Here is a 56770-nt window from a genome sequence, read left to right as displayed (position 1 = left end):
GTTTCCGGTCTGCGCCTCAAGCTCGACGATCTGTTCCTCGCCCCCCGCATCGCCGCCGATCTGAACGAATCTCTGGGACCGGGCTATTTCGTCACCGACTGGACGCGGCTGCACAGTAACTTCTTTCGGGCGGTGCAGATGGAGAAGCGGGTGATGTTCATCATCCTCATGCTGATCGTGGCGGTGGCGGCCTTTAACATCGTCTCCACTCTGGTGATGGTGGTCACCGACAAGCGCGCCGACATCGCCATTCTCCGCACCCAGGGGATGACGCCGGGCGGGGTGATGGCGGTGTTCATGCTGCTGGGGGCGATCATCGGCCTGGTGGGCACCCTGGCCGGGGTCGCCGGCGGGGTCGCGCTGGCGCTGAACGTGGAAACCATCGTCCCGGCCATCGAGCGCCTCTTCGGCATCCACTTTCTGGCGGCCGACGTCTATTACATCAGCGAACTGCCTTCGGAGCTGCACTGGGACGACGTCTGGCAGATCGCGGCGATGGCCTTCGGCCTGACCTTGCTGGCGACCCTGTATCCGTCCTGGCAGGCCGCCAAGGTCAAACCCGCCGAGGAGCTGCGTTATGAGTGAGGTGCTGGCCTGCCGGGGGCTGACCAAGGTTTTCCGGGAAGGGGAGCTGACGGTCGAGGTCCTGCGGGGGATCGATTTCAGCGTCGCCGCCGGCGAGCGGGTCGCGGTGATGGGGGCCTCCGGCTCCGGCAAAAGCACCCTGCTGCATCTGCTCGGCGGGCTGGAGGCGCCCAGCGGCGGCAGGATCTGTTGGGAGGGGCGGGACATCGGCCAACTCGACGAGGCCGCCTTGAGCCGCCTGCGCAACCGCACCCTGGGGTTCGTCTACCAGTTCCATCACCTGCTGCCGGAATTCACCGTGCTCGAGAACGTGGCGATGCCGCTGCTGATCGGCGGCCGGGCGGTGAAGGAAGCCCGCAGCCGGGCCAAGGAGATGCTGGAGAAGGTCGGCCTCGAAGCCCGCCTGGCCCACAAACCCGGGGAACTGTCCGGCGGCGAGCGTCAGCGCGCCGCCGTGGCCCGGGCCCTGGTGACCCGGCCCCGCTGCGTGCTCGCCGACGAGCCCACCGGCAACCTGGACCGCCGCACCGCCGAGCGGGTCTATCAGCTGATGCTGGCCCTGAACGCCGAGTTCGGGATCAGCTTTGTCGTCGTCACCCACGATCCGGGCCTTGCCGAGCGCATGGACCGGGTGCTGTATCTGGAAGACGGCCGGCTTCAGGAAGCCCCGCGGGCCTGACGCTCGCGCCGGCGTTTGCGCCAGCGGCGGATGGTCATGAAGCGCCACAGCCACAGGATGCCGAAATAGCCGATCACCGCGAGGGTGACCCCCAGAATCAGGCTGCCCAGCAGCAGCGGCCACAAGATGTCGCCCAGTTCGCTCAGCGCGCCGCCCAGGGTGAAGACATCGGGACTGATTGCGTTTTTCACGCCCAGCACCCAGGAGCCGAGCTTGTAGGCGGCGTAGAACATCGGCGGCATCGTCACCGGGTTGGTGATCCAGACCAGCACCACCGACAGCGGCAGATTGGCGCCCACCAACAGCGCCAGCACCGCGGCGACGATCATCTGGCCCGGGATCGGCAGATACATGTAGAAAAAGCCGACGGCGAAGGCCAGCGCGGCGGATTTGCGGTTGAGGTGCCAGAGGTTGGGGTTGTGCAGATGTTCACCCAGGAACTGCAGGTGCTTGTGTTCCTTGATGACGTGGTGTTCCGGCATGAAGCGCTGTATCAGTTTCTTGGGCATGGGCAGGTTCTGAATGCGGATTGTGGGATGGGATTTTCACCGGCGACGTGTCCATTCTAGCAATTTTCGCCTAAGCTTGAAGGCGTGTGCGACCAAGCCGGACTGGCCTTTCTGCTGGGGAGCCTGGCGGCGCTCGTTTTCGGGCCGGGACCGGGGCTTGCCGTTGTGGTGGCGGCGGCGCTGCTGCTGGGCGGGATCCGGGGCGGCTGGTTCGTCGGCGGTTGCCTTTGGTACTGTCTGGCCCTGTGGGGGTGGGCGCCGCTGCCGCAGGCCCTGGAAGGACGCGATTTCCTGGTGCAGGGCAGGGTGATGGACTTTCCCCGCCGTCTGCCCCACGGGCAGCGTTTCGATTTCAAGGTGGAAAGCCCAGCGACCCTGCCCGCCCGTCTGCGGCTGAGCTGGTACGGCGGTCCGCCGCTCCATCCCGGCCAGCGCTGGCGGCTGAAGGTGCGCCTGAAGCCGCCGCGGGGGTTCGCCAACCCCGGCGGCTTCGATTACGGCCGCTGGTTGTTCGCACGCGGCATCGGTGCCACCGGCTACGTGCGCAAATCGCGGCAGAACCGGCTGTTGGCGCCGGCCGCCGGCATCGACGCCCTGCGGGTGCGGTTGGCACAGGCGATCGACCAGGCGGTCCGCGGCGTCCCCCACGGCGGCATCGTCGCCGCCCTGGCGCTGGGGCGGCGGGACGGCATCGGCGAAGAGGAATGGCGGATGCTGCGGGCCACCGGCACGGCCCATCTGGTGGCGATCTCCGGCCTGCACGTAGGATTGATCGCCGGTCTGCTGCTGGGGCTGGGGCGGCGTCTGTGGCTGTGGCGGGGATCGGCGCGGATTGACGCCGATGCCGTGGGGGCCTGGCTGGCCTGGAGCGGCGCCCTCGGTTATGCCGCCCTGGCCGGTTTCAGCCTCCCCACCCGGCGGGCGCTGCTGATGCTTACGGTGGCGCTGCTGGCCTGGCGCTGGCGCCGGGCGGTGTCGCCCTGGCGGGGGCTGGACCTGGCGCTGCTGGGGGTCTGCCTCCTCGACCCCCGGGCGCCGCTGCAGGGTGGTTTCTGGCTGTCCTTCGGCGCCGTGGCCTGGATTCTCTATGCGCTGCAGGGGCGGCGCCGGCCGCTGCCGCGCTGGCAATCGCTCCTGAAGGTGCAGCTCGCTCTGCTGCCGGGACTGGCGCCCGTCGGTCTGTGGCTGTTCGGACAGGTCGGCGGGTTGGCCCCGCTGGCCAACTTCATCGCCGTGCCCCTGGTGGGGCTGGTCGTGGTGCCGCTGGTACTGGCCGGTTGCGCCCTCCATTTCCTGATGCCGGACCTGGCGGCAGCGGCGTGGCAGGGGGCGGCCCGCCTGCTGGCGGCCCTGTTCGAAGGGTTGGCCCGCCTGGCCGAGATCGGCGCCGGGGTCTGGCACGGTCCTGCGCCCGGCCTGGTGGCGGTTGCGGCGGCGCTGTTGGGGACGCTCTGGCTGCTGGTGCCGAGGGGGATGCCGGGGCGCTGGCTGGGCGCGCTGTTGTGGCTGCCCCTGCTGTGGCCGTCGCTGCCGCGTCCGCCTGCCGGTGAGGTCCGGGTGACGGTGCTGGAGGTGGGGCAGGGACTGGCGGTGGTGGCGGAGACCGCTTCCCACGTGCTGGTGTACGACACCGGCCCCCGTTTCAGTCCCCGTTTCGACGCCGGCCGCGACATCGTCGCCGCCTATCTGCGCCATCGCGGCTGGAACCGCCTCGACCGCATCGTCATCAGCCACGCCGACCGCGACCACAGCGGCGGCCTGGCCGGCCTGCGCGGGCGCTTCCCGGCGCCGGTATGGAGCAGCGCTGCGGCGCTGGCGGAGGTGCCCTGCCGTCGGGGACAGGCATGGCGGTGGGACGGAGTGGATTTCGAGATGCTGTGGCCGGTGGACGCTCCCTTGGGGGAGAACGACCGTTCCTGTGTGCTGCGGATCGCTACTGCCGCGGGGGCGGTGTTGCTGCCGGGGGATCTGGAACGGGCCGGAGAGGCGGCGCTGTTGGCGCAGACGGGCGGAGAACTGAAGGCCCGGGTGCTGGTCGCCCCCCATCACGGCAGCCGAACCTCTTCCAGCCCGGCCTTCCTCCGCGCCGTCTCCCCGGACTATGTCCTCGTCTCCAGCGGCCACCGCAACCGTTTCGGTTTCCCCCATCCCGAGGTGGTGGCCCGTTACCGCGCGCTTGGGGCCAAAGTGCTCAACACCGCCGAGAGTGGTGCGATCCAGGTGCGGCTGGGGCGGGGGTTCCGGGTCCGCACCTGGCGGGGCGGCGATCTAAGCGACGATGCCGGTCTCCTTGAGCGCCTTGAGCGCCTGGTTCAGGTCGAGCCGGTCGGCATCCAGCGTTAGGGCCCCTTCCGGGACGGTCTGCGGCTGCGGCCACAGGACGATGAGGCCGGCGTGGGTCAGGGCCTTGGCGATGGTGGTGGAGATCTCCGGCAACTGTTCGGCATCGAGGACGGTGGCGGCGTGGCCGGTGTCGAACAGGCGCCGCTCCAGCTGATAGGCCAGCTCCCGGGCGTGGCTGCCGGTGAGGGCGACGACGGCAGGCTGCTGGCCGAAGCGGATGGCGCGCTCCTCGGGCGTAACCGGCCGCTGCAGGGTTTCGTCCTCGGACAGACCGGTGATCATGCCGGCGCCGACGGTGACGTTGGTGAGGCGGTCGATGAGGATGAAGGCGCCGGTGCCCTTGCAGCGTTCGTAGGGGTCGAACGCCAGGGGGGCGTTGAAGGCCAGCTCGCACAGGCCGATCTCGTTCATGGCCAGCTGCTCGGCCGGGGCTTCCTCCAGGGTGTTGACGTCGGTGCGGTGGAGGATGCGCGACACCGAGCCGGTGACGGTGCGGGTCGTCTGCTTGATGTAATACTGCCGGCCGGGCACCAAGGGTTTTTCCGCCATCCAGACGATGTGGGCGCGGCAACGGTCGGCCACGTGGGGCAAGTTGTCCGCGTGGACGATCATGTCGCCGCGGCTGACGTCGATTTCGTCTTCCAGGGTAAGGGTGACGGCCATCGGCGGGAAGGCCTCATCCAGATTGCCGTCGTAGGTGACGATTTCCTTGACCTTGCTTTTCTGCCCCGAGGGCAGCACGGTGATCTCGTCGCCGGGGTGGACGATGCCCCCGGCGAGGGTGCCGCTGAAACCGCGGAAATCCGGATGGGGGCGGTTGACGTACTGGACCGGAAAGCGAAAGTCCTCGAGGTTGCGGTCCCTGGCGATCTCGACCGTTTCCAGCACCTCCAGCAGGGTGGGGCCGGTGTACCAGGGCATGTTGGCGCTGGGATTGACCACGTTGTCGCCCTTGAGGGCCGAGACCGGGATGAAGCGGACGTCGGAGAGCTCGAGGCGCTCGGCCAGCTTGAGGTAGTCGGCGCGGATGCGGTCGAAGACCTTTTGATCCCAGCCCATCAGGTCCATCTTGTTGATGGCGACGACGATTTGCTTGATTCCGAGCAGGGAGACGATGAAGCTGTGGCGCCGGGTCTGGGTCAGCACCCCCTTGCGGGCGTCGATGAGGATCACCGCCAGCTCGCAGGTGGAGGCGCCGGTGGCCATGTTGCGGGTGTACTGCTCGTGGCCGGGGGTGTCGGCGATGATGAACTTGCGCTTGTCGGTGGAGAAGTAACGGTAGGCCACGTCGATGGTGATGCCCTGTTCGCGCTCGGCCTGGAGGCCGTCCACCAGCAGGGCCAGATCCAGCTCCTCGCCGGTGGTGCCCATGCGCTCGCTGTCTTTCTTCAGGCTTTTGAGCTGGTCCTCGTAGATCATCTGGGTGTCGTGGAGGAGGCGGCCGATGAGGGTGCTCTTGCCGTCGTCCACGCTGCCGCAGGTGAGGAAGCGCAGCAGTTCCTTGTCCTGGTGCTGGCGCAGGTAGGATTCGATGTCGGTTTCGATGAGGGATTCGGTGGCCATGTTCAATGCTTCGATATCTCGTGTTGCTTGATCGGAATCACGCAAGGGGGCAGGGTTCCGGGTATTCGTCCAGGGGGACGCTGTCAATCCATCCCTGGACGCTCGGTACTCGGCCGTCCAGGCCGAGTACGCCCCCTGGATGAATACCCGAAACCCTTACATATACCCTAATCAGAAGTAACCTTCCCGTTTCTTGTCTTCCATGGAGCCGGCCTGGTCGTGGTCGATCAGCCGCCCCTGGCGCTCGGAGGTTTTGGCCAGCAGCATTTCCTGGATGATCTCCGGCAGGGTGGCGGCGCTGGATTCGATGGCGCCGGTGAGGGGATAGCAGCCCAGGGTGCGGAAGCGGACCATTTTCATCTGCGGTTCCTCCCCGGGTTCCAGGCGCATCCGCTCGTCGTCCACCATGATCCAGGTGTCCTCGCGCTCGACCACCGGCCGCTCCTTGGCGAAATACAGGGGGACGATGGGAATGTTCTCCAGATAGATGTAGAGCCACACGTCCAGCTCGGTCCAGTTGGAGAGGGGGAAGACGCGGATGCTCTCACCCTTGTTGTGGCGGCCGTTGTAGAGGTTCCACAGCTCCGGGCGCTGGTTCTTGGGATCCCAGCGGTGGTGGCGGTCGCGGAAGGAGTAGACCCGTTCCTTAGCGCGGGACTTTTCCTCGTCGCGCCGGGCCCCGCCGAAGGCGGCGTCGAAGCCGTATTTGTCCAGGGCCTGCTTGAGCCCTTCGGTCTTCCACAGGTCGGTGTGCTTCTTGCTGCCGTGGTCGAAGGGGTTGATCCCCAGGGCCTCGGCTTCCGGGTTGTGGTAGACGATGAGGTCGAACTCCTTGGCCACCTCGTCGCGCAGCTGGTACATCTCCCGGAACTTCCAGGTGGTGTCCACGTGCAGCAGGGGGAACGGCGGTTTGCCGGGGTAGAAGGCCTTTCTGGCCAGATGGAGCATGACCGAGGAATCCTTGCCGATGGAGTAGAGCATCACCGGGTTGTCGAATTCGGCGGCCACTTCCCGGATGATGTGGATGCTTTCGGCTTCCAGTTCCTTGAGATGGGAGAGCTTGTAATCGCGCATGGCTGGACAGTCGTTTTCCAAATTGATGAATTATAGCTGCTTCTGCCCGGTATTTTGCGATGGATTTCTGTCGGGGGCTGGGTGTATCTTAGGTGGCGTTCAGATTTTTGGTTCAAGCCTTAAGGAGCGGATGGATGAAAGAAGAAAAACTGCGCAAGTTCGAACAAGTCAGGGATGTGCTGGAGTACGGAAAGTTCCTCCACGAGGAAATGAAGGCGCTGGCCGAACGCATTGAGGACCAGGAGCAGAGCAAACGGCTCAAGCTGCTGCTCGACTATCTCAAGCGCCACGAGGACGATCTGGCCGAGAGCCTGGCGAAGTTCGAGGAAGAGACCCAGGAGCACATCCTCAACCTGTGGCTGCCCTATCCCCCTACCCCCGAACTGGAGAAGAAACTGCGGAACCTGAAAATCCACCCCAATATGTCGGTGGAGGAGATCGCCAAGCTGGTGCTCGAGTTCGAGGACGCCCTCATTGAATTGTACAAACAGGCCCTGAGCGAGATCGACGACGAGCACGTCCAGGAAGTGCTGCAGAACCTGGTGCAGCTGGAGGATGCGGAAAAGCGCCGCTTCGTCATGAATCTGGCGCGTTTCGAGGGCATCTGAAGGGACAAGGGCGGGTAACCCCGCCCTGTTTGCCCTTGGGGGCTGGCAGGCCCTTTCCGGTCCCTGTTTATCCGGCCTGGATGCGGTTGCGGATCAGTTCCTCGACCACGCCGGGATCGGCCAGGGTCGAGGTGTCGCCGAGATCGTCGATCTGCCCGGCGGCGATTTTGCGCAGGATGCGCCGCATGATCTTGCCCGAGCGGGTCTTGGGCAGGTCGCGGGCGAACTGGATCACGTCCGGCTTGGCGATGGGGCCGATGTCGCGGGAAACCTGTTCGCTCAGTTCCCGCTTCAGTTCCTCGCCCGGCTGCACGCCTTCCTTGAGAATGACGTAGGCGTAGATTCCCTGGCCCTTGACGTCGTGGGGGAAGCCCACCACGGCGGCCTCGGCCACGGCCGGATGCTCCACCAGGGCGCTTTCGATCTCCGCGGTTCCCAGACGGTGGCCGGAGACGTTGAGGACGTCGTCCACCCGGCCGGTGATCCAGAAATAGCCGTCCTCGTCGCGGCGGGCGCCGTCGCCGGTGAAGTAATAGCCGGGATAGAGCTTGAAGTAGGTCTCCAGAAAGCGCTGATGATTGCCGTAGAGGGTGCGGGCCTGGGCCGGCCATGAGCGTTTGATCGCCAGCACGCCCTCACCGGGGCCTTCGATTTCCTTGCCCTTGTCGTCGAGGATCACCGCTTCCACACCGAAGAAGGGCCATGCCGCCGACCCCGGTTTCAGGGGGGTGGCGCCCGGCAGGGGCGTGATCATGTGGCCGCCGGTTTCGGTCTGCCACCAGGTATCGACGATGGGGCAGCGTCCTTCGCCGACCACGTGGTAGTACCATTCCCAGGCTTCCGGATTGATGGGTTCGCCCACGCTGCCGAGAATCCGCAGGCTGCGCCGGGAGGTGCGTTTGACGTAGTCGTCCCCCAAACGCATCAGGGCGCGGATGGCGGTGGGGGCGGTGTAGAAGATGTTGACCTGGTGCTTGTCCACCACCTGCCAGAAGCGGTCCGGTTCCGGCCAGGTGGGCACCCCTTCGAACATCAGGGTGATGCCGCCGTTGGCCAAGGGGCCGTAGACCAGATAGGTGTGCCCGGTGACCCAGCCGACATCGGCGGTGCACCAGTAGATTTCGCCATCGTGATAGTCGAAGACGTAGCGGTGGGTCATGGCGGCATACACCATGTAGCCGCCGGTGGTGTGCACTACGCCCTTGGGCTTGCCGGTGGAGCCGGAGGTGTAGAGGATGAACAGCGGGTCTTCGGCTTCCATGCTTTCGGGGGGGCAGTCCTCCGCCGCTGCGGCCACCGCCTCGTGGTACCAGACGTCGCGGCCCTCGGTCCAGCCGATCTTCCCGCCGCTGCGGCGGACCACGAGAACGCTGCGGACGCCGGGACATTCGCGGAGCGCCTGGTCGGCGTTGGCCTTAAGGGGGACGTGCTTGCCGCCCCGCAGCCCTTCGTCGGCGGTGATCAGCAGCCGGCAGTCGGCATCGAGAATGCGGTCGCGCAGGGCTTCGGCGGAAAAGCCGCCGAACACCACCGAATGGATGGCGCCGATGCGGGCGCAGGCGAGCATGGCGACCGCCGCCTCGGGGATCATGGGCAGGTAGATGCAGACCCGGTCGCCTTTGCCGATGCCTTGGTTTTTGAGCACGTTGGCGAGGCGGCACACCTGCGCGTGCAGTTCCCGGTAAGTGAAGCGTTGGCTGACCGCAGGATTGTCGCTCTCCCAGATGAGCGCGGTCTGGTCGCCGCGGCTGTCCAGATGGCGGTCCAGGCAGTTGACGCAGGCGTTGAGCCTCCCGCCCTCGAACCAGCGGATGTGGGCGCGCTGAAAATCCCAGTCGCAGACCCGCTCCCAGCGTCGCTCCCAGGTGATGAAGCGCTGCGCCTGTTCGGCCCAGAACGCCTCGGGTTCCTGCAGTGAGCGCGCGTACAGCGTCCGGTAGCCTTCCGCGTCGATGTGGGCGCGGGCGGCGATCTCCGGCGGGACAGGGTAGACCTTCTCGTGGGGCATGGGTTGTTCTCCCGGTTTCTTCAAGGCATGGCGGGCATTATAGCCAGCCGGCGCCGTTTTGGCAGATGCTGCGGGCGCCAGTGGGAAACGGCCCAGGCGAGCAGCTCCCCGACCGGGGCGCCGCCGAGGGCTGCCGGCGGGTCCTGTCCCAGCCAGGTGAGCAGTTGCAACAGGACCGCTTCCGGCCGGTCCGCCGTGACCGGCGGGGCGCCGTTCTGCTTGCTGAGCTTGCGCCCCCGGGTATCCACCAGCACCGGAATGTGGCAGTAGGCGGGGGTGGGCAGGCCGAGCAGGGGTTGCAGGTAAATCTGTCTCGGCGTGGCTTCCAGCAGGTCGGCACCGCGCAGCACTTCCGTGACTCCCAGATCCGCGTCGTCCATGACCACCGCCAGCTGATAGGCGTGCAGGCCGTCGCGGCGGCGGACGATGAAGTCGCCGCAGGTCTGCGGCAGGTGCACGCGGAATTCCCCCTGGAGCAGGTCGTGGAAGACCACCGGGGTGTCGTCAACCCGGACCCGCAGCGCATGGGGCTGATCGGATGGGATCTGGCGGCCGCGGCAGCGGCCGGGATATACCGGGCCGTCCTGCCTGAGGATCTTGCGGGTGCAGACGCAGCGGTAGAGGTATCCCCGGCGCTCCAGCTGCGTCAGGGCGGCTTGGTAGCGTTCAAGCCGCTGGCTTTGATAGACCACCGGGCCGTCCCAGTGCAGGCCGAAACGCTCCAGCGTGCGCAGGATTTCGCTATCGGCTCCGGGCAGGCAGCGGGGGGTGTCGAGATCGTCGATGCGGACATGCCATTCCCCGCCGCGGGCGCGGGCCTGGAGGAAACCTGCCAGCGCGGTCAGCAGCGAGCCAAGGTGAAGCGGCCCGGTGGGGGCGGGGGCAAAACGGCCGCGGTAAGCCGCCTGCATGAAAGGTCAGCCGCCCTGTTGTTTCTCCCGCAGTTCGTCCAGGGTCTTGCAGTCGATGCACTGGGTGGCGGTGGGTCGGGCCTCGAGGCGGCGCAGGCCGATCTCCACCCCGCAGGTTTCGCAATAGCCGTAATCGCCGGTCTCGATGCGCTCCAGGGCTTCGTCGATCTTCTTGATGAGCTTGCGCTCGCGGTCGCGGGTGCGCAGCTCCAGGCTGAATTCCGATTCCTGGGTGGCGCGGTCGGTGGGGTCGGGGAAGTTGGCGGCGTCGTCCTGCATGTGGTGCAGGGTCCGGTCCACTTCCTTCATCAGCTCGGTCTTCCAGTCGATGAGGATCTTGCGGAAGTGCTCGAGCTGTTCCGGGCTCATGTATTCCTCCCCTTCCTTGGGCTGGTAAGGTTCGAAGCTGTAGGGTCTGATCTTGGTTTCCGCCATGGGGTCGGTCCTCGGATTTCGAAAGGCGCCAATTGATAGCAGATGCTTTGCGTTGGCGCAATCTTTTTTGGCTATAATAGGCGCTTATTCGAAAGCGGGCACCCCGGGAGAGTTCCCTTGCTGCGACAGGCACGCCGCGCCGGGCGGATTTCCCCCTTCCACGTGATGGAACTGCTGGCCAAGGCCAGGGAGTTGGAAGCCCGGGGACGCGACATCGTCCATCTGGAGATCGGCGAGCCGGATTTTCCCACCCCCGCACCCATCGTCGCCGCCGGGCAGGCAGCCCTCGCCGAAGGGGACGTCCGCTATACCACCGCCGCCGGTCTGATGCCGCTGCGGGAGGCGCTGGCGGCCTACTATCATGAGCGCTACGGTGTGGCGGTCTCTCCCGGGCGGATCTTTCTGACCCCCGGCGCTTCGGGTGCCTGTCTGCTGGCTTTGGAGTTGGCCCTCGACGTCGGTGACGAGGTGCTCGTCAGCGATCCGGGCTATCCCTGCAACCGCCATTTCGTGCAGATGGTAGGCGGGCGGCCGCGGCCGCTGGCGGTGGGGGAGGACAGCGACTTCCACCTCGAGGCAGCGCAGGTGGCGGCCGCCTGGTCCCCGGCCACCCGCGGCGTGTGGATCACCTCCCCCGGCAATCCCACCGGCAGCGTCATCCCCGCCGGGCGTCTGGCGGCGTTGTGGGAGGTGGTGGAAGCGCGCGGCGGCTTCCTGCTGGCCGACGAGATCTACCACGGCCTGGAGTACGGCTGCCGCTGTACCTCCGCCCTGGAAGTGAGCGACCGGGTGCTGGTGGTCAACAGTTTCTCCAAATACTTCGGTATGACCGGCTGGCGGCTGGGGTGGCTGATCGTCCCGCCCGGCTGGGAGGCGGCGGCGGAACGTCTGACCCAGAATCTCTTCATCGCTGCCCCCATGCACTCCCAGCGTGCCGCCCTGGCGGCGTTCGTTCCGGAAACCCGGGCGGAGCTGGAACGCCGCCGCCAGATCTTCGCCGCCCGCGGCCGCTATCTTTACCAGGCCTTGACCGGGCTCGGCTTCCGGATCGCCTCCCCGCCCCAGGGGGCGTTCTATCTCTATGCCGACTGCAGCGCCTTCACCGCAGACAGTGAGAAGCTCGCTTCCGCCCTGCTGGACGAAGCGGGCGTGGCGGTGACACCGGGGTGCGACTTCGGCCGCCACCGCGCGGCGCGGTATCTGCGCTTCGCCTATACGGCCGACGAGGCCCGCCTGGCCGAGGGCGTGCGCCGCCTGGCCGCCTTGCTGGGAGATGCATCCGGAGGACAGTTTTCATCGGTTAATTTTCCTGGCTAATATCCCGAATGCGCGGCCTTTTTGCTAAGCTAAAAAACGACGACCCCGAACCGCGGTACCGAGGAGACCGTTGTGGAAACCAAAATTTATAACCGTTTGCGACTGCTGCTTGCCATCCTGGCGTTGTTTCTTTCACTCAGCGCCTGTACCAGCTACCCGCCACTGAACCCCCACGCTGAGCCGCCGGCCGATTACACCTACATCATCGGTCCCGGCGATTCCCTGGAGATGTTCGTGTGGGGCAACCCCGAGATCAGTCGTACTGTGGTGGTACGACCCGACGGCAAGATTTCCGCCCCCCTGGTGGAGGAGCTGCCGGCCACCGGAAAGACGCCGTACCAGCTCGCCCGCGACATCGAGAAGGAGCTGTCCCGCTACATCCGCAATCCGCTGGTGACGGTGATCGTCTCCGGTTTCGTCGGCCCCTACAGCGAGCAGATCCGGGTGGTCGGGGAGGCGGCCAATCCCCAGGCGGTTCCCTACCGCGAGCACATGACCCTGCTCGATCTGATGATCGCCGTCGGCGGGGTCACCGAGTTCGCCGCCGGCAACCGGGCGGTGGTGATCCGCAGGATCAACGGAGAACAGCGCCAGTTCCGGGTGCGTATCGATGATCTTCTGAAGGACGGGGACATCTCCGCCAACGTCGACATGCTCCCCGGCGACATCCTCATCATTCCCGAAGCGTTCTTCTGAGGTCAAGCAATGCACGAACTTCTGCAACAGGCACTGGGTTATCTCAAAGTCGCCAGCCGCTACAAGTGGTGGGGGGTGGCGACTGCCTGGGTGGTCTGTCTGGCCGGCTGGGCCTTCGTGTCGCAGATGCCCGACCAGTACCGTGCCGAGGCCAAGGTCTATGTGGATACCCGCTCGGTGCTGCGCCCCCTGCTGCACGGGCTGACGATCCAGCCTGACGTCAACGGTCAGGTGCGATTGATGACCCGGCTGCTGTTCACCCGTCCCAACCTGGAGAAGATCGCCCGCATGAGCGATCTGGATCTGGCGGCCAAGGACGAGGAGACGATGGAGGCGCTCATCAATCGCCTCAAAGGCAGCTTGGCTATCGAGAGTGCCCGGCGTACCAACATTTTCACCCTGAGCGCCGACGATGCCGATCCCCAGGTGGCCAAGCGTCTGGTGCAGTCCATGCTGACGGTGTTCGTGGAGGAGGCGCTGGGGGAGACCCGGCGCGATTCCGACAGCGCCCAGCGCTTCCTGGAACAGCAGATTCGCGAATACGAACACCGCCTGCGGGCGGCGGAGAAGGCCATCGAGGATTTCAAACGCAAGAATTACGGCCTCCTGCCGGGGCAGGGGGGTGACCTCTATTCAGGGCTCAAGGCTGTTCACGAGCAGCTGGAGGAAGCCAAGCTGGCCTTGCAGGAGGCGGTCAACCGCCGCAACGAGATCGCCCGCCAGCTCGAGGACGAGGAGCCCATGTTCGCCGAGTTCGGCGCGGGGCAATCCCTGAGTCCGCTGGAGACCCGGATCCAGGAACTGCAGGCCCGTCTCGACGACCTGCTGCTGCGCTACACCGACAAACATCCGGAAGTCATCACCCTCAGGCGCCACATCGCCCAGCTTCGCAAGCAGCAGGAGCAGGAAATGGCCGCCGGAGACGAAGGGGAGACGGAGGACTTCCTCGGGGGCGGCGGGGAGGCCAACCCGGTGTTCCAGCAGATGAAGATCACTCTCAGCGAGGCGGACGCCAACGTGGCTTCCCTGCAGGCGCGGGTCAAGGCCTACGAGAAGAAGATCCAGACCATCAAGGAGCAGATGGACGCCCGACTGCGGGTGGAGACCGAGCTGAAGAACCTCAACCGCGACTACGGTACCGTCAAGCAAAACTATGAAGCTTTGCTGAAGCGGAGGGAGCAGGCGCGGCTGTCGGAAAGCGTGGAACAGAACACCGACACGGTCAAGTTCCGCGTCGTTGATCCGCCCCAGGTGCCCTCCAAACCTTCGGCCCCCAACCGCATCCTGCTGTCGGCGGCGGTGTTGTTCACGGGCTTCATCGCCGGTTTTGTCCTGACCATCTTGCTGGTGCTGCTGCGGCCGACCTTTATCACCGTGCAGCAGCTGCGGGAAATCGTCGGCCTGCCAGTGTTGGGTTCGGTTTCCATGAACTGGGTTCCCGCCATCCGCCGCAGGAAATGGCGTGAATTACTGCAGTTCTGTGCCGCCTGCGCCGGGCTGGTGATCGTGTTCGCGGTACTGGTGGTCCTGGAGGTCAGGGGCGTCAATCTCTATTCCCTCAACGTATGAAGCAGGTGGATGGCGTGAGTATCATCGAAAAGGCTCTGGAAAAACAGGGTGGCCTCCCCCCGGAACCGGCCGCGTTCGAAGCCGCAACAGACGGGCCTGCATCCGAACCGGCCAAACCTTCGCCGCAGGTTTCCAAAAAACCCCAGATCATAGTCAACCGGGAACGGCTGCAGGAACGGGGTATGCTGGCACCGGACGCCGCCAGTGGCCAGCTGGTGGAGGAATACCGGATGATCAAACGCCCCCTTCTGATGAACGCCTTCGGGGAGGGGGCGGAGGTCATCCCCCACGCCAACCTGATTCTGGTCACCAGCAGCCTGCCCGGCGAGGGCAAGACCTTCACCGCGGTCAACCTGGCTCTGAGTATCGCCGCCGAGCGGGACAAGACCGTGCTGCTGGTTGATGCCGACGTGATCAAGCCGGCCACCTCGCGTCTGTTCGACGCCCACGAGCGGCCGGGGCTGATCGACGTGCTGGAACGGGAAAAGCCGTTGGCGGATGTGCTGCTGCGCACCGACATTCCCAAGCTGACGCTGCTGCCGGCCGGCCGGCAGCATAGCCATGCCACCGAACTGCTCGCCAGCGAGGAGATGCAGCGCCTGGCGCGGGAAATCTCCCAGCGCTATCCTGACCGGGTGGTGATCTTCGATTCGCCCCCGCTGCTGGCCACAACCCAGGCTAGCGTGCTCGCCACCCACGTGGGTCAGGTGGTCCTGGTGGTGGAGGCCGAATCGACGCCCCAGTACATCGTCAAGGAGGCAGCGGATATGCTGAACACCTGCGAGGTGGTGGGATGCGTGCTCAACAAGACCCAGCAGGGCTTCGGGCTGGGTTACTACGCGTATTACGGCTACAAATACTATAACTACGGCGAATGAGCACGCATGGAACGCATCCGTTGGAAATGGCTGCCGGTATTGCTGTTGATGGGATTGGAAACCGCCGAGGCCGCCCGCTGGCAGATTTCCCCTTATCTGACTGTGCGTCAGACCTATAGCGACAACATCAATTTGGAACCCGGCAGCGGGGAAAGTGCCTGGGTGACGGAGGCCAATCCCGGGATTTCCATTGCCAACCGCCGCAGCAGTGGAGGCGGTGGCTTCGGCGGCGGTGGCTTCGGTGGCGGTGGCTTCGGTGGCGGTGGCTTCGGTGGCGGTGGCTTCGGTGGCGGTGGCTTCGGTGGCGGTGGCTTCGGTGGCGGCGGCTTCGGTGGCGGTGGCTTCGGTGGCGGTGGCTTCGGTGGCGGTGGCTTCGGTGGCGGTGGCTTCGGTGGCGGCGGCTTCGGTGGCGGCGGCTTCGGTGGCGGCGGCTTCGGTGGCGGCGGCTTCGGTGGCGGCGGCTTCGGTGGCGGCGGCAGAAATACCGTTCCGGGGCGGTTGCTGCTCAACCTCAACTATCGCATGCAGAACATCTTTTCCTCTCAGGAAGGACGTGGCTACGACCTGCGTCACCAGCTTCAGGGCAATGCCGTGGCCGAACTGATCGAAAACTCGGTGTTTCTCGATGCCAGGGCCGGAGCCGGTCAGACCCTGGTCAACCCCCAGGGACGACAGGTTGCCGACAACATCGCCAACGTGGGCAACCGGGCCAACTTTTACACCTTCGGCCTCAGTCCCTACTGGCTGCCCCATCTGGGAGGCTACGCTGACGGCCAAGTGCGGCTGGGCTATTTCTACGTCACCACCTCCGGCCGCAGTGCTTCGGCGACCCATACTTACAACCAGTCAGTCTTTCTGCGCAGCGGCAAACGCTTCAACATCCTTACCTGGAATCTGGGCTTCACCAACCAGCGCCAGACGCGCAGTGGCGGCGACGACGTGGTGTTCCGCAGCGGCATCGCCCGGTTGAACTATCGTTGGACCCGCACCTTCAGCACCTTCGTCCAGGGCGGTTTCAGTGACAACGATTTCCGGTCCAACACCAATACCAGTAACAACGGCCTTTTCTACACTGTGGGTGCCACCTGGACGCCAAGCCGTTATTTGAGCCTTTCCGCCGGCGGCGGGCGCAACAGCTTCGTCACCATCACGATGCAGCCTACCCGCCGCACCACACTGCAGGGAAGCTACCGCCGTAACAACGTGGGGGCGCTCACCGGTAACGTGTTCCTCGGGTTGCTTCAGCACCGTACCCGCCGCACGGTCTGGCAGGCCAGTTACACCGAATCGGTCACCACGACGCAGACGGTGTTGGCCCAGCAACAGATTTTCCAGGTGGTCGATGCCTTCGGCAATCCGGTTGTCAACCCGGTCGATCAGCAACCGGTGGTGGTGGCTGTCGATCTACCCCGGCTGGTGGACGAAGTGTTCGTGCGTCGGCGCGGCGAGCTTTCCTTCAGCGCCAACACGGCGAAAACCACCCTCGGCGTCCGTGCCTATGTGGCGAAGCGCAATTTCCAGGTCAGCCGCAACGAGTCCAAGGTCTTCGGCCTGTCCGGCAACTGGAACTGGCGCTGGGGCGCCAAGACCTCCGCGGTGCTGCGGGGTACCTGGCAGCGTTCCAAGTTCGACGGCAGCCGGAATGGTCAGGGGACGACCAACATTTTCTGGACCGCCTCAGCGAGGCTAACCCGGCGGTTGGGCGACAAAGTCAACGCGTATCTGGAGTACCGCCACCAGCAGCAGTCCTCGGACGGCACCACCGGCGTGGATTACCGGGAAAACCGCGCCATCGCCGCCATCAACATGAGATTTTGACCATGTACACCCAATTTTTCCGTCTGAGTAAAAAGCCTTTTCAACTGACCCCCGGATCCGGAATTCTTCTTCAACAGCCCGGTTCACAAACGGGCCCTGGCCTATCTGCGCTACGGTCTGGCCCAGGGGGAGGGGTTCGTGATCGTCACGGGGATGCCAGGGACGGGCAAGACCCTGCTGGTCAAAGCCCTGCTCGCCTCCCTGCGCCAGGAAAACATCGTCGCCGGGGTGATGGTGACCTCCCAAGTGGGTGCCGAAGACACCCTGCGGATCATCTCCGCCACCTTCGGGCTGGCCTACGACGGCGACGACAAGGCCACCCTGCTGCGCAATCTCGAACGCTTCTTCAAGGAAAAGACACGGGAAGGCAAACGGGTCCTGCTGGTGGTGGACGAGGCCCAGAACCTTCCCCTCCAGTCCCTGGAGGAGCTGCGCATGCTGTCGAATTTCGAGGTCAACGGCCGGCCCCTGTTCCAGGCCTTTCTGCTGGGGCAGGACGAATTCCGCCTCGCGCTCGAGAGCGATGCCCTGACCCAGGTGCGCCAGCGGGTGATCGCCACCTACCACCTGCGTCCCCTGACCCTGGAGGAAACCCGTGCCTATATCCTTCACCGCCTGAAGCTGGCCGGCTGGCAGCAGGATCCGCGTTTCAACGAAGCGGCCTTCGAGGAGATCCACAGCTTCACCAAAGGCATCCCCCGGGTCGTCAACTCCCTATGTGACCGGCTGTTGCTGTTCGCCTACCTGGAGGAGCGGCACGACATCGACGCCCAGGTAGTGCAGACGGTGGTCGAGGAAATCCGCGAAGAAGCCCCCGCCGGCGAAAGCCCGCCGACAACGCAGGAGGCCGGCACGGCGGACACCCCGGCGTTGACCCGGATCGTCAACAGCGCCAGCCAGGGAGGACTGGTGGAGCATTTGGAGCGGCGCATCGAAAAGCTCGAGTCCCGGGTGGCGGAACTGCAGAGCCTGCTGCAGCGGGAACGGGCCCTGCTGCGCAAGGCGATCCTGCTCCAGCTCGATATGGACGAGGTCTATGCCGTCGATCTCGCCGGACCCGAGCGGAAAACGCCGGCAAAGGCCGAAAACAACCCAACCGAGAAAGGTACGGTTGGGGGAGAAGCATGACCGCCACCATTCTCTGTGTCGTCGGGGCACGCCCCAACTTCATGAAAATCGCCCCGATCCACGCCCAACTGCGCCGCAGCGGCAAGCTGCGTCCGTTTCTGGTCCATACCGGCCAGCATTACGATGCGGCGATGAAGGATGCCTTTTTCACCCAGCTCGGCATCCCCGAACCGGATGTCGATCTGGGCGTGGGATCGGGAAGCCATGCCTGGCAGACAGCCCAGATCATGCAACGCTTCGAACCAGTGCTCGACGAAGCCGCCCCCGAGGCGGTGCTGGTGGTGGGGGACGTCAATTCCACCATCGCCTGCGGCCTGGTCGCCGCCAAGAAGCAGATTCCCCTGATCCACGTCGAGGCCGGCCTGCGCAGCCGGGACCGCACCATGCCGGAGGAAATCAACCGGGTGCTGACCGATCAGATCTCCGACCTGCTGTTCACCACCGAACGCTCGGCCAGGGACAATCTGACCGCCGAAGGCATCGATCCGTCCCGTATCCATTTCGTCGGCAACGTCATGATCGACGCCCTCCGGGCCCAGCTCGAACGGGCGATGCCAGCGGCGCAGACCCTGCAACGCCACGGGCGCGCCTTGCCGCCCCAGTACGGGGTGGTAACCCTGCACCGGCCGGCGAACGTGGATGACCCGGACGTGCTGGCGCGGCTGCTGAACGTGCTTGCGGAAATCGGCCGGCGCCTGCCGCTGGTCTTCCCCTGCCATCCGCGGACGTTGCAGAAGATCGAGGCGTTCGGACTCCAGGATATGGTGGAAGGCCCCGCCATCACCCTGCTGCCGCCCCTGGGTTATCTGGAGATGCTGGGGCTGGTGAAGGATGCCCGCCTGGTGCTGACTGATTCCGGCGGCCTGCAGGAGGAGACCACCGCCCTGGGGATTCCCTGTATCACCCTGCGCGACAACACCGAACGGCCCATCACCGTCACCGAAGGCACCAACACTCTCGCCGGCCGCGACCCTGAACGCATCCGCCGCTGCGCCGACGAGGTGCTTGCCGGCGGCGGCAAGCGGGGCCGGGTGCCGGAACTGTGGGACGGGCGCGCCGCCGAACGCATCGTTACGATTCTGGAGCGGCACTGGGGATGACGCCGACCAACGCCATGAGCGTAGACGTGGAGGACTACTTCCAGGTCTCCGCTTTCGAGCCGCATATCGACCGCCGGGACTGGGACCGCTGGCCCCACCGGGTCCAGGCCAACACCGAGCGGGTGCTGGCCCTGTTCGACGAGGCCGGAATCAAGGCGACTTTCTTCACCCTCGGCTGGGTGGCCGAACGCTATCCGGGGCTGATCCGTGAGATCGTGGCCGCCGGGCACGAACTGGCCTGTCACGGTTACGACCACCGCCGTGCCACCGAGCAGACCCCGGAAGCCTTCCGTGAGGATGTCACCCGCGCCAAGAAACTGCTCGAGGACACCGGCGGGGTGGCGGTGATCGGCTACCGGGCTGCGAGCTACTCCATCGGCCGCGACAACCTCTGGGCCCTGGAGATTCTGCAGCAGGTCGGATTCCGCTACAGTTCCAGCATCTATCCGGTCAAACACGACCTTTACGGCATGCCCGAGGCGCCGCGCTTCGCCTTCCGCCCCGAGACGGCCTCGCAGCTGCTGGAAATCCCTATCACTACCTGTGATTTTCTCGGCAGACGCTGGCCCTGCGGCGGCGGGGGGTTCTTCCGCTTGTATCCGTATGCCTTCAGCCGCTGGCAATTGCGTCGGGTGAACCGCGAAGGTCAGTCGGCGATCTTCTACTTCCATCCCTGGGAGATCGATCCCGGCCAGCCGAGGCCCCAAGGGCTGGGGCTCAAGACCCGGGTGCGCCACTATCTCAACCTCGGACGGATGGAATCCCGTCTCCGCCGCCTGCTGCAGGACTTTGCCTGGGACACCGTTGCCAATGTCTTTCTGAATCGGGCCGCCTATGCGAATTGAACCGTTGACCCCGTCGGAAGCCGGGCGCTGGGACGCCTATGTGGAAAACCACCCGGAAGGGACTTTCTTCCATCTAAGCGGCTGGCAGGCGGTGCTGGAGGATTCCCTGGGCCACCGCACCCACTATCGTTATGTCGAGGACGAAGGGAAGATCGTCGGGATTCTGCCGCTGGGCCACATCGCCAGCCGGCTGTTCGCCAACGCCCTGATCTCCACTCCCTTCTGCGTCTACGGCGGCGCCCTGGCCGATGACGATTCAATCAGGGAACGGCTGGAACGGGAGGCGCTGCGGCAGGCCCAGGCGCTCGGCGTCGACTATCTGGAATGGCGTTTGCGCCGCCCTTCGGACAGGGCCAGACCGACCAAGGATCTCTACGTCACCTTCCGCAAGGCACTCGATCCCGACCCGGAGGCCAACCTCAAGGCAGTGCCGCGCAAGCAGCGGGCGATGATCCGCAAGGGCATCAAGGCGGGGCTGACCTCGGTGATTGATGACGGCATCGACCGTCTGTACGAGGTTTATGCCGAAAGCGTGCGCAACCTGGGCACGCCGGTTTTCCCAAAAGGCTATTTCCGGGCTTTGAAGGAGACCTTCGGCGACCGCTGCGAAATCCTGATTGTGGAACACCAGGGCCGGCCGGTGGCCGGGGTGATGAGCTTCTACTTCCGCGACGAGGTGCTGCCCTATTACGGCGGCGGCACCGCCGAGGCGCGTCACCTGTACGCCAACGACTTCATGTACTGGGAGGTCATGCGCCGGGCGGTGGAAAAGGGGATCCGGGTGTTCGACTACGGCCGCAGCAAGAAGGGCACCGGCTCCTACCGCTTCAAGAAGCACTGGGGTTTCGAGCCCGAGCCGCTGTACTACGAGTTCGATCTGGTGCGCGCCCGGGAAATGCCCGACATCAATCCCCTCAATCCCAAGTATCAGCTGTTCATCCGCGCCTGGCGGAGGCTGCCGCTGCCGCTGAGCAAGCTGATCGGTCCCTGGCTGGCGCGCGATCTGGGCTGATGGCCAAGGTTCTGTTTCTCGCCCACCGGATTCCCTATCCCCCCAACAAGGGGGACAAGATCCGCTCGTTCCACTGGCTCAAGGCCCTGTCGCAACGGCACCGGCTGTGGCTGGGCACCTTCGTGGACGACGCGGCCGACTGGGCCCACGCCGACGCGCTGCGCGACTACTGCGAGGAGGCGCTGCTGCTGCCCCTGTCTCCCGGCCCGGCCAGGCTGCGCAGCCTGAAGGGGCTGGCGACGGGCGATCCTTTGACCCTGCCGTACTACGCCAACGCCAGGCTGCGGCGCTGGGCCGGAGAGTTGGTGGCCCGCGGCGCGGTCGACACCGTCTTCGTGTTCTCCTCGGCGATGGCGCAGTTCGTCGATGCCGGCTGCCCGGTGAAAAAGCTCATCGATTTCGTCGATGTCGATTCGGACAAGTGGCGCCAGTACGCCCGCCGCAAGCCTTTCTGGAGCCGCTGGATCTATCGCCGCGAGGCGGAAAAGCTGCTCGCCTACGACCGCCGGGTGGCCCGCGACTTCGACCTGTCCCTGTTCGTTTCCGAGGCCGAGGCGGAGCTGTTCCGCCGCTTGGCGCCCGAGGCGGCGGAGAAGGTGGATTTCGTCGAGAACGGCGTCGATCTGGCCTACTTTCGGGGCGGCAGGGAGTTTCCCAATCCCTACCGGCCCGGCGAGCAGGCGCTGGTGTTCACCGGAGCGATGGACTACTGGCCCAACATCGACGCGGTGCGCTGGTTCGCCGACCAGGTCTTTCCCCGCATCCTGCAGCATCACGTGGAGGCCCGCTTCTATATCGTCGGCGCCCGTCCGACCGAGGCGGTACGCCTTTTGGGGCGGCGCGAGGGAATCGTCGTCACCGGGCAGGTGGCCGACATCCGCCCTTATCTGGCCCACGCCCGGCTGGCAGTCGCGCCGCTGCGGGTGGCCCGGGGGATTCAGAACAAGGTGCTCGAGGCCATGGCGATGGCCAAATCCCTGCTCGCCTCTCCCCAGGCCCTTGACGGACTGGCGGTGGAGGAGGGGCTCGACCTGGAAGTGACCGAAGACCCGGGGACCATGGCCACACGGGTGGCCGAGGCCCTGGAAAATCCGGACTTTCTGCCCCGCTTTTCCCAGGTCAATCGCCGTTTCGTGGAAAAGCGCTATAGTTGGGACAGGCATATCGAAAAACTGCACATGCTGCTGGAGAGGTGACCGTCTTGCCGTCATTCGCCGCGGATCCCTGGAAATCCGCTCTCCTCCTGCTGGCGCTGGTCCTGGCCGCCCTGTTCGCGCTGTACTGGCAGACCTTCGCCTCGATGGTGGCCATCTGGGAGCGTTCGGAGACCTTCACCCACGGTTTCCTGATCTTCCCCATCAGTCTGTGGTTGATCTGGCGCCGGCGCGACCGTCTGCGGCAGCTGCAGCCCCGTCCCGACTGGCGTGCCGTGCCGGTGCTGGCGCTGTTCGGTCTTGGCTGGCTGACGGCGCGGGTGGTGGACGTGCTGGTAGTGCAGCAGCTGGCTTTCGTGGCCATGCTGATCGTGGCAGTATGGGCGGTGCTTGGCTGGCGGCTGGTCTGGGAGATAGCCTTCCCGCTGGGTTTCCTGTTCTTCGCCGTGCCCATGGGGGAGTTCCTGATTCCCCCGCTGATGAACTTCACCGCCGACTTCACCGTGGCGATGATCCGCCTGGTGGGGATTCCGGTTTATCGGGAAGGGACATTCTTCAGTATCCCCTCCGGGGACTGGTCGGTGGTGGAGGGCTGCAGCGGCATCCGTTACCTGATCGCCTCGATCACCCTGGGCTGCCTCTACGCCTATCTCAACTACCGCAGCCTGGGGCGGCGGCTGGCCTTCATCGCCCTGGCGATGGTGTTTCCGGTCATCGCCAACGGCCTGCGGGCGTTCATGATCGTCATGATTGCCCATCTCAGCGACATGAAACTGGCGCTCGGGGTGGACCATTACATCTACGGCTGGGTGTTCTTTGGCCTGGTGATGCTGCTGATGTTCTGGATCGGCTCGTTCTGGCGGGAAACGCCGGAACAAGGAGATAACAAGCCTGCGGCCGTCCCTGCCATGGAGGCGGCGGGACGTTTCCGCTGGGGTTCGGCCCTCGGCGTCGCCGTGCTGGCTGCGGGCGTGGCGGCCGTCTGGCCGCTGCAGGCCGCCCGGATCCAGGCGTTGACGCTGGCGCGCACCGCGCCGGTGCAGCTGCAGTTGCCGGTGCGGATCGACGCCTGGGAGGCGGTGTCCGAGCCGCTGACTCCCTGGGAGCCCCGCTATCTCTATCCCGACGCCAAGCGCAGCGCGGTCTACAGCGACGGCCGTCACCGGGTCGCCGTCTACGTGCTCTACTACCGCACCCAGGCCCAGGGGCGGGAGCTGGTCAACTCCCAGAACATCCTCATCCCCCAGAAGCATCCGGTGTGGAAGATGCCCTGGGAGCATGATACGGCCGATTCGGTCGCCGGCTCGGTGCGCGAGGGGGTGCTGCAGTCCCATTTTGGTCAGAAGCTGCTGGTGTGGCGCTGGAACTGGGTCTCCGGCCGTTTCACCGTCAACGATCCTCTGGCCAAGGTTCTGGAGGCCCGGGACAAGCTCCTGGGCCGGCCCCGCGACGCGGCCGGGGTGGTGATGGCGGTGGAATACGAGGACGATCCGACCGAGGCCAGAACGGTGCTGCGGGCGTTCAGTCGCAGCGCCCTGCCGGCCATCGAGCGCAGCCTGGAGGAGAGCGAGCGCCATGGCGGCTGATCCTCCGCTCATCGTCCACGTCATCCACCGCCTTGGGGTCGGCGGCCTGGAGAATGGTCTGGTCAATCTGATCAACCATCTGCCGGAAGAGAAATTCCGCCACGCCATCGTCTGTCTCACCGAGGCCACCGACTTTCGCCACCGCATCCGTCGGGACGACGTGGCGATCTACGAAATGCACAGGCGGGAAGGCCAGGACCTGGGCTTGTACCGGCGCCTCTATCACTTGTTCCGCAGGCTGCGTCCCGCCATCGTCCACACCCGCAATCTGGCGACCCTGGAATGCCAGCTGCCGGCGTTTCTGGCCGGGGTGCCGGTGCGGATCCACGGCGAGCACGGCTGGGACGTCTTCGACCCCGAGGGCAACAGCCGCAAGTATCAGTGGCTGCGGCGCGCCTTCCGGCCCCTGGTCCACCGTTACATTCCCCTGTCCCGCCAACTGGAGGAGTACCTGATTGAGCGCATCGGGGTCCCCAGGGAGAAGGTCACCCGCATCTGCAACGGCGTCGATACGACCGTTTTCCATCCCCCGACTGAGGGGAGGGAACCGATTCCCGGCTGCCCCTTTACCGGCCCGGAACTGGTACTGATCGGCACCGTGGGGCGGATGCACGGGGTCAAGGACCAGACCACCCTGGCGCGGGCTTTCATTGAAATGCTGCAAGGGAATCCGGATCTGAAGCGAAGGGCGCGCCTGGTGATGGTGGGAGACGGCCCCTTGCGGACAGAATGCGAGAGCCTGCTGGCGCAGGCGGGGGTGGGGGATCTGGCCTGGCTTCCCGGGGAACGCGACGACATCCCGCGGATTCTGCGCGGCCTGGACGTTTTCGTCCTGCCCTCGCGGGCCGAGGGGATCTCCAACACCATCCTCGAGGCCATGGCCACCGGACTGCCGGTGGTGGCCACGAGGGTGGGGGGGAATCCGGAGCTGGTCACGGAGGGGGTGACAGGGACATTGGTGCCGCCGGGAGACTGGGGGGCGATGGCCACATCCTTGATCCCTTATCTCGAAGACGGTTCGCTGCGACAGCGGCAGGGGAATGAGGCGCTGGCGCGGTGTCGGGAACAGTACAGCATTGAGACCATGGTGCAGCGTTATCAGGCGTTGTACGAGCATCAATTGACAAGCATCCAACAGGGGAGAAACTAGACGTTATGTGCGGCATCGTCGGCATGATGGATCTGGAGGGCAGGCGCGAGGTGGACCGTGCCCTGCTGCAGCAGATGAACGACCGCCAGATCCACCGCGGCCCCGACGGCAGCGGCCTGGAGGTGCGCCCCGGTCTGGGGCTGGGGCACCGGCGCCTGGCGATCATCGATCTGGAGAGTGGGGCCCAGCCCATGGTCAGCGCCGACGGCTGCACGGTCATCACCTACAACGGTGAGGTCTACAATTTTCCCCAGCTGCGCCGGGAATTGGAGGGACTGGGTTATCGCTTCCGGACCCGCTGCGACACCGAGGTCATCCTCTACGCCTGGAAAGCCTGGGGGCCGGCCTGCGTCGAACGCCTGCGCGGCATGTTCGCCTTCGCCATCTGGAACGAGGATGACCAGAGCCTGTTTCTGGCCCGCGACCGCCTCGGCATCAAGCCGCTCTACTACGCCACCCTGGAGGACGGCTGGTTCGCCTTCGCCTCCGAACTCAAGGCCCTGCAGCTGCATCCGGGGCTGCCGCGGCAGCTCGATCCCCGGGCGCTGGAGGAATACTTCGCCTACGGCTACGTGCCCGATCCCAGGACCATCTACCAGGGAGTGTTCAAGCTGGCCCCGGGGGAACGGCTGCTGGTCCGCCGGGGGGAGCCGGTCCGTCCCGAGCGCTACTGGGACGTCCGCTTTTCCCCCGATGCCGGCATCGATGAGGCTGCCGCCCGCGAGGGTCTGATCGACCGGCTGCGCGAGGCGGTGGACGTGCGTTTGATTGCCGACGTTCCCCTGGGTGCGTTTCTCTCCGGCGGGGTGGATTCGAGCGCGGTGGTGGCGATGATGGCGCAGCTCATGGACGAGCCGGTGGACGCCTGCTCCATCTCCTTCGGCGATCCGAAGTTCAACGAGGTGGAATTCGCCCGCGAGGTGGCCGAACGCTGCCGGGCCCGCCACCGGGTCCGCGAGGTCGATCCCGACGATTTCTCCCTGATCGACCGCCTGGCCGGCCTCTACGATGAGCCCTACGCCGACAGCTCGGCCCTGCCCACCTACCGGGTCTGCGGGCTGGCGCGGGAGCAGGTCACCGTGGCCCTGTCCGGCGACGGCGGCGACGAGAACTTCGCTGGCTACCGCCGCTACCGTTGGCACGTGTACGAGGAGCGAATGCGGGCGCTGATTCCCGGTGCCGTCCGCAGACCCCTGTTCGGTTTCCTGGGGCGGGTCTATCCCAAGCTCGACTGGGCGCCGAAGATCTTCAGGGCCAAGTCCACCTTCGAGTCCCTGGGGCGGGATTCCCTGGAGGGGTACTTCCACAGCGTGTCGGTGATGGGGGACGGCCTGCGCCGGCAGCTCTACAGCGACCGGTTCCGGTCCGAGTTGCAGGGTTACCACGCGGTCGAGGTGCTGCGCCGCCACGACGAGAACGCCCCCCATCATCCTTTGCTGCAGGTTCAGTATCTGGACCTCAAGACTTATCTGCCCGGCGACATCCTCACCAAGGTGGACCGGGCCAGCATGGCCCATTCCCTGGAGGTGCGGGTGCCGATCCTCGACCACCCCCTGGTGGAGTGGGCCGCCACCCTGCCGCCACAGTACAAGTTAAACGGCCGGGAGGGGAAGTACCTCTTCAAGAAGGCGCTGGAGCCGTACCTGCCCGAAAGCGTCCTCTACCGTCCCAAGATGGGCTTCGCCGTGCCGTTGGCGGCCTGGTTTCGTGGGCCGCTGCGGGAGAAGGTCCGCCAGTCCCTGCTCGGACCGGCGATGCTCGATTCGGGCTGGTTCGATCCCGGTTTTCTCAAAACCATGGTGGAGCAGCACCAGCAGGGGCTGCGCGACTACAGCGCGCCGATCTGGTCGCTCTTGATGTTCGAATCCTTCCTGCGGCGGCAATGATGCGGATTCTCCATATCCTCGACCATTCCATTCCCCTCCACAGCGGCTACACCTTCCGCACGCGGGCGATTCTGGAACAGCAGCGGGCCTTGGGTTGGGAAACCTGCCATCTGACTTCCTCCAAGCACCGGCCTGGGGGGGTGTTGCAGGAGACCGTGGACGGTTTCGAGTTTCACCGCACCCCAGGGCCGCTGCTCTGGCAGAAACGGTTGCCACTGGTTGCCCAGTGGGCTGTGGTAAAGGCCTTGGAAAGGCGCCTGGATGAACTGATACCTGTGCTTCGTCCTGACATTCTCCACGCCCACTCCCCGGCCCTCAACGGCCTGGCCGCCCTCCGCGCCGCCCGCCGGCATGGTCTGCCGCTGGTCTATGAATGCCGCGCCTTCTGGGAGGACGCGGCCGTGGATCACGGCACCACCACCGAAGGCAGCCTCCGTTACCGCCTGACCCGGGCGCTGGAAACCTATGTGTTCCGCCATGCGGACGCCGTGACCACCATCTGCGAGGGGTTGAAAGCGGACATCGTCGCCCGCGGGATTCCCGAAGCCAAGGTGACGGTGATTCCCAACGCCGTCGATCCCGGCCGTTTCACCTTCGGCACCGAGCCAGATCCCGAGCTGCAGCGTTCCCTGGGGCTAACGGGAAAGTGCGTACTGGGATTCATCGGTTCCTTCTACGCCTACGAGGGTTTGGCCCTGGCGATCCAGGCGTTGCCGGACCTGCTGCGGCATGACGAACGCGTGCGTCTGCTGCTGGTCGGCGGTGGGCCGGAGGAGGCGGCGCTGCGGGCGCAGGTGGAACAGTACGGCCTGAACGGCAAGGTCGTCTTCACCGGCCGCGTGCCCCACGACCAGGTGCCGCGCTATTACGACCTGGTGGACATCTTCGTCTATCCCCGCCTGCCGATGCGCCTGACCGAACTGGTGACGCCCCTTAAACCCCTGGAGGCGATGGCGCGGGGCCGCCTGGTGGTGGCCTCGGACGTCGGCGGCCATAGGGAGCTGATCCGGGACGGGGAGACCGGGTTCCTGTTCCGTGCCGGCCGGGCCGAGTCCCTGGTGGAGACGGTCATCCGGGTGCTGGCAGCGCGGGACCGCTGGCCGGAAGTGCTGGCCGCCGGCCGGCGTTTCGTCACCGAGCAGCGCACCTGGGAGAGCAGCGTGGCCCGTTACCGCTCCGTTTACACGCCACTGGTGCAGCAGCATGGCTGATCCCCGCATTCTGGTCTTGAGCAGTTTGTTTCCTTCGTCCGCCCGCCCCCAGGCGGGGCTGTTCATCAGCGAACGCATGTTCCGGGTGGCGCGCCAGCTGCCGCTGACGGTCGTCTCTCCCCAGCCCTGGTTTCCGCTTCAGGGGCTGGTCCGCAGGTTGCGGCCCCATTTCCGTCCCCTGCCGCCGACGCAACTGGAAAGGCAGGATGGGATCGAGGTGCATTATCCCCGCTTCTTCAGCGTGCCCGGCTTTTTCAAGGGATACGACGGGCACTGGATGGCCCGGGGGTGCCAGGCACTGCTCGACCGCCTGAAAGAATCGCAGGGGTTCGATCTCATCGATGCCCATTTCGCCTATCCCGATGGCTACGCGGCGGTCCGGTTGGGACGGCGTTACGGCGTGCCGGTCACCATCACCCTGCGCGGAACCGAGGTTCCGCTGTCCAGGGATCCGGTCAGGCGGGAAAGAATTCTGGCGGCGTTGGCGGGGGCGGATCAGGTGTTTTCGGTTTCCGAATCCCTCAAGCGCCATGTGGTGAGTCTGGGCGCAGAGGCCGGCAAGATCACCGTGGTGGGAAACGGGGTGGACACGGAAGTATTCCATCCCGTGCCGCAACACGAAGCCCGTCAGAAGCTGGGTATCGCCGCCGATGCGAAGGTGCTGGTCACGGTGGGCGCTCTGGTGCCGCGCAAGGGACAGCAGCGGGTTTTGGAGGTTCTGCCCGCGCTGATCCAGCGCTTTCCCAAGCTGCTTTATCTGATCGTCGGCGGTCCCAGCCCCGAAGGAGACCAGACAGCGGCATTGCAGCGCCAAGTCGAGCAGCTGGGACTGGCGGAGCACGTCCGCTTCCTGGGACCCCTGCCGCCGGAGCGGTTGAAATGGCCGCTGTCCGCTGCTGACGTGTTCGTTCTCGCTACCGCCAACGAGGGCTGGGCCAACGTGTTCCTAGAGGCGATGGCCTGCGGCCTGCCGGTGGTGACCACGGACGTGGGCGGCAACCGGGAGGTGGTGTGCCGGGAGGAACTGGGCATCGTGGTGCCTTTCGGCGATATCGCGGCCCTGGGGGAAGCGATCGGCACAGCCCTGGATAAACCCTGGGACCGCAAGCGGATCCTCGCCTATGCCCGGGAAAACGAATGGGACGGGCGGGTGGAAATTCTGGTCAATGCTTTCAGACGTTTGACGGGGATCAGGTAAATGGGTATCCCGCTCCGCGATGTTTTCGTCACTGTGGTGGTTTTCTATTCCCTGCCGTTCATCCTCAGGCGGCCGGAGATCGGCATCCTGATGTGGGCCTGGCTTGGCTACATGAACCCCCACAAACTGTCGTGGCAGTTCGCTCACGATTTTCCCTTCGCCCAGATCGTGGCCCTGACCACCATGTTTTCCCTGTTGATTTCCCGGGAGCCGAAGAGGATTCCTTGGACACGGGAAACCATCCTGTTGATCATCTTCAACATCTGGATGTTCATCACCACCCTGTTTGCCATGTATCCGGAGTTGGCCTGGGGGCAGTGGAACAAGGTGTGGAAAATCCAGCTGATGACCTTCGTCAGCATGATGATCATGACCAACCGCTGGCGCATTCAGACCTGGGTCTGGGTGATCGCCCTGTCGCTCGGGTTTTACGGCTTCAAGGGCGGGGTGTTCACGGTGCTGACGGGCGGTGCCTATGCGGTTTACGGGCCGGAAGGCACCTTCATCGGCGGCAACAACGAAATCGGTTTGGCCCTGATCATGACGGTGCCCCTGCTGCGTTACTGCCAGCTGACGACCGACCACTTTTGGGCCAAACGGCTGCTGCTGATCGGCATGATTCTCTGTGTCATCGCCATCGTCGGAACCCAGTCCCGCGGCGCTTTCTTGGGAGTGGCGGTGATGTTGATGTTCCTGCTGCGCAACAGCCGGCACAAGTGGACCCTATTGATCGTCATGGGACTGGCGTTGCCTGTTATCTATACTTTCATGCCCGAGTCCTGGCACGAACGCATGTCCACCATCAAGACCTATCAGCAAGATGGTTCCGCCATGGGGCGGATCAATGCCTGGTGGATGGCCTTCAATCTGGCCAAGGACAGGATATTGGGCGGTGGCTTCGAATGCTTCAGGGCCCCCACGTTTGCCATGTATGCCCCCGACCCTAGAGACGTTCATGACGCCCATAGCATCTATTTCGAGGTGCTGGGAGAGCAAGGCTTCATCGGCCTGGCTCTGTTTTTGGCCATCGGTTACAGCGCTTGGCGCAGCTGCAAATGGATCATGCGGCAGACAAAAAACTGGGAGGATCTGCGCTGGGTGCACGATCTGGGGGCTATGCTCCAAGTCAGCCTGGTGGGCTATGCCGTTTCCGGGGCTTTCCTGGGAATGGCCTATTTTGACCTGTACTATAATCTGATCGCGCTGATCGTGCTGGCCAAGGAAATCGCTGGCAAAGCCCTGAAGGAGCAAGAAGCGGCGACGGAGAAAAAACCGCCTGCTGCGCTCTCGTTCGTGGTGCGTCCGGTCAGGAGCGGTGCCGCTCGGACCACTGGGCCCACATCATCAGGATCCAGATCATGACCCCGTAGTAGGATGCATGCTCCTGCTCGTGGGCCTGCTTCAACCGTTCCAGATAGTCCGGGCGGACGATGCCCCGCAGATGGACGCTGCCCAGGCTGTCATAAGCCAGGTCCCGCAGGCCGGTATCGGTTTTGAGCCACAGGCCGAACGGCAGGCCGAAGCCGTGCTTGGATTTCTTCAGGGTTTCCGGCGCCAGAAAATCACGGAAGGCACGGCGGTAGAAGGAACGCAGTTCCAGCCCCCGCATCAGCAGGCAATCCGGGACCCGGGCGGCCAGCGCCACCACCTCGTCCCCGAGCATCGGATAGCGCACATCCACATCTGCCAGGGCGCACATCCGGTTCACCTTGCGCAGGTCGTTATCCGCCAGGGTGATCTTCCAGTCCAGCCACAACATCCGTTTGAGCATGGAGGTCTGCGGCCTGTGATAAACCTCCCGCAGGTGGGCAATGGGCCAGCCGGTATCGACGGCAGCCAGGAACTCCGCTTCGAAAATATCGCCCAGGGAAGTGCGGTGGAGGAAGTTGTAGGTCTCCATGCGCATCGGCATGGGAATGCGGGCCTGGTCCACGTAGCTTTTGAGCTTGCCCGGCAGCGGCACTCCGGCGGTCAGGGCCGCCAGAGGCTCAATCAGGATGTGACGCAGCGCCGGTGGGATGCGGTCGTAATAGGCAAACAGCTTCTGCTTGGCGTAGCGCGCATTGCCGGCGAACAACTCGTCACCGCCGTCACCCGCCAGCAGGCAGGTTCTGCCGTGTTCCCGGGCCAGGCGGGCGCAATAATAGGTCGGTACCGCCGAGGCGTTGCCGAAGGGTTCGTCGTAGAAAGCAGCGATTTCAGGGACGGCCTCGGTCACGTCTTTGGGGGTGACGTAATATTCGTGCAAGGGCACTCCGAAATGGCGGGCGCTGGCCCGGGCGTATTCCATCTCGTCGTAGCCCTCGGCGGAAAAGCCGATGGAGAAGGCGGCCGCCTCCTTCGGGGCCAGCTGCGAGAACAGGCCGGTGACGGTACTGCTATCGAGGCCGCCGCTAAGGAACGCGCCGGTTTTTTCCGGCTGTTCCAGGTTCTCCGCCACTCCCTTCCGGAGACGATCACGGAGATCTCTGGCGAGTTCGGCCTCCGGTCTGGGATCCTCGCGGAAGTCGGGCTGCCAGTGGAATCCCTGTTCGGTGCCGGAAGGCCCCCAGAGGAGGTACTGACCCGGCAGCATCTTGCAAACGCCCCGGTAAACCGACAAGGGAGCCGGAATCATGTGGAAATAGAGATAGGCGAACAGCGCCTGGGGGTCGATCTCCCCGGAGATTTCCGGATGGCGGCGAAGGCGCTGAAGATCGCCCGCGAACACGATTCCCCCCGGAACCTCGGCGTAGGTGAGGGGGTGTATCCCCATGCGGTCGACGGCCAGCAGTCCCGTCTGTCTTTCCCGGTCCCAGGCGGCGACGGCGAAACCTCCCCCCAAGTGCCTGAAGGCCTCCAGACCTTCTTTCCGCCAGAGGCGAGAAAAGAGCACCGCATTGCCTTCCCGGGCCGCCGTTTCCACCAATGCGGCATCCTGCCAGCGGGGCCGGCCGCTGAGCAGACAGGCGATCGGTTCACCCCCGTGCAGGCAGGCGCTGGTGGCGGCCAAGGCGACATGGGGGGCCACGTGTGATCCGGCGGTGGGTTCCAGCATGGCACCGAGCAGGTCTTTTGGGCTATGCTTGTCAGGGTGACGCCCGAACCAGCCGGCGTAGTCGTACATGGGGTTGCCTCGCAATGGATATGAAGGTGTTTTGGGAAAAAGTGTATAAGACAGCGGCATTTTATCAAGCCAAGGCGCTCGCAGGTCTGAGGGGCCTGCGGTTCGACCTGGCGGTACCGCAGCTGGGACCGCCGGTGTTCGTGGTCGGCTGCAGCCGGGCCGGCACCACGCTGGTCTACAAGACCCTGTCGGAGGCCGCCGCCCTGGGCTCGCTCCAGAAGGAGACCCACGATTTCTGGGCTGGCCTCCATCCTCCGGCCGAGCGCGGCTGGGACAGCCATGCGATTCCGCCGGAAGCCGCCTGCGCCGGGGACTGTCGCCAGGTCGCCAGTCTGTTTTATACCCGCACCGGCAAGCGCCGCTTCGTCGACAAGAACAACCAGAACGGCCTTTCCATCCCCTATCTGCAGCGTCTGTTTCCCGATGCTTTCTTCGTCTATGTCAAACGCAATCCCGGTGACAACATCCATTCCCTGATGGAAGGCTGGCGGCGGGCGGAAACCTTCGCCACCTGGTCGCGGGACCTGCCGGCGGAAGTGCGCATCGACGGAGGGCGGTTCCGGCGCTGGTGTTTCTTTCTGCCCCCGGGATGGCGGAATTATCTGGAGGCCCCTTTGGAGGAGGTCTGCGCCTTTCAGTACCGGGAGATGAACGCCGCTATCCTGGCGGCCCGGGACCAGGTGGCTCCGGAACGCTGGTGCGAAATCGCCTACGAGTCCATTCTCGAGAATCCGGTGGAGGCTTTCGCGGAGGTATTCCGCCGCTGTCAGGTTCCCTTCGACCGCCATCTTGAAGATCACTGCCGCAGCGTGCTGCAGAAACCTTACAACGCATTCTCCAGGGTGGGCTTGGACAAGTGGAAGGGCGGCGCCAACCGGGACAGGATCGAGCGCGTCCTGCCGCAAGTGCAGGAAGTGGCTGAACGGATGGGTTATTCATGAAGCGAATAAAAGTCTGTTATCTCTCGGAGAGTTCCGGTGACTGGGGCGGCGCCAGCCGGGTCTTGTTCACCAATCTGAGGCATCTTGACCGGCAGCATTTCGAGCCTTTGGTGCTGCTTCCCGGTGAAGGTCCCATCATGCCGGAGCTGCAGCGTTGGGGAGTGGCTTATCGCTTCTGGTCCGGTTTTACCGAACCCGGAAATCCGCTCGCCTATCTGAAAAGCCTGTTGTCCTTCTATCGCTTTCTAAAGCGCGAGCGCATCGCCATCGTCCATGCCAACCATACGTTTTGGCGTCCTGCCGAGATTCTGGCCGCCCGTCTGGCCCGGGTGCCCGTCGTCACCCACTATCATGTGGTGATGAAGCAGCCCGGCCCCTTTGTCGGCCTTTCTAGCCTGATCATCGCCAATTCCGCCTATACCGCCTCGGTCTCCGGGCCGCCGCAGGTGCCCAAGAAGGTGATTCACAATCCCACCGATTTGCAGCGGTTCGACCGCGGCCGTTCGATCCGCCGGGAGTTGGGGATCGGCGACGGGGAAACGGTGATTGCGTTTCTAGGCCAGATGAAGCAAATCAAGGGGGTTGACCTGTTCCTCGACATGTCCAGAAGGCTCAGCGGCCGGCGCCCCAATCTGAAGTTTCTGTTGGCGGGCCGGTGTCAGAGCGGATCCGGTGCGTACAGCGAGGAGGCGCTGCAGGCGGAAATCGGCGGCCACCCCGACATCCGCTACTTGGGCCGGCTGGACGATCCGGAGAACCTTTATCACAGCGCCGACATCATCGTCATGCCCTCGCGCTGGGACGAACCCTTCGGCCTGATCGCGATCGAGGCCGGCGCCTGCCGCAAACCCATCGTGGCAACCCGGGTTGGAGGGATTCCTGAGATCATCGAGGACGGCGTCACCGGCTTTTTGGTGGAACGGGACGATCTGGAAGCACTGGTGTCACGGGTGCAACAATTGATCGATGACCCCGGATTGCGGCAGCGCATGGGGGAGGCGGGAATGCGTAAGGTGGAACGCGAATTCACCGACAAGCCGGTGCGGGAACTGGAATCTGCCTATCGGGAGCTGTTGCAGGCTTGAGCTGGAAGGAACGTCTTCACCCGCTGGCCGCTCCGGTGTTGGAACAGCCGGTTTTGATCATCGAGAGCGACGACTGGGGACCCGGGAGCAGGGAGCAGGTCCGGGCGCTGGAATCACTGCGCGCCCTGCTGCGGCGGTTCCGGGACCGGAACGGGAATCCGGCGATGATGACCATCGGAGTCGTGTTGTCGATTCCCCATCCCGAGGCAATCGCCGCCACCGGGGAATACCATGCCCGCCACCTCGATGCCCCTGATTATCAACCCATCGTCGAGGCGCTCAAAGCCGGGGAGGAGGAAGGTGTGTTCGCCCTCCAGCTTCACGGCATGGCCCATTTCTGGCCGGAAAACTTCATGACCGCCTGGCGGCGGGACGATGCGATCAAACGTTGGCTGGCCGAAGACGGCTGGCGCACCGAACGACTTCCCCCCTGGCTCCAGAGCCGCTGGATCGATGCAACCGGAGGATTACCTTCCAGGCCGCTTTCCCGGCAGGTGCTCCAAGCGGCGGTGCAGGAGGAAGTGGAACGTTTTCGCCGCTGTTTCGGGACCGCCCCCAGGGTGGCGGTCCCGCCCACCTTCGTGTGGGATGAAAATGTCGAGCGAGCCTACGCTGCCGCCGGTATCGAGGTGCTGATCACCCCTGGAAGGCGCTACAGCGGTCGGGATGCCAAAGGCCGGTTGACGGCCCCGGAGTGCTGTTATTACCATGGCGAGCCCCTGGCCTGTGGCCTCAAGGCGCTGGTGCGCGACGTTTATTTCGAGCCGGCCTTGGGCCATGATCCCGAAGCGGTATTGGAAGCCATAGCGCGCAAGTGGTCCCGACGCGAGCCGGCGCTGCTGGAGACCCACCGCTTCAACTTCCTCGACGACAATCTGGAGGACTCGCTGGCCGCTTTGGAACGGCTGCTGCGCGGGGTTTTGGAATACCTTCCCGAAGTCCGGTTTCTTTCTTCCCGTCAGCTGGCCATGGAAGCGCCGACGGCCGCGCCTCTGCCGGCGCGGCTACAGAGCGCCTGGAGGCGACTGCGCCGATGAGCCCGATCGATTTCTCCGTCGTCATCGCCGTCCACAATGGGGAGCGGACCCTGAAACGGGCCATCGATTCCATCCTCGCTCAGACCCTGCCGCCCCGGGAGGTCATCGTAGTCGATGACGGCTCCACCGACGCCAGCGCCGAAATCGCCGCTGGCTACGGGGCGCCGGTTCGGGTGCTGCGCCAGCAAAACCGGGGGGCGGCAGCGGCCCGCAACGCCGGGGTGGCGGCAGCCCGGGGAAACTGGATCGCCTTCCTCGATGCCGATGATTATTACTATCCCCGGCGTTTGGAGCTCGCCGCCGAGGCCGTCCGGCGTTTTCCGGATGCGGATTTCGTCACCGCCGATTTCGATTACCGCGACGAGGGCGGCAATCTGCTGCGCCGTTCCCTGGAATCCACCGTCCTGGGAGCGCGCCTGCTGCAGGAGAACAGCCCCTTCGTACTCATGGAATCCCGGGACTTCGGCGTTTTCATCGAGGATCATTTCGGTGATACCCACACCCTGACCCTGCCGCGGGAGACCTTCCTGCGGCTGGGCGGCTATCCTGAAGGCTTTGCGGTTTGTGAGGATGTGCATTTCCTCATCCGTCTGTGTCTGGCCAGCCAGCATGCAGCGGTGGTCGCCCAACCGGTGGCCGCCTACGTGATCCATCCGAACAGTGCCACCCGCAGCGATTCCCTCAGGGCCCAGCGCCAGACGGTGGCCGCGTGGCGGTCGCTGAAGCCGTTGCTGGCGCAGGCGTCCGCCCCCCTGCGGGCCGGCTACCGCCGGGGTCTGGCCCGCGCCCGCTACAATCTGGCGGTGGCTCTGTTGCGTGCCGGCAGCCGCTGGGAGGCGGTGCAGGCGGTCCTGCCGCTGCTGCACGAAGCGCCCTCCCTCAACAGCCTCAGAATCCTGGCATCGGTGGTGAAAGGATGAGCAAAAACGGTCTTTTGGTGATCACGGAACTGTTCCTGCCCACCAAGGGAGGGACGGCGGTCTGGTTCGACGAGGTCTACCGCCGTCTCGGCGGCAAGGAGATCCACATCGTCACCGCCCGGGTGCCTGATTGTGAGACCCACGACCGCGACCATCCCAACACGGTCCACCGCCTGCGGCTGCAACGCCACTGGTGGCTCAGGCCCGAATCCCTGGCCATGTATGCCAAATTCCTGGCCAGATCCCTGGCCGTCACGCTGCGCCACCCCATCGCCGCGGTCCACGCCGGCAGAGTGCTGCCGGAAGGACTGGTGGGCCTGATCGTGGCCCGCCTGTGCGGCAAACCCTTGGTGGTCTATGCCCACGGCGAGGAGATCACCGGCTGGCGCCAGCCGGCGAAGTTCCGGGCCATGGTCTTTACCTACCGCCATGCCGACACCGTGATCGCCAACAGCGATTTCACCCGGCGCGAGTTGCTGAAGATCGGGGTGCCGGAACAGCGTATCGTGAAAATCTCCCCCGGGGTGGATGTGGCGCGCTTCCGTCCCGGGCTGCCGACCCGGGATCTGTTCCAGCGCCTGAACATCCCGCCGGACACGCCCCTGATCCTTTCCGTGGGCAGACTGTCGCCCCGCAAGGGTTTCGATCAGGTGATCCGGGCTTTGCCCCGCGTGTTGGAGCGGATTCCCGCAGCGCATTACGCCGTCATCGGCATCGGCGGGGACGAGGCCCGGCTCAAAAACCTGGCCCAGGAGTGCCGGGTAAGCGAACGGGTTCATTTCCTCGGCCATGTGTTCATGGCGGAACTGCCGCGCTGGTACAACGCCTGCTCGGTCTTCGCCATGCCCAACCGGGAGATCAATGGCGACAACGAGGGCTTCGGCATGGTGTTTCTGGAGGCGGGTGCCTGCGGCAGGCCCTCCCTGGCCGGTATTGCCGGCGGCACCGGGGATGCGGTGGCCGAGGGAATCACCGGTCTGCGGGTGGACGGAAGCTCGGTCGCCGCCGTCGCCGAAGGCCTGGTCCTGCTGCTGACCCGCCCGCCCCGCGCCGACATCAGCGAATACATCCGCAGCCGCCACAGTTGGGAACAGGTGGCGGACCGGACCCGAAAACTGCCGCAGGTTCAGTCGAGATAGGACTTCAGCGCCGCGACGATGTCCGGATGACGGTCGCTGACATCCTCGTGGCAGCCGGGGTCGGTTTCCAGATCGAACAGCAGATAGCGGGGGTGGGGGTTAAGGGCCAGGCGGACCAGCTTCCAGCGTCCCCGGCACACGGCCACGTCCCGGGCCTTTTCGATCCGCTGCCGGTATTGGGGCTGGATGGCCAGAGTGCCGCTGCGCCGGTCCGGGATGTGCAGCAGTTCCACCAGATCCGGATAGGCCAAATGGCTGGGTGACATGCCGGGGTGGCGGGTCAGCCACAGACCGGTGCGGAAGGTGGCGGCCAGCTCGGGCAAGGGTTCCTGTCCCGACAGGACGGTTTTCAGGGAAACGCCGTCCAGGTGGGAAGGGGGGGAGATGTCTATCAGATCCAGCAGTGTGGGGACCAGGTCGGTGGCGCGGACGGCTCCGTCGATGCGGCCCCGTCCCGGCTGACGGGGATCGAAGATCAGAACCGGGATCCGGTTGCTCTGTTCCCCGATGGCGCTGTTGCCCTGGCCCCAGGTGCCGTGCTCGAACAGTTCCATGCCATGGTCGCTGAAGACGACCACAATGGTGTCGCGGTCCAGGCCGCAGCGTTGCAGATGGTGGCAGATGGCCCTCACTTCGTCGTCGAAACGGCGCACGCAGCCGTCGTAAAGATCGATGATCTGATCCAGATCGAAGGCCTCGCGCGGCTCCTGCTGGCTGCGCAGGATTTCCATGGGATCGGTGAGCCGGGCCATGGCGAACAGGGAAGCGCCCCGGTAGTTCGGGTCGGCGAAGAAGCGGTAGTAGGGATATTCGCTGCCGAAGGGCGGATGACAGGTTCCCAGGAACAGGGTCAGGCAGAAGGGCTGCTTGTGCCGTCCCAGAGCCGACAGGCGCTTTCTGGCCAGGCGTCCCAGCTGGCCGGTCAGGGGGGCGCCGGCGAGGTAGTACAGTTCCGGCAGCAACCAACGGCCGAGGCAGTTGTGGCTGAACAAGCCCAGAAACAGGCGCAGTTCCTTGGGCCCCTGACGAAGCAGATAGCGGAAGTTCCACTGGTCGGCAGGCATCAACGTTTTGTGGAAGCCGAAGGAGAACTTGCCCAGATCGCTGCCGGACCAGTCGGAGATGGCTTCGGTATGGTAGCCATGTTCGGCCAGTATCCGGGGCAGGGCCTTGACCGGCAGGGTGGTGCTGTCGTCGCCCATGAAATTGAAAACGACCCCGTGTTTCTGAGGGTCGGTGCCTGTGAGCAGGGTGGCCAGGCTGGGAGCGGTGCGGGCGATGGGGGTGTAGCAACGGGTGAACAGGGTGCCGCGCTGCGCCAGGGTTTTCAGGAACGGGGCCACGTTGCGGGGATAGTCCGCCGATATCCGGTCGGCCCGGAGGGTGTCGCAGCCGATCAGGAGCAGGTTCGGCCGCTTTCCGGCGCGCCTGTGACGGCGCGGAAGGGCCGGAAATTCCAGGGTCATCAGCACAGGGAGCAGCCACAGGCCCAGTGCCGCAAGCAGGCCGTTCCGGGCCGCGGCATCCGCCGCCTCAAGTCCCCAAACCAAGAGCCCCAGCCAGCCGCCGGCCAAGGCCAGCCCCAGCCAGCGCAGCCGGGTGACCGTCAGCCGCCGCCACAGGGGATAAAGCCGGCGGATGTCGTAGGGCCAGGACATCATCAAAGCGGCTGGAATGTGGAGCAGGTGGCGCAGGAACTGGAAGCCGGCGAGGATCGCGATGGCGATGGAACCGGCCAGCAGCGATCCGGGCCAGGAGAAAGCCAACCTTCCTCCCGCCACCAGCGCCAGATAACCCAGCTGGCCAAATCCCCCCAGCCAGAACAGGATCAGAAACGCCCAGAGCGCCTGTCGCAGCACGCAGCCGGCGGTATAGGCACGGTAGTGGAGGATGATTTCCTCCCGGATCCTGGGACCGGTGCGGCTGAAATGGAGCAGCGACATCCCCAGCAGCGCCAGGCTGGCGACAAGGGCGGGCAGGGCGTTGACGGTGAGGGACTGGGACAGCAAGTTCCAGAAGCTGTTCATGTCCAATAGGCGCTCAGCTCTCCGAAGGCGGCGGCGGTGCGCACCAGCCAGAAGCGCTTTTCCGGCCAGTAGAGGGATACCAGGGCCCTGAAGCTGTGTTCGGCCGCCTTGCGGTACAGATAGCGCGGCGGAAAGCGGCGGCGGCTGCGACGGTAACGGACCACGGTCTGGGAGCGTTTGTAGGCCTTCTGCATGATGTACCAGAGGGTCAGGCGCTCCAGGTCCACGTAATGGTGCTGCAGCATTTCCGGGTGGTAACGCAGTCTTTTCCCGGCCCGCAGCGCCCGGAGGACGAACTCGCTGTCCTCGCTGCCGCTCAGATTGTGACCCCGGGGGCCCAGTTCGGTGGAGAAGCCGCCGATCTGGTCGAAGACTTCCTTGCGCAGCGCCAGGTTGCCGCCGCCGGGAAGAGGCCCCTCCAGGCCGATCCAGCGCCCTTCCATCCCCTGGTCGTAGCGTGGCACCGGAAGCGGATAGACGGGATAAAAGGTGTCATTGTGGACCCAGCCCGGCTCCTCTCCGGTCCAGTCCGGCAGGATGCGGCCACAGACCAGGTCCGCCTGGGGTTCGGCCTCAAAGGCGTTGGCCACGGCCAGGGGGTAATCCCGATCCACCCGGTGGTCGTCGTCCACGAAGGCGACCAGGCCGGAATCGATGGCGGCCAGACCGGTGTTGAGGGCATGGGACTTTCCCGGTTGCGGTTCCTCCAGCAGCCGCAGCGGTACCGGCAGCTTGTCCCGGGCGGCGCGCACGGTGGCAGGAGTGGCGTCGCTGCAGGCATTGGCCACCACCAAAATTTCAGCATCCGGCGGAAATCGGGCCTGACTCAGATAAGCCAAGGTGCGGGCCAGAAGGGCGGCGCGGTTGTGGGTGCAGATGAGGAGGGTCAGTTTTTCCGCCATCGGCGCTTCCAGTTGTTGTGCAGCCGTCCCAGGAGCCTGACCGGCAATGGAAGTGGCCTGGCCTTGGTGGCGAGAGGGTAACCGTTGCTGTAGAGCAGGGATCCCACCGCCCCTTCAAACAGCCACAGCTGCCATGGTTTGAGGCGTTGACGCCATTTGGCGATGTTTTTCGGCTGCAGATCCCGCTGTACCAAGGGGGTTTTGCCCGCTTCGCCGGCCTTGCGGAAATGGATCACAGCCGGGTCAAAAGGCTCTCCAAGAAAATTCAGGATATGGCGCACGGTCCGTTCGGGGAAGGCCAACAGGTCCTCATAGCGGACCTCCAGGTACTGATCCGGCGCCAGCTGGCGGCCGAGGTGCTGGCCGGTGGCCACATACTGTTCCCAATAACGGGCCCCGTAATAACTGTTATAAACGCCAAAATCGTGGCAGCGGCCGAACAGGGAAAGCAGAACGTCGCGCCCATCCCGGATAAGATGGATGAACTGGGCGTCCGGGAACATTTCCAGGATAGTGGGCATGTGGAGGACATAATAAGGGGTCTTGTCACCCCAGCGGTTTTTCCCTTCGCCGGCAGCGTTTTTTTCGTAGAGACCGGCAATGATGGCGGGGATGGTGTCGCGTCCCTGGTGCTGGAATTCGTCAGCAAGGGAATCGATGTCGAAACACAGGCCGTGCAGATCGGTATCGAGGAACTCGCTGCTCTGATGGTACATGGCCTCCAGCACCCTGCGGATGTTTTCCTTCTGGCTCAGGTCCCCGAAGGTATGGCGGTTACTATACAGAGGTATAAAGAAGTGCGATTCTCCGGTGGGCAGGGAAATATTGGGATGGGAACGCAGCATGTACTGAAGCAGGGTGGTGCCGGAGCGGGGTGCGCCGACGATGAAAATCGGCTGTCCAAAACAGGCGGTCATGGGGTCTTCCTACGATAATATCCTTGAATCATTCCCAGAAAGTAGGCCACGTTCATCAGTTGGCGGAAAGCATAATCCGGCCCTTGGCCGACGGCCAAACCCAGATAACGCCAGATCGCCCGCAGCAACTGGAGATAGAGAAAACGGGGAACGCCAGCGATGGTGTTGGGATAGGATGTCGGGTCCCGGCAGGCTTTGAGAATCCCGGCGTTGTGATGCAGGGTCAGAAAGAAGCGCCGCCGGAGCTGGTGAGGCAGCACCTTGTGGTGCACCAGGGCGCTGGGCTGGTACCAGATGACACCGCCGTTCTCCGCCAGGCGGTGGAAAAAGTCGGTTTCCTCTCCCTTGAACAGCTCCGCCTTGCGGGTTCCCGCCCCCTTGCGGCCCATGCCGGTGTCGAACAGGCCGATCTTGTCGAACACCCGCCGGTGAATGGCCATGTTGCCGCCAAAGGGAAATTCGCGGAAACCGTCGAGCCGGTAGGGACGGTCGCCGAAATCCTGATAACCCAGAAAGCCGTACATGTCCGGCCGGATCCACTTGGGCAGCTGTTCCAGGGAAATTTCCAGATGAATCCGTCCGCCCACCGCGTCGCAGTCGTGTTCCTCGAAAGTGTCATGGATGGCTTGGAGCCAGCCCGGGGTGACCTGAATGTCGTCGTCGATGAAGACCAGCCGGCGTCCCCGCGCCTCGGCGATGCCGTGGTTGCGGGCATGGGACAGTCCCTGCTCCCCGCAGAAGGTGTAGTGCAGATTCAATGGCGTGTTACGGGCGAAATCCTGGACGAAATCCCGGGTGGCATCGGTGGAGTTGTTGTCCACCAGTAGTACCTCCCAGTCCAGCCCGCCGTCAAGCTGTTGTGCTTCCAAATGCCGGAAGCACTCGGCAAGATTATGACAGCGGTTGTAAGTACAGATGATGACGGAAAGATCCATGGTCAGGCTCGCAAGCGTGCGGACAGGCGGCCGGCGTAGTAGCGCAGGGGCAGGGTCAGGCCGGACTCGTTGGTGCCGAAAGTGAGTTTCTGTTTCAGCTTCCACAAAGGATCGTCGCCGCGCACCTCGATGCGGTGGAGAATGAAGGGATCGCGGTTCCGGTGATTGAAGCCCGGGCGGGTGGAACAGGCGAGCCGATAGCCGGCCTGGCGGACGAGGTCCACCGTGGTGTCGTTGAAATGGCCGTAAGGATAGGCGAAAAGGTCGCAGTCCGTGCCCAGCCGGTCCTCGATGGTTTTCTTGCAGGCGCTGATTTCCTCCCGGGCCTGGGTTTCCGGAACCTGGTTCAGATGACAGTGGCTGACGGTGTGGCCGCCGAAAACCACGCCGTGGCGGTGCATTTCCCCGATCTGTTCCCAGGTCAGCATGGGGTGCTGGGGCCAGTCCCCCATCCAGGCGTTGGTCCCGCCCAGATGGCCGGTGGCCAGAAAGATGGTGGCCGGGATGTCCAGCTCCTGCAAAATCGGAAAGGCATTCTGATAATTGTCCTCGAAACCGTCATCCAGGGTGATGGCCACCGCCCTGTCCGGCAGCGAGCCCCCTGCATTCATATGATCCCGGATCCGGGCCAGGGAGACCGGCTGCCAGCCCCAGCGGCGCAATGCCCGAAGGTGGTTGCTAAAACGTGCCGGCGGGCAGGCATAGCGGGCCTCGCTGCGGGTTTCCGGCTCCCGGACCATATGGTACATGAGGATCAGAAAGCGCTTCATGCCGCAGAATCCCGTCTGTGGATCAGATTTTCAAACAGAGGCGCTGGCAACAGGCTGGGAAGCAGATATTTGAGGTCTCGCCACTGCCAAACATGATGTCGCAGGGTTGTGCGGAACAGTTTCTGAGCCGATTTGAGGTCCCGCCGCCACAGGGCCTGATAAGCCTGCTCCCGTATAGGATCGTCGATCAGCTGGCGTACCTGGGGCCGGGACAGATGGGCCACCAGATCGGGATGCCGAGCGACGAAATCACGCCGCACCCGCCAGGCCTCCAGCACCTGCCGCCACTTGACCGCCGAGATCTGGCCCTTGTCGTGCCAGCGGTAGTAGGCCAGGACTTCCGGCACGCGCACCCACTTTCGGGTATGGGCGGCGCTCCTGAGCCACAGATCATAGTCCATGCTGCTGAAACAGCGGGTGGAAAAACCGCCGACAGCTTCCAATGCCTTACGGTGGGTTAGGGCGGCGTGAATGGGCCAGGGGCAGCTTTTGAGCAGGCGGGCGAACAGGTCCTCCTGCAGATAATCGGGAGGGACATAGGGTGGGCGGTTCTCGCCGTCCTCGACCACATTCTGCCAGCCGCAGTAGGCCAGATCGGCACCGGTTTCCCCGACGGCACGGTGCATTTTCTCCAGAAACGTCGGATCCCACCAGTCGTCGGCATCAAGAAAAGCGACGTATTCCCCTTGGGCGTGGCGCAGGCCGAGATTGCGGGCCGGGTAGGGGCCCTGGTTCTCCTGACGCAGCAGCCGGATCCGCCCGTCTTCTTGGGCCAGCCGGGTGACGATTTCAGGACTGTCGTCGCTGGAACCGTCATCGACGACGATCAGCTCCCAGTTCCGGAACGTTTGGTTGCGCACGCTGCCGATCGCCTCCGCTATGTAGGTGGCGGCGTTGTGGCAGGGCATGATGACAGAGATTTGGGATGCGGTATTTTGGTTCATCGTTTTTCAGCATAGAACGGAAGCGCCTTCTGTACAACTTTCTCCCAGGTAAAGCGCTTGGCGAATTCCCGGCAGCGCCGGCGGGAGTAGCGGATCCTCCCTTCCAGGAAAGCGCCGAGGGCGGAAGCGATCGCTTCCGTTTCCGGCTTCTCGACGAAAAAACCGCTTTCTCCTTCCGCCACCGCCTCGGCGGCTCCGGCGAGGCGGGCGGCCAGGGACGGCACTCCGCAGGCGGCCGCTTCCAGGTACACCAGACCGAAACCCTCGTGGCTATGGGGCAGGACCGATGGGGTGAGGACGAACAGGTCCGATTCCAGCAGCATCCTGCGCAGGGTTTCCCGCTCCAGGCTGCCGGCGAATTTGACCCGGTCCGCCAGCCTCAACTTCTGCGCCAGCCCTTCCAGTTCCGGGCGCAGGTGGCCGTCACCGACGACGGTGTAGCGGAAATCGTAACGATCCTGCAGCCGGGCCAACGCCTCGAGTACCAGATGGATGTTCTTGCGCGGTTCCGACAATCGGGCGACGGTCGCGAGACGAACTGGACTGTGACGCTCCCCGCCAGCCAAAGGCAGTTCCAGGAAGAACGGATCACCCCCCACCAGGGCCGGAATCGTCCTGCCGCGGCAGGCGGGAATCTTCCCCAGCAGCACGCGCTCGGTGTAGCGGCTGTTGGTGAGGATAGCTGTGGCTTTCGGCAGCCATTTCTGGAGCTTGCGGGTGGTATGGCCGCGCCAGGCCCGTTCCAGGGGGCGCAGCCGGCTTTCAAAGCGCCACAGGGGGCCGAAGCGGTCCAGGGCCGGGGCGGTGACCGGCTGATAGGCGCGCAGGAAGTCGTTGCCGTGGACTGAAACCACCACCGGTTTTTCGGTTTCTTCGGCGATCCAGGCATAGGCGGCGTTCATGGCGTGCCAGGCGTCGATTCCCGGCGTCTCCAGGAGCTTCCGGTCCAGCACCCGGCGCAGCTTGAGGACCGGGCGGATGTCAACGCCGGGAAGATCGATCTCCCCTTTCGGATGGCGGCAGGTGAACACCGTCACCGGATAGCCCATCCCGGCAAGCGCGCGGACGTAACCCAGGGCATAGTTTTCCACCCCGCCGATGTCCGGGGGGAATTCCGGGGAGACGATACCGACGCGGGGCAGGCTCACCGTCCCACCACCCACTGGCCGGGTTGCAGGGAAAACTCAGGGCCCCGGGGCCTGCCTTCGGGATCGGTCCAGGCAAGTTCCGTCCCCAGCACCTCAGCATTCAGGCGCACCGGTTCCTTGCCCACACCCAGCAGCAGGTATTCCACCCCGGCGGGTGTGGAAAGATCGGCGATGCGGATGCCAGGTGGAAGTTTGTGCAGATCCAGGTTTGAAGGGCCGGTAATCCCCCGCTCCCGATCGCCCCCCAGAAGCCCAGGTGGCTGACCCAGCTCCAGTTCTTCCAGCTTCGCCATCGTCCCAGCCAGCCAGCTCCGCAGCGCCGGATCCGGATCGAGCAGACACAGGCGGTGCAGGACCTCGGCCCAGAAGCCGTAGGCGTAGCGGGTTCTTTCGTCCTCGGACCAGCGCTGCCACAGGCCGCTGCGGTAGGTGAACGCCACGGCGTCGTCGATGTAGGAACGCAGCTTCAATTGTGGAAAGCGCGCCTGGAGCCTGACCAAGTCCATGACATTGATAGCCTGGTAGGCGGTGGAAATCCCCTTGAGACACAGGGCGCGGTCCAGGTAGCCGCCCGGCATCACCAGGCGGGGAAAACGGCATTTCAACCGGTGGAAGCGGGGAATCAGATATTTCCAGCCCAGCCGTTTCAGGGCCCTTCGCCACAGCGGCAGGGTGGCGGCCTGTTCGGTGGGCAGAAAGCTCAGGGCGATCAGGCCGAAGACCAGACGGTACAGCCAATTGGCCGGAGTGGCCGCGAGGACCGTTTCCGTGGCCCGGTTGGCCTCGGCTGCCGCCTCCCGCCAGGCGGCTTCCTCCAGCAGTCCCGCGCCCCGGTCCACGGCGACGGTGGTGTCCCAGTGGGAGTTGAGCACCAGCATGTTGCCCACGGATTTGCCGAAGGCCCGGCAGGGCAGCCACTGGAACGGACTTTGGTGCATCGACGCATCCGTCAGCTCCAGGGAGTCGTGCAGGAACCACAGGCCGCAGTCGAGGCGGTCGGCCCGCTGGAGCAAAAACTCGGTGCCCCGTTGCAAACCTTTGGCGATGGCGGCATCGGGGGTTTCCTGATAAGCATCCAGCAGCAAATGCAGGGCACTGGTGTGAAGACGGAAGTGGGACTCCATCCCGTCGGTCCACTCGCCGTGATACCAGCCGCCGTCGTCGGCCTGACGGCCGAGAACCGCCAGGAGCAGCTGACGCTTGAACAGCTGGTAGAGGATCTTGCCGGTGGTCCGCGCCAGCCCGGAGAACAGGACGTACAGGGCGTGGGCGTCGTTTTCCGAGCAGATTTTCCAGTACTTTGGCCAGCTGGCGCGGTTCTCGTACACCCAGCCGTGGATCAGGTGCAGATACAGATCGGCCGGGCGGCTGTAGCGGGTGTGGGAACCCCACAGGAAATAGGGCTGGATTTCGATGGGGGTGAGATCGGTCAGTTCCTGCTGCAGCTGCGGCGTCAGCCGCCAGACCGCAAGATCGGCCACAAAACCCTCAGGCGGCGCAAGGGACAGGGTCAACCCGGAGCCGTCCAGCGCCAGGCCGGAAACCGGTGCGGCGGTCTCCTCCAGGATATGCCCCTGGTCGTCCAGCCGTCTTGCCACCGGCAGGCGGGGAATCCAGAAGTTTTCTTTCCCCTCCAGCAACCAGCCCCCGGCCGGACAGGCCCGCATCCGGGAGACGCCGGGCAGGGTATGGTCAGCCGGCCCCCGAAAGCGCAGAAAAAGGCATTCAGCCTCTTCCAGGCGGTCGGTCAGCTTTTCCGTATGGGAGGCGGAAATGGTCTCCCGAATGGCGGTAGGGACTTGTGGATTCTTTGGAGTCATGAGTGCTTCATTTCAACGATCTGGCTCATGCTTTCTCAAGACGGCTCAACCAGGTGCGCAGGAGCCTCCGGTAAGCTGGCAGGGCGGCGAAGATTTCTTCCGCCAGGGCCACATTGTAGGTGTGGGCGGTGAGATTGCGGTGATCGACCATGGCCAGCGCCAGGCGGGTTTCCCAGGGTGTTGGGTCCCGTGTGATCATATTCCCAAAAGGAGCTATCCTTTGTTCCGTGCCTGGGATGTTCTGAGCGAGCTGATGGCAGAGGCCCAGGCCAGAAAGACGACTCAAGCCTGACGGACGAGGAGGAAGCCATGGTCATCCGTCTTCACAAGAAAGCCCGCACCACCCCTGAGATCCGCCGGGAGATCCAGAACTCCGATCTGCCGGCCACGGTCCTGGCCAGGAAATACGGCGTTCATCGTCATACCATCCGCAAGTGGCGCCAGCGCGATTCGGTCGAGGACGCCTCGCACCGGCCCCATCGCATCCATGCCACCCTGACCCCGCAGCAGGAAGCGATCGTCGTCTGTCTGCGCGAAACCCTGCTGCTGCCCCTGGACGACCTGCTGGCGGTCGTTCACCGCTTCATCCATCCCAAGATGTCCCGCTCGGCTCTGGACCGGCTGCTGCGCCGCCATGGGGTCTCCAATCTCAAGGAACTGATCGCTGCCAAGGAAGGGGAGAACGCCCCCGCCAAGGCCAAAAAGAAAGGCTTCAAGGACTACGAGCCCGGGTTTGTCCACATCGACATCAAGTACCTGCCCAAGATGCCCGATGAGACTCGGGGCCGTTACCTCTTCGTCGCCATCGACCGGGCCAGTCGCTGGGTCTGCCTGGAAATCCATCCCACCAAGGAAGCCCAGGTCGCCGCCGGCTTCCTCGACCGCCTGATCGCCAAGGCTCCCTTCAAAATCACCAAGGTCCTGACCGACAACGGCAAAGACAAATCCGCCGGGAGCGGATTTGGACCGCGCAGCGGGCCCCGAAGGGGCGAACCCCAGGGATGGGGTGAGCAATTCACTGACCGCTTCTGCGCCACCGGGGAACGCGAACCGACCGGCCGTCACCTTTTCGACCAGGCCTGCCAACGCCATGGCATCGAGCACCGCCTCATCCCACCCAAACATCCGCAGACCAATGGGATGGTAGAACGTTTCAACGGTCGGATCGCCGAGATCCTCAAAACCACCCGCTTCCGCAGCAGCCAGGATCTGGAACGGACCTTGATGCAGTATGCCAGTGTCTACAACCATCAGATCCCCCAGAAGGCCCTGGGACACATATCACCGGTACAGGCCCTCAAAGACTGGCAGAAGAAGCGGCCGGAGCTCTTCAAAAAACGTGTATACAATCTCACGGGGCTTGACAGTTAGGCTCTCTGTTTTGTTATTGATAGATGAACATAAACTCGAAATTAAAGAATGTTGGTCATTCAGGCATCTGTGAAGAATGGTGCTCGATAATCATCCAGCGTTCACCATTCCAGCGGTATACGAAAGTGAAACGTGCAGGCACGACGGCACCATCTTTGAATGTGAAGGTATAGATGCCTGAGTTGATGGCAAGCTGGCCGAAGATGCGTATATTTGCCTCATCGATTTTCCCCACCGGCCCTTTGGCAATAAAATGGACAAAATAGTCCTCGATTTCTTCGTGGTTGTGGCGAACCTTATTGGATACGGTCGGAAGCAGAATGGCATTGCTTTCATAGAGAGCAACAACTCTTTTTGGATCTCCAGTTTGGAGTGCACTATTCCATTCATCGAATAGTGCTGTAATTTCATTTTCGCTCATGTTTGATCTCCTCAATTGAAAATTGTGTTTGTGTAGAATTCAGCCTAACGCGGAGCTGAGCGACTTCCGTTCTGTCGGCCCTGGATGGGCCGGCAGGACGGATGTTCGACTCTAGCGCCTTGATAGGCGGAGCCCTGCATTGTTCCGTTGATTCTTGGCAGTGTATATTTTTTCATCGGTGCCACCTTGGCTTCGATTGTCAAAAGGCTCCGCCGTCAAAGAACCCCCCTTCATTCCCTTCAATCCACCATTTTCCTTCCCTGAATCCTTCCCGTCGCTCAGCTCCGCGATAAGCGGGCCCAGGACGGGTCCGCTTATCGCCTCACATCACCGGCAGCAAAAAGCAGAGCGAGGAACGAGCGGCGCTTTTTGCTGTCCGAGTGCATGTGTTTGTTAGCCGCACACAAATTCACAAACCTCGCTCGAGTATTCACGAAGAAATGATTGTTTGTCTTTCAATGGTTCAACAACGTGAGGCGGTATTTGATCCATGAACGAGAAATGGCCTGCGCCATCAGTAACACGAACATCAAGGTTCTGTGAATTAGGCATTGCCCGAGCCAACCACCTAATCTGTGAAGGAGGTATGATATTATCTTCGGAACCTACCCACGTTAAAATGGGGACCCGCACCGAATCAAGTGCACCCGGTGCTTTAAAGAATCCAGTTGGTGGAGCAAGGAGAGCAAGACGACTTAACCGTGCATCTGCTGAGATGTCGACCCGTTGACCAGGCCCTAACCACATTTGCCCACCGGCAAGTGCGATAAGTGTGGCTGCGCCTATTGAGTGGCCCACGCCAGAAACAGTCGCGCCAGACTGGCCGAAAGCATCAAGCGCAAGGCACAGCCTCCTTGCACGGGTTGTCAATTCAGCCTCCGTGGGCCTTGGCGAAGCAAGTCGCGGGAAATGTGGGGCAATAACAGTACAACCTGCCTCGACCAGTGCATCCAAAAGCGTAACGTGACGCTCAGGGTTTCCGCCCGCACCAACCGCAAAAAGCACCTCCGGGGCATAATCTTTACCCTTCCGCACCGACACATCGAATAATTCTGAACCATCTTCCAGTTTGTTTATATTCATCAAGGTCTCTGACTTTTCTTGGGCTCTGTTGATACGGCTAACGCGGAGCTGAGCGACTTCCGTTCTGTCGGCCCTGGATGGGCCGGCAGGACGGATGTTCGACTCTAGCGCCTTGATAGGCGGAGCCCTGCATTGTTCCGTTGATTCTTGGCAGTGTATATTTTTTCATCGGTGCCACCTTGGCTTCGATTGTCAAAAGGCTCCGCCGTCAAAGAACCCCCCTTCATTCCCTTCAATCCACCATTTTCCTTCCCTGAATCCTTCCCGTCGCTCAGCTCCGCGATAAGCGGGCCCAGGACGGGTCCGCTTATCAGTAAAATAGACAGAATCCATCTCATCAAGACTAGACAGATTCCGCCTAATCCTCTACCATCACCTCCATGGTCGAACCTACCATACGAAAAAGTTCTGAGTCAACCCTCCAGGGCAGGGCAATCGCATGAATACACCCCACGAAGACGATGGTTTAAGATTCGATGACTTGCAGCAGATTAGAGACCTCTTCTCTGAGGAGCATGCTTTTTGTGGGAGGCACAGATGTTGGAAAAGCCCCTGGCGCTGAGCGAGGTGTTCGTATCGATTCCGGACCCGCGACAATCATCGAAGGTAACTTACGATCTGGTGGAAGTGCTGGTGGTTGTGGTGTGCGCGGTGATCTGCGGTGCGGATGTTACCGTTCATTGCGCCAGGCCAAGCCTGGAGAAGGAGGAAGTTATGTAGAAGGAAAGACATCGCTGAAACCTTCAGAGCGACCTGACAGGTGCAAGTCCTGTCCGGCCAAGGCTGGCCACCAGCCGGAACCGAGTGTTGCGTGGTCGAGGAGCGATCCCGACTGCGAAGCGTACACAGGGGGCCTGTAGGCCGCGTGATGGAGCCTCGAAAGTACGGAATGCGGAGCCGACGTTGTTGAACGGACGGAAGGCAACAGGGGTGGTGCTGTACTGGCCTGGCATCATCCCTCCGCCGGGGTCGAAGAGCGGGGCATGCAGGGCAAGGGTCGCCCAGGAACCTGGGAGGGCTCGATCACTCCTTGCGGGAAGAGCGGTGCGGGCGCCGTGTGAGAAAAGGCCCAGGCCCATCGGAGCGGTGTCCGGCCGATGGGAGCGAACGGGACACGAAGCAGGGTACCGGCGCGCGAAGGCGACGAAGCGCGCTGGGAAGGTGATCGAGCAATCGGAGCCTGCCGATAGTACCTGGGAAGTCGGGGAACCTGCCCCAAGGGACCCGATGGAGGGAAGCGGCAGGTCGGACGATGGGGCTTTCGGAGGGACAGATGGCCGGGACATCGAGCCAGGAGAACATCTCAACACGACAACGGAAGCTAGCGGAACTGGCCCGGATCGAACCGAAGCTGGAACTGACCACGATTGCCCACCACATCGACGTGGTGTGGCTGGAAGAAGCCTGGCGGCGCACCCGCAAGGACGGGGCCGCCGGGGTGGACGGCGTGACTGCATCCCAATACGCAGCCGACTTAGAGGAGAACCTGACGCGCCTGCTGGAACGGTTCAAGACCGGCCGGTATCGGGCGCCTGCGGTACGGCGCGTCCACCTGCCCAAGCCGGGAACGGGAAAGACCCGCCCGATCGGCATTCCCACGCTGGAAGACAAGGTGCTGCAACGGGCGGTGCTGATGGCGCTGGAACCCATCTTCGAGCAGGACTTTCTCGACTGCGCCTACGGGTTCCGGCCCGGACGCAGTGCCCACCAGGCCCTGGAGAGGCTATGGGGCGGGCTGATGGCCATGGGCGGTGGCTGGGTCATCGACCTGGACATCCAAAACTTCTTCGACGATGTGGACCGGGACCGGCTGCGGAACTTTCTGGGGCAGAGGGTGCGCGACGGCGTGATCTGCCGCGTGATCGGTAAATGGCTGAATGCCGGTGTCATGGAAGGCGGACAGCTTCACTACCCCGAACAAGGGACACCGCAAGGTGGGGTGATCTCCCCACTGCTGGCCAACCTCTACCTGCATCACGTGCTCGACCTGTGGTTCGAGCAGACGGTCAAACCGCGACTGCAAGGCAGCGCCTTCGAAGTCCGGTTCGCCGACGATGCGGTCCTGGTGTTCAAACGGGAAGAAGACGCCCGGCGGGTATTGGCCGTTCTGGGCAAGCGCCTGGCCAAATACGGCCTGCGCCTGCACCCGGACAAAACCCGCCTGCTCGACTTCAGAAAACCCGGACGGAAAGGCCAGAGCTTCCAATACCTGGGATTCACCCACTACTGGGGACGCTCAAGGAAAGGGCGTTGGGTCGTCAAACGCAAGACCGCCCAAGCCCGGCTCAGCCGCTCCCTGCAGGCGATCAACCACTGGTGCCGGATGCACCGCCACTGGCCGGTTGCAGACCAACAAGCGGCCCTGAGCCGCAAACTCAAGGGGCATTATGCCTACTATGGGATCGTCGGCAACAGCCAATCGCTGGCCCGCTTCCTGTACGAGGTCAGACGGCGCTGGTACAAATGGTTGTCCCGCCGCAACCGGGAACGGATGAACTGGGACCATTTTGGGCGGCTGTACAAACGATACCCACTCCCCCCACCGCGCGTGGTTCACGGAATTGCCCGTTGCGTAGCGACGCCATAGTCCGAGGAGCCGGATGCCTTAATCGGGCACGTCCGGATCTGTGGGAACCGCGGGTGAGCAATCGCCCGCGGTCACCCGGCCGGGCTTGCCACTGGAAGTGGTTGAGGTTCCGGCAGGGGCAGGCGGAAGGTGACCTCGCCCTCTGCCATGCCCTGGGCGCAGATGGTCCGCAGGGTCTGATAGACGCCGATCTTGAGGCGCTTGCAGGTTTCGACCAGCGACAGGATCATGGGTCGGAAGCAGTCACCGCGATGCGACTGGCTGAAGAAACTGGTCTTGCGCCAGATGACATAGGGGCGTAGGGCACGCTCTGCCGTGTTGTTGGTCATCGGTACGCCGGGATGGTCCAGGAAGGTCCAGAACCTGGGAAAATCGTCCAACAACTTGCGGCAGCTGCGACCGGTTTTGTTGTCGCCATGTCTTTGGGCGGCCTGTTCCAGTTCGCGCCGGAAGAGGGCTTTGAGGCGTTCCAATCGCCTTCGGTAGCGGTCGGATGGGTAATGGCTCTGTTGCCAGAGCTTGCCGTAGTGAACCGTCAGGCGGGCGGCCCGGAGCAGGCGTTCGCCATCTTCGCCGGCCTGTCCCTTGCGCCCGGCGATCCGTTCCAGGTTGCGGATGAGATGCGCCCAGCAGTATTGGTGTGAGTCCTGGGGATGGTCGTTGTAGGCCCCGTGGCGGTCGGTCACCAGGATTCCCTGGAAATCCCCCAACAGCTCACCGGCCGCGTACCCGTTCACGGTCTTGCCAAGTGCCTGAAGATTCAGGAGAATGCGGGCCATGGAAAGACTTGATCTGGACCTGAGCCGCCCACCTCCCTTGCCCGGGACGGTGGAGGAATGCCACCGGGTGATCGAAGCGCTTTGGCGGGCGCTGGGAGAATTTCAGCAGATCCAGGCGCGAGTGGAAGAACTGGAGGAACAGTTGGCCTTGGGGTCCGACAATTCCTCCCAACCACCTTCCCAGGACAGCACGAAGAAGCGCGCCGAGCGCAAGGGCAAGCGACCGACGGGACGCAAGAAAGGGGCGCAGGTGGGACATCCCAGGCACGAGCGGGCTCTGGTTCCGGCAGAAGCAGTGGACGAGGTCCGGCATTACTTTCCCCATGGCCGCTGCGAGTGCGGTGGGTCGGTGGCGGTGCGGGGATTCCGTCCCCATCAGGTGTTCGACCTGCCCGAGATTCGTTACCGGGTGGTCGAACACCGGGTGTATGAAGGCCGCTGTGGGTGTTGTGGTGAGAAGCACCAGGGGCGGCTACCGGATGAGGTTCCCCGCGGCCAGATGGGACCTGGGCTGGTGGCGTGGATTGGCTTGATGACGGGGCGCTATCACCTGTCGCTGCGGGAAGTCGAAGCGCTGCTGGAAGAACAATGGGGTCTGAAATTCAGCCTGGGGGCGATCAGCCAGAGCCAGATCCCGCTGCAGGCGTGGCTGGGTCCGGTCTACAACCAGATTGGCGAGGCGGTCAGAAAAGCGCTGATCGCCCATGCCGACGAGACCCGCCACTACCGGGGCCGCAGCATCTATTGGCTGTGGGCGCTGACGACCGATCAGATGGCGTATTTCCTGACCCATTATTCCCGCGGCAAGGGTGCGGCCGGTGAGCTGTTGGGGGATTTCCAGGGGATCCTGGTGACCGACCGCCACGGGGCCTACAACGACCATCCCCAGGACTCACACCAATACTGCTGGGCGCATCTCATCCGCAACCTGGAACGGATCGCCGGGCGCAAGGGACAGGCCGGCGAAGATGGCGAACGCCTGCTCCGGGCCGCCCGCCTGACGGTTCACTACGGCAAGCTCTGGCAACAGAGCCATTACCCATCCGACCGCTACCGAAGGCGATTGGAACGCCTCAAAGCCCTCTTCCGGCGCGAACTGGAACAGGCCGCCCAAAGACATGGCGACAACAAAACCGGTCGCAGCTGCCGCAAGTTGTTGGACGATTTTCCCAGGTTCTGGACCTTCCTGGACCATCCCGGGGTACCGATGACCAACAACACGGCAGAGCGTGCCCTACGCCCCTATGTCATCTGGCGCAAGACCAGTTTCTTCAGCCAGTCGCATCGCGGTGACTGCTTCCGACCCATGATCCTGTCGCTGGTCGAAACCTGCAAGCGCCTCAAGATCGGCGTCTATCAGACCCTGCGGACCATCTGCGCCCAGGGCATGGCAGAGGGCGAGGTCACCTTCCGCCTGCCCCTGCCGGAACCTCAACCACTTCCAGTGGCAAGCCCGTGAACGGTAACCCGGCCGCACCCTTGCCGCGGGAATAATGGGTCAGGAAATACGCCATCTGATCGGTCGTCAGCGCCCACAGCCAATAGATGCTGCGGCCCCGGTAGTGGCGGGTCTCGTCGGCATGGGCGATCAGCGCTTTTCTGACCGCCTCGCCAATCTGGTTGTAGACCGGACCCAGCCACGCCTGCAGCGGGATCTGGCTCTGGCTGATCGCCCCCAGGCTGAATTTCAGACCCCATTGTTCTTCCAGCAGCGCTTCGACTTCCCGCAGCGACAGGTGATAGCGCCCCGTCATCAAGCCAATCCACGCCACCAGCCCAGGTCCCATCTGGCCGCGGGGAACCTCATCCGGTAGCCGCCCCTGGTGCTTCTGACCACACCACCCACAGCGGCCTTCATACACCCGGTGTTCGACCACCCGGTAACGAATCTCGGGCAGGTCGAACACCTGATGGGGACGGAATCCCCGCACCGCCACCGACCCACCGCACTCGCAGCGGCCATGGGGAAAGTAATGCCGGACCTCGTCCACTGCTTCTGCCGGAACCAGAGCCCGCTCGTGCCTGGGATGTCCCACCTGCGCCCCTTTCTTGCGTCCCGTCGGTCGCTTGCCCTTGCGCTCGGCGCGCTTCTTCGTGCTGTCCTGGGAAGGTGGTTGGGAGGAATTGTCGGACCCCAAGGCCAACTGTTCCTCCAGTTCTTCCACTCGCGCCTGGATCTGCTGAAATTCTCCCAGCGCCCGCCAAAGCGCTTCGATCACCCGGTGGCATTCCTCCACCGTCCCGGGCAAGGGAGGTGGGCGGCTCAGGTCCAGATCAAGTCTTTCCATGGCCCGCATTCTCCTGAATCTTCAGGCACTTGGCAAGACCGTGAACGGGTACCCTGTCAGGTCGCTCTGAAGGTTTCAGCGATGTCTTTCCTTCTACATACTTCCTCCTTCTCCAGGCTTGGCCTGGCGCAATGAACGGTTACGTCATGACTTCACCTTGTTTTTGAGAGTGCGGGCCATCCGTGAAATCGGATTGTCCAATAGCAGGGCGGCGGCCCGTTCCGCCTTTTTCATTCTTTCTTCCAGGGTGGTGACCTTCTGGCCCAGATAACCTATTTCCGTAGCTCCCTGGAGCAATAAGTCTATCGCATAGTTTCCGGGGGAAGGGGCAGGAGAGGAAAGGATTTCTTCATACACGTCCATCAGACTCTGCACCGAATTGCGAACATCGAACTCGCCGCAGGTCAATATGAATTCCCGTCCTTGCTTTGCGATTTTCTGTCTCAGTCCAGGGTTTTGCAGCAATTCCCGTAGCGCATCCGCTGCCGATTCGGGATCGCCGTACTCCACCAAGAAGCCTGTCTGGCCGGGGCGAATGACGTACTCGACGAATCCGCCGCAGCAGCTGGCCACGCAGGCGCAGTCGCAGGCCATTGCCTCGAGCAGCACATAAGGCCCGCCTTCCGAGCGCGAGGTCAACAGGAAAACGTCCGACTGGGTAAGGATGGTGGGGATGTCCTGGCGAAAGCCCAAAAAATGAAAGCACCGATCAATCCCCAACGTCTGAATCCGGGCTTTCAGCTTGGCCTGGTAATTTGGGGAATCGGTGCTCCCCACGATGGCGAAATGGGCTTCGGGGAATTCCCGGGCCACTTTGCCGGCAGCCTCCACGAAGTATTCAAACCCCTTGTCCGGATGGAGGCGGCCGACGCCGGTGATCAGGGGGGCATTCTGTGGTATGCCAAGTTCCTGCCGGATACTCGGCTGCTCAAACTGGCGCAAGTTTTGAAAACGTTCCAGCTCGATCCCATTGTGAATGACCCGGATTTTCTCCCACGGAATGGGCGGGGAGAGCGAGCGGGCGACCGATTCGGCCACGGCGATGATGCGGGTGGAAAGATCGCCGATCAGTTCGGCGAAGCTGTGTGGATGGAGGGGGAAACGCTGGTAGAGGGGAAGATTACTCTGGAAGGGAATGTGCACCACGATGAGGTGGTGAACGCCGGCCAGCCTGGCCGCCAAGGCGCCTTCCAGGATCTGATTGGAATTGGTGTGGACGAGCGCGGCTTGTTCTTTCTTGATCAGGCGGACGAGATTGCGCACCCGCTGCGGCAGATTCGCCAGAAA

The 56770-nt window shown here is 63.8% G+C and carries 50 protein-coding genes (2 of these 50 running past the window's edge); 29 read left to right on the top strand and 21 right to left on the bottom strand.

Going from position 1 to position 56770, the window contains the following annotated elements:
- A protein-coding gene (locus tag MCIT9_RS09085) for a lipoprotein-releasing ABC transporter permease subunit (protein ID WP_317704579.1) crosses the window boundary here: on the top strand, positions 1 to 585 show its 3' end. It extends 663 nt beyond the left edge of the window; 585 of the gene's 1248 nt are visible here — the last part of the coding sequence; its start codon lies beyond the left edge, outside the window; its stop codon occupies positions 583 to 585.
- Positions 578 to 1264 (top strand): lipoprotein-releasing ABC transporter ATP-binding protein LolD, encoded by a 687-nt coding sequence (gene lolD, locus MCIT9_RS09080; RefSeq protein WP_317704578.1) that lies wholly within the window; start codon positions 578 to 580, stop codon positions 1262 to 1264. Before MCIT9_RS09085 ends, lolD begins: the two co-directional genes overlap by 8 nt.
- Here the strand turns inward: lolD and MCIT9_RS09075 are convergent.
- Entirely contained in the window at positions 1243 to 1773 is a 531-nt protein-coding gene (locus MCIT9_RS09075; protein WP_317704577.1) for a DUF2062 domain-containing protein, read from the bottom strand. The two genes, lolD and MCIT9_RS09075, sit on opposite strands and share 22 nt — an antisense overlap.
- A gap of 84 nt (positions 1774 to 1857) precedes the next feature.
- Here MCIT9_RS09075 and MCIT9_RS09070 point away from each other — a divergent pair, with 84 nt between their 5' ends.
- On the top strand, positions 1858 to 4116 hold the full coding sequence (locus tag MCIT9_RS09070) for a DNA internalization-related competence protein ComEC/Rec2 (RefSeq protein ID WP_317704576.1): 2259 nt from the start codon (positions 1858 to 1860) through the stop codon (positions 4114 to 4116).
- Here MCIT9_RS09070 and cysN read toward each other — a convergent pair.
- Positions 4042 to 5679: a sulfate adenylyltransferase subunit CysN gene (gene cysN, locus MCIT9_RS09065; protein WP_317704575.1), complete on the bottom strand. Its 1638-nt coding sequence runs from the start codon at positions 5677 to 5679 to the stop codon at positions 4042 to 4044. The genes MCIT9_RS09070 and cysN overlap by 75 nt on opposite strands.
- Positions 5680 to 5850: 171 nt before the next feature.
- Entirely contained in the window at positions 5851 to 6753 is a 903-nt protein-coding gene (cysD, locus tag MCIT9_RS09060) for a sulfate adenylyltransferase subunit CysD (protein WP_317704574.1), read from the bottom strand.
- A gap of 134 nt (positions 6754 to 6887) precedes the next feature.
- Here cysD and MCIT9_RS09055 point away from each other — a divergent pair, with 134 nt between their 5' ends.
- On the top strand, positions 6888 to 7361 hold the full coding sequence (locus MCIT9_RS09055) for a ferritin family protein (protein ID WP_317704573.1): 474 nt from the start codon (positions 6888 to 6890) through the stop codon (positions 7359 to 7361).
- A gap of 67 nt (positions 7362 to 7428) precedes the next feature.
- Here the strand turns inward: MCIT9_RS09055 and acs are convergent, their stop codons facing one another.
- From acs to dksA, 3 genes are read right to left on the bottom strand one after another with little or no spacing between them, the layout of a single operon-like run.
- Positions 7429 to 9369 carry an acetate--CoA ligase gene (acs, locus tag MCIT9_RS09050; protein ID WP_317704572.1) on the bottom strand — a complete coding sequence of 647 codons (1941 nt, stop codon included), beginning with the start codon at positions 9367 to 9369 and terminating at the stop codon, positions 7429 to 7431.
- A 20-nt stretch (positions 9370 to 9389) separates the two neighbouring features.
- A complete protein-coding gene (gene gluQRS, locus MCIT9_RS09045) occupies positions 9390 to 10280 on the bottom strand; it encodes a tRNA glutamyl-Q(34) synthetase GluQRS (RefSeq protein ID WP_317704571.1) in 891 nt (296 codons plus the stop codon).
- A gap of 6 nt (positions 10281 to 10286) precedes the next feature.
- A complete protein-coding gene (dksA, locus tag MCIT9_RS09040) occupies positions 10287 to 10715 on the bottom strand; it encodes an RNA polymerase-binding protein DksA (protein ID WP_317704570.1) in 429 nt (142 codons plus the stop codon).
- Positions 10716 to 10832: 117 nt separating this feature from the next.
- On the opposite strand from dksA, the gene MCIT9_RS09035 reads away from it, so the two are divergent.
- The 16 genes from MCIT9_RS09035 (at position 10833) to MCIT9_RS08960 (ending at position 30625) form a co-directional block, all read left to right on the top strand.
- Complete coding sequence (locus tag MCIT9_RS09035; protein WP_317704569.1) at positions 10833 to 12032, top strand: aminotransferase class I/II-fold pyridoxal phosphate-dependent enzyme; 1200 nt, start codon at positions 10833 to 10835, stop codon at positions 12030 to 12032.
- Between the two features lie 72 nt (positions 12033 to 12104).
- Positions 12105 to 12728 carry an XrtA/PEP-CTERM system exopolysaccharide export protein gene (locus tag MCIT9_RS09030; protein WP_317704568.1) on the top strand — a complete coding sequence of 208 codons (624 nt, stop codon included), beginning with the start codon at positions 12105 to 12107 and terminating at the stop codon, positions 12726 to 12728.
- 9 nt (positions 12729 to 12737) lie between these two features.
- Positions 12738 to 14297: an XrtA system polysaccharide chain length determinant gene (locus MCIT9_RS09025; protein ID WP_317704567.1), complete on the top strand. Its 1560-nt coding sequence runs from the start codon at positions 12738 to 12740 to the stop codon at positions 14295 to 14297.
- A gap of 14 nt (positions 14298 to 14311) precedes the next feature.
- Positions 14312 to 15175 (top strand): XrtA-associated tyrosine autokinase, encoded by an 864-nt coding sequence (locus MCIT9_RS09020; RefSeq protein WP_317704566.1) that lies wholly within the window; start codon positions 14312 to 14314, stop codon positions 15173 to 15175.
- Between the two features lie 6 nt (positions 15176 to 15181).
- Complete coding sequence (locus MCIT9_RS09015; RefSeq protein WP_317704565.1) at positions 15182 to 16993, top strand: TIGR03016 family PEP-CTERM system-associated outer membrane protein; 1812 nt, start codon at positions 15182 to 15184, stop codon at positions 16991 to 16993.
- 96 nt (positions 16994 to 17089) lie between these two features.
- Positions 17090 to 18121, top strand: a complete 1032-nt coding sequence (locus tag MCIT9_RS09010; protein ID WP_317706724.1) for an AAA family ATPase — start codon at positions 17090 to 17092, stop codon at positions 18119 to 18121.
- On the top strand, positions 18118 to 19221 hold the full coding sequence (wecB, locus tag MCIT9_RS09005; RefSeq protein ID WP_317704564.1) for a non-hydrolyzing UDP-N-acetylglucosamine 2-epimerase: 1104 nt from the start codon (positions 18118 to 18120) through the stop codon (positions 19219 to 19221). Before MCIT9_RS09010 ends, wecB begins: the two co-directional genes overlap by 4 nt.
- A complete protein-coding gene (locus tag MCIT9_RS09000) occupies positions 19218 to 20066 on the top strand; it encodes an XrtA system polysaccharide deacetylase (protein ID WP_317704563.1) in 849 nt (282 codons plus the stop codon). Before wecB ends, MCIT9_RS09000 begins: the two co-directional genes overlap by 4 nt.
- Positions 20056 to 21078, top strand: coding sequence for a FemAB family XrtA/PEP-CTERM system-associated protein (locus MCIT9_RS08995; RefSeq protein WP_317704562.1), 1023 nt, complete (start codon positions 20056 to 20058; stop codon positions 21076 to 21078). The genes MCIT9_RS09000 and MCIT9_RS08995 overlap by 11 nt, the downstream gene beginning before the upstream one ends.
- Entirely contained in the window at positions 21078 to 22274 is a 1197-nt protein-coding gene (locus tag MCIT9_RS08990) for a TIGR03087 family PEP-CTERM/XrtA system glycosyltransferase (RefSeq protein WP_317704561.1), read from the top strand. Before MCIT9_RS08995 ends, MCIT9_RS08990 begins: the two co-directional genes overlap by 1 nt.
- A 5-nt stretch (positions 22275 to 22279) precedes the next feature.
- Positions 22280 to 23818 carry an exosortase A gene (xrtA, locus tag MCIT9_RS08985; protein ID WP_317704560.1) on the top strand — a complete coding sequence of 513 codons (1539 nt, stop codon included), beginning with the start codon at positions 22280 to 22282 and terminating at the stop codon, positions 23816 to 23818.
- Positions 23808 to 24968, top strand: a complete 1161-nt coding sequence (locus MCIT9_RS08980) for a TIGR03088 family PEP-CTERM/XrtA system glycosyltransferase (RefSeq protein WP_317704559.1) — start codon at positions 23808 to 23810, stop codon at positions 24966 to 24968. The genes xrtA and MCIT9_RS08980 overlap by 11 nt, the downstream gene beginning before the upstream one ends.
- 5 nt (positions 24969 to 24973) lie before the next feature.
- Positions 24974 to 26854, top strand: a complete 1881-nt coding sequence (locus MCIT9_RS08975) for an XrtA/PEP-CTERM system amidotransferase (RefSeq protein WP_317704558.1) — start codon at positions 24974 to 24976, stop codon at positions 26852 to 26854.
- Positions 26851 to 28065 (top strand): TIGR04063 family PEP-CTERM/XrtA system glycosyltransferase, encoded by a 1215-nt coding sequence (locus MCIT9_RS08970; protein ID WP_317704557.1) that lies wholly within the window; start codon positions 26851 to 26853, stop codon positions 28063 to 28065. Before MCIT9_RS08975 ends, MCIT9_RS08970 begins: the two co-directional genes overlap by 4 nt.
- The gene (locus tag MCIT9_RS08965) at positions 28058 to 29263 is read left to right on the top strand and encodes a glycosyltransferase (RefSeq protein ID WP_317704556.1); all 1206 of its coding nucleotides are present in this window, start codon (positions 28058 to 28060) and stop codon (positions 29261 to 29263) included. Before MCIT9_RS08970 ends, MCIT9_RS08965 begins: the two co-directional genes overlap by 8 nt.
- Positions 29264 to 30625 (top strand): putative O-glycosylation ligase, exosortase A system-associated, encoded by a 1362-nt coding sequence (locus MCIT9_RS08960; protein WP_317704555.1) that lies wholly within the window; start codon positions 29264 to 29266, stop codon positions 30623 to 30625.
- On the opposite strand, the gene MCIT9_RS08955 is transcribed toward MCIT9_RS08960, so the two are convergent.
- Positions 30570 to 32369, bottom strand: a complete 1800-nt coding sequence (locus tag MCIT9_RS08955) for an asparagine synthetase B family protein (protein ID WP_317704554.1) — start codon at positions 32367 to 32369, stop codon at positions 30570 to 30572. The two genes, MCIT9_RS08960 and MCIT9_RS08955, sit on opposite strands and share 56 nt — an antisense overlap.
- Positions 32370 to 32395: 26 nt before the next feature.
- Between MCIT9_RS08955 and MCIT9_RS08950 the strand changes: the two genes are divergently transcribed.
- From MCIT9_RS08950 to MCIT9_RS08930, 5 genes are read left to right on the top strand one after another with little or no spacing between them, the layout of a single operon-like run.
- Positions 32396 to 33310, top strand: a complete 915-nt coding sequence (locus MCIT9_RS08950; protein ID WP_317704553.1) for a sulfotransferase family protein — start codon at positions 32396 to 32398, stop codon at positions 33308 to 33310.
- Entirely contained in the window at positions 33307 to 34395 is a 1089-nt protein-coding gene (locus MCIT9_RS08945; RefSeq protein WP_317704552.1) for a glycosyltransferase family 4 protein, read from the top strand. The genes MCIT9_RS08950 and MCIT9_RS08945 overlap by 4 nt, the downstream gene beginning before the upstream one ends.
- Positions 34392 to 35432, top strand: a complete 1041-nt coding sequence (locus MCIT9_RS08940; RefSeq protein ID WP_317704551.1) for a hypothetical protein — start codon at positions 34392 to 34394, stop codon at positions 35430 to 35432. Before MCIT9_RS08945 ends, MCIT9_RS08940 begins: the two co-directional genes overlap by 4 nt.
- Complete coding sequence (locus tag MCIT9_RS08935; protein WP_317704550.1) at positions 35429 to 36352, top strand: glycosyltransferase family 2 protein; 924 nt, start codon at positions 35429 to 35431, stop codon at positions 36350 to 36352. Before MCIT9_RS08940 ends, MCIT9_RS08935 begins: the two co-directional genes overlap by 4 nt.
- On the top strand, positions 36349 to 37491 hold the full coding sequence (locus MCIT9_RS08930; protein WP_317704549.1) for a glycosyltransferase family 4 protein: 1143 nt from the start codon (positions 36349 to 36351) through the stop codon (positions 37489 to 37491). Before MCIT9_RS08935 ends, MCIT9_RS08930 begins: the two co-directional genes overlap by 4 nt.
- Here the strand turns inward: MCIT9_RS08930 and MCIT9_RS08925 are convergent.
- Genes MCIT9_RS08925 through MCIT9_RS08885 form a run of 9 tightly spaced genes read right to left on the bottom strand, consistent with a single transcriptional unit; the run spans position 37479 to position 47153 of the window.
- Entirely contained in the window at positions 37479 to 39518 is a 2040-nt protein-coding gene (locus MCIT9_RS08925) for a sulfatase family protein (protein WP_317704548.1), read from the bottom strand. The two genes, MCIT9_RS08930 and MCIT9_RS08925, sit on opposite strands and share 13 nt — an antisense overlap.
- Entirely contained in the window at positions 39515 to 40420 is a 906-nt protein-coding gene (locus tag MCIT9_RS08920) for a glycosyltransferase family 2 protein (RefSeq protein ID WP_317704547.1), read from the bottom strand. The genes MCIT9_RS08925 and MCIT9_RS08920 overlap by 4 nt, the downstream gene beginning before the upstream one ends.
- Positions 40405 to 41337 (bottom strand): sulfotransferase family protein, encoded by a 933-nt coding sequence (locus MCIT9_RS08915; RefSeq protein WP_317704546.1) that lies wholly within the window; start codon positions 41335 to 41337, stop codon positions 40405 to 40407. Before MCIT9_RS08915 ends, MCIT9_RS08920 begins: the two co-directional genes overlap by 16 nt.
- Positions 41334 to 42272 (bottom strand): glycosyltransferase family 2 protein, encoded by a 939-nt coding sequence (locus MCIT9_RS08910; RefSeq protein WP_317704545.1) that lies wholly within the window; start codon positions 42270 to 42272, stop codon positions 41334 to 41336. Before MCIT9_RS08910 ends, MCIT9_RS08915 begins: the two co-directional genes overlap by 4 nt.
- A 2-nt stretch (positions 42273 to 42274) precedes the next feature.
- Positions 42275 to 43042: a polysaccharide deacetylase family protein gene (locus MCIT9_RS08905; RefSeq protein ID WP_317704544.1), complete on the bottom strand. Its 768-nt coding sequence runs from the start codon at positions 43040 to 43042 to the stop codon at positions 42275 to 42277.
- Positions 43039 to 43986, bottom strand: a complete 948-nt coding sequence (locus MCIT9_RS08900) for a glycosyltransferase family 2 protein (RefSeq protein ID WP_317704543.1) — start codon at positions 43984 to 43986, stop codon at positions 43039 to 43041. The genes MCIT9_RS08905 and MCIT9_RS08900 overlap by 4 nt, the downstream gene beginning before the upstream one ends.
- The gene (locus tag MCIT9_RS08895; protein WP_317704542.1) at positions 43983 to 45134 is read right to left on the bottom strand and encodes a glycosyltransferase family 4 protein; all 1152 of its coding nucleotides are present in this window, start codon (positions 45132 to 45134) and stop codon (positions 43983 to 43985) included. The genes MCIT9_RS08900 and MCIT9_RS08895 overlap by 4 nt, the downstream gene beginning before the upstream one ends.
- Entirely contained in the window at positions 45131 to 46954 is a 1824-nt protein-coding gene (locus MCIT9_RS08890; protein ID WP_317704541.1) for a hypothetical protein, read from the bottom strand. The genes MCIT9_RS08895 and MCIT9_RS08890 overlap by 4 nt, the downstream gene beginning before the upstream one ends.
- Before the next feature lie 25 nt (positions 46955 to 46979).
- On the bottom strand, positions 46980 to 47153 hold the full coding sequence (locus MCIT9_RS08885; RefSeq protein ID WP_317704540.1) for a nucleotidyltransferase substrate binding protein: 174 nt from the start codon (positions 47151 to 47153) through the stop codon (positions 46980 to 46982).
- Between the two features lie 110 nt (positions 47154 to 47263).
- Between MCIT9_RS08885 and MCIT9_RS08880 the strand changes: the two genes are divergently transcribed.
- Positions 47264 to 48325, top strand: coding sequence for an integrase core domain-containing protein (locus MCIT9_RS08880; RefSeq protein ID WP_317704539.1), 1062 nt, complete (start codon positions 47264 to 47266; stop codon positions 48323 to 48325).
- A 55-nt stretch (positions 48326 to 48380) separates the two neighbouring features.
- On the opposite strand, the gene MCIT9_RS08875 is transcribed toward MCIT9_RS08880, so the two are convergent.
- A complete protein-coding gene (locus MCIT9_RS08875) occupies positions 48381 to 48746 on the bottom strand; it encodes an SgcJ/EcaC family oxidoreductase (protein ID WP_317704538.1) in 366 nt (121 codons plus the stop codon).
- Between the two features lie 393 nt (positions 48747 to 49139).
- Complete coding sequence (locus tag MCIT9_RS08870; RefSeq protein WP_317704537.1) at positions 49140 to 49829, bottom strand: alpha/beta hydrolase family protein; 690 nt, start codon at positions 49827 to 49829, stop codon at positions 49140 to 49142.
- 537 nt (positions 49830 to 50366) lie between these two features.
- On the opposite strand from MCIT9_RS08870, the gene MCIT9_RS08865 reads away from it, so the two are divergent.
- Both MCIT9_RS08865 and ltrA read left to right on the top strand, forming a co-directional pair.
- Positions 50367 to 50549 (top strand): transposase family protein, encoded by a 183-nt coding sequence (locus tag MCIT9_RS08865; protein WP_340681275.1) that lies wholly within the window; start codon positions 50367 to 50369, stop codon positions 50547 to 50549.
- A 532-nt stretch (positions 50550 to 51081) separates the two neighbouring features.
- Positions 51082 to 52416 (top strand): group II intron reverse transcriptase/maturase, encoded by a 1335-nt coding sequence (gene ltrA, locus MCIT9_RS08860; RefSeq protein WP_317704536.1) that lies wholly within the window; start codon positions 51082 to 51084, stop codon positions 52414 to 52416.
- A 71-nt stretch (positions 52417 to 52487) separates the two neighbouring features.
- Here the strand turns inward: ltrA and MCIT9_RS08855 are convergent, their stop codons facing one another.
- The gene (locus MCIT9_RS08855; RefSeq protein WP_317704535.1) at positions 52488 to 53195 is read right to left on the bottom strand and encodes an IS66 family transposase; all 708 of its coding nucleotides are present in this window, start codon (positions 53193 to 53195) and stop codon (positions 52488 to 52490) included.
- Here MCIT9_RS08855 and tnpC point away from each other — a divergent pair.
- The gene (gene tnpC / locus MCIT9_RS08850; RefSeq protein WP_317704534.1) at positions 53194 to 54654 is read left to right on the top strand and encodes an IS66 family transposase; all 1461 of its coding nucleotides are present in this window, start codon (positions 53194 to 53196) and stop codon (positions 54652 to 54654) included. The genes MCIT9_RS08855 and tnpC overlap by 2 nt on opposite strands.
- Here the strand turns inward: tnpC and MCIT9_RS08845 are convergent.
- The gene (locus tag MCIT9_RS08845; protein ID WP_317704533.1) at positions 54599 to 55483 is read right to left on the bottom strand and encodes a DUF6444 domain-containing protein; all 885 of its coding nucleotides are present in this window, start codon (positions 55481 to 55483) and stop codon (positions 54599 to 54601) included. The genes tnpC and MCIT9_RS08845 overlap by 56 nt on opposite strands.
- 144 nt (positions 55484 to 55627) lie before the next feature.
- Positions 55628 to 56770, bottom strand: partial view of a glycosyltransferase family 4 protein gene (locus MCIT9_RS08840; protein ID WP_317704532.1) — the 3' portion only. It continues 219 nt past the right edge of the window; only the last 1143 of its 1362 coding nucleotides appear in the window; its start codon lies off the right edge, out of view; it ends in the stop codon at positions 55628 to 55630.

The sequence above is a fragment of the Methylomarinovum caldicuralii genome (assembly GCF_033126985.1).
GTDB lineage: Bacteria > Pseudomonadota > Gammaproteobacteria > Methylococcales > Methylothermaceae > Methylohalobius > Methylohalobius caldicuralii.
Note: the sequence above shows the minus strand (reverse complement) of the source record. Positions and strands in the feature narration are given on the sequence as shown.

Bases quoted from the DNA above. Each gene is read 5' to 3' on its own strand.
- MCIT9_RS08965 (WP_317704556.1), top strand. From the start codon at position 28,058: ATGGCTGATCCCCGCATTCTGGTCTTGAGCAGTTTGTTTCCTTCGTCC.
- MCIT9_RS08935 (WP_317704550.1), top strand. From the start codon at position 35,429: ATGAGCCCGATCGATTTCTCCGTCGTCATCGCCGTCCACAATGGGGAG.
- acs (WP_317704572.1), bottom strand. From the start codon at position 9,369: ATGCCCCACGAGAAGGTCTACCCTGTCCCGCCGGAGATCGCCGCCCGC.
- ltrA (WP_317704536.1), top strand. From the start codon at position 51,082: ATGGGGCTTTCGGAGGGACAGATGGCCGGGACATCGAGCCAGGAGAAC.
- MCIT9_RS08885 (WP_317704540.1), bottom strand. From the start codon at position 47,153: ATGATCACACGGGACCCAACACCCTGGGAAACCCGCCTGGCGCTGGCC.
- lolD (WP_317704578.1), top strand. From the start codon at position 578: ATGAGTGAGGTGCTGGCCTGCCGGGGGCTGACCAAGGTTTTCCGGGAA.
- cysN (WP_317704575.1), bottom strand. From the start codon at position 5,679: ATGGCCACCGAATCCCTCATCGAAACCGACATCGAATCCTACCTGCGC.
- MCIT9_RS08870 (WP_317704537.1), bottom strand. From the start codon at position 49,829: ATGAATATAAACAAACTGGAAGATGGTTCAGAATTATTCGATGTGTCG.
- gluQRS (WP_317704571.1), bottom strand. From the start codon at position 10,280: ATGCAGGCGGCTTACCGCGGCCGTTTTGCCCCCGCCCCCACCGGGCCG.
- MCIT9_RS08925 (WP_317704548.1), bottom strand. From the start codon at position 39,518: ATGAACAGCTTCTGGAACTTGCTGTCCCAGTCCCTCACCGTCAACGCC.
- MCIT9_RS08910 (WP_317704545.1), bottom strand. From the start codon at position 42,272: ATGGATCTTTCCGTCATCATCTGTACTTACAACCGCTGTCATAATCTT.
- MCIT9_RS08995 (WP_317704562.1), top strand. From the start codon at position 20,056: ATGCGAATTGAACCGTTGACCCCGTCGGAAGCCGGGCGCTGGGACGCC.
- MCIT9_RS08845 (WP_317704533.1), bottom strand. From the start codon at position 55,483: ATGGAAAGACTTGATCTGGACCTGAGCCGCCCACCTCCCTTGCCCGGG.
- MCIT9_RS08960 (WP_317704555.1), top strand. From the start codon at position 29,264: ATGGGTATCCCGCTCCGCGATGTTTTCGTCACTGTGGTGGTTTTCTAT.
- MCIT9_RS08905 (WP_317704544.1), bottom strand. From the start codon at position 43,042: ATGAAGCGCTTTCTGATCCTCATGTACCATATGGTCCGGGAGCCGGAA.
- MCIT9_RS08920 (WP_317704547.1), bottom strand. From the start codon at position 40,420: ATGGCGGAAAAACTGACCCTCCTCATCTGCACCCACAACCGCGCCGCC.
- MCIT9_RS08975 (WP_317704558.1), top strand. From the start codon at position 24,974: ATGTGCGGCATCGTCGGCATGATGGATCTGGAGGGCAGGCGCGAGGTG.
- MCIT9_RS08900 (WP_317704543.1), bottom strand. From the start codon at position 43,986: ATGAACCAAAATACCGCATCCCAAATCTCTGTCATCATGCCCTGCCAC.
- wecB (WP_317704564.1), top strand. From the start codon at position 18,118: ATGACCGCCACCATTCTCTGTGTCGTCGGGGCACGCCCCAACTTCATG.
- MCIT9_RS09055 (WP_317704573.1), top strand. From the start codon at position 6,888: ATGAAAGAAGAAAAACTGCGCAAGTTCGAACAAGTCAGGGATGTGCTG.
- MCIT9_RS09025 (WP_317704567.1), top strand. From the start codon at position 12,738: ATGCACGAACTTCTGCAACAGGCACTGGGTTATCTCAAAGTCGCCAGC.
- dksA (WP_317704570.1), bottom strand. From the start codon at position 10,715: ATGGCGGAAACCAAGATCAGACCCTACAGCTTCGAACCTTACCAGCCC.
- MCIT9_RS08875 (WP_317704538.1), bottom strand. From the start codon at position 48,746: ATGAGCGAAAATGAAATTACAGCACTATTCGATGAATGGAATAGTGCA.
- tnpC (WP_317704534.1), top strand. From the start codon at position 53,194: ATGGAAAGACTTGATCTGGACCTGAGCCGCCCACCTCCCTTGCCCGGG.
- MCIT9_RS09015 (WP_317704565.1), top strand. From the start codon at position 15,182: ATGGAACGCATCCGTTGGAAATGGCTGCCGGTATTGCTGTTGATGGGA.
- MCIT9_RS08865 (WP_340681275.1), top strand. From the start codon at position 50,367: ATGTTGGAAAAGCCCCTGGCGCTGAGCGAGGTGTTCGTATCGATTCCG.
- MCIT9_RS09000 (WP_317704563.1), top strand. From the start codon at position 19,218: ATGACGCCGACCAACGCCATGAGCGTAGACGTGGAGGACTACTTCCAG.
- MCIT9_RS09075 (WP_317704577.1), bottom strand. From the start codon at position 1,773: ATGCCCAAGAAACTGATACAGCGCTTCATGCCGGAACACCACGTCATC.
- MCIT9_RS08890 (WP_317704541.1), bottom strand. From the start codon at position 46,954: ATGACTCCAAAGAATCCACAAGTCCCTACCGCCATTCGGGAGACCATT.
- MCIT9_RS08855 (WP_317704535.1), bottom strand. From the start codon at position 53,195: ATGGCCCGCATTCTCCTGAATCTTCAGGCACTTGGCAAGACCGTGAAC.
- MCIT9_RS08945 (WP_317704552.1), top strand. From the start codon at position 33,307: ATGAAGCGAATAAAAGTCTGTTATCTCTCGGAGAGTTCCGGTGACTGG.
- MCIT9_RS08930 (WP_317704549.1), top strand. From the start codon at position 36,349: ATGAGCAAAAACGGTCTTTTGGTGATCACGGAACTGTTCCTGCCCACC.
- MCIT9_RS08955 (WP_317704554.1), bottom strand. From the start codon at position 32,369: ATGTACGACTACGCCGGCTGGTTCGGGCGTCACCCTGACAAGCATAGC.
- cysD (WP_317704574.1), bottom strand. From the start codon at position 6,753: ATGCGCGATTACAAGCTCTCCCATCTCAAGGAACTGGAAGCCGAAAGC.
- MCIT9_RS08970 (WP_317704557.1), top strand. From the start codon at position 26,851: ATGATGCGGATTCTCCATATCCTCGACCATTCCATTCCCCTCCACAGC.
- MCIT9_RS08990 (WP_317704561.1), top strand. From the start codon at position 21,078: ATGGCCAAGGTTCTGTTTCTCGCCCACCGGATTCCCTATCCCCCCAAC.
- MCIT9_RS08980 (WP_317704559.1), top strand. From the start codon at position 23,808: ATGGCGGCTGATCCTCCGCTCATCGTCCACGTCATCCACCGCCTTGGG.
- MCIT9_RS08915 (WP_317704546.1), bottom strand. From the start codon at position 41,337: ATGACCGCCTGTTTTGGACAGCCGATTTTCATCGTCGGCGCACCCCGC.
- MCIT9_RS08880 (WP_317704539.1), top strand. From the start codon at position 47,264: ATGGTCATCCGTCTTCACAAGAAAGCCCGCACCACCCCTGAGATCCGC.